General features: G+C 67.0%; 49 protein-coding genes (1 of these 49 cut by a window edge). 23 read left to right on the top strand and 26 right to left on the bottom strand.

Features of this window, described 5'->3' with window-relative positions; translation table 11 throughout:
• Positions 1-564 precede the first annotated feature (564 nt).
• The 3 genes from VGK32_16095 (at position 565) to VGK32_16085 (ending at position 1,629) form a co-directional block, all read left to right on the top strand.
• Positions 565-945 (top strand): type II toxin-antitoxin system VapC family toxin, encoded by a 381-nt coding sequence (locus VGK32_16095; protein HEY3383294.1) that lies wholly within the window; start codon positions 565-567, stop codon positions 943-945.
• A 181-nt stretch (positions 946-1,126) separates the two neighbouring features.
• On the top strand, positions 1,127-1,369 hold the full coding sequence (locus tag VGK32_16090; protein ID HEY3383293.1) for a type II toxin-antitoxin system Phd/YefM family antitoxin: 243 nt from the start codon (positions 1,127-1,129) through the stop codon (positions 1,367-1,369).
• Entirely contained in the window at positions 1,366-1,629 is a 264-nt protein-coding gene (locus VGK32_16085) for a Txe/YoeB family addiction module toxin (protein ID HEY3383292.1), read from the top strand. The genes VGK32_16090 and VGK32_16085 overlap by 4 nt, the downstream gene beginning before the upstream one ends.
• A 78-nt stretch (positions 1,630-1,707) precedes the next feature.
• On the opposite strand, the gene VGK32_16080 is transcribed toward VGK32_16085, so the two are convergent.
• The 4 genes from VGK32_16080 to VGK32_16065 all read right to left on the bottom strand — a co-directional run bounded on the left by VGK32_16080 (position 1,708) and on the right by VGK32_16065 (position 3,080).
• Positions 1,708-2,124 (bottom strand): putative toxin-antitoxin system toxin component, PIN family, encoded by a 417-nt coding sequence (locus VGK32_16080; GenBank protein HEY3383291.1) that lies wholly within the window; start codon positions 2,122-2,124, stop codon positions 1,708-1,710.
• On the bottom strand, positions 2,121-2,345 hold the full coding sequence (locus tag VGK32_16075) for a ribbon-helix-helix protein, CopG family (protein HEY3383290.1): 225 nt from the start codon (positions 2,343-2,345) through the stop codon (positions 2,121-2,123). The genes VGK32_16080 and VGK32_16075 overlap by 4 nt, the downstream gene beginning before the upstream one ends.
• Before the next feature lie 91 nt (positions 2,346-2,436).
• Positions 2,437-2,736, bottom strand: a complete 300-nt coding sequence (locus tag VGK32_16070; GenBank protein ID HEY3383289.1) for a helix-turn-helix transcriptional regulator — start codon at positions 2,734-2,736, stop codon at positions 2,437-2,439.
• Entirely contained in the window at positions 2,733-3,080 is a 348-nt protein-coding gene (locus VGK32_16065; protein HEY3383288.1) for a type II toxin-antitoxin system RelE/ParE family toxin, read from the bottom strand. The genes VGK32_16070 and VGK32_16065 overlap by 4 nt, the downstream gene beginning before the upstream one ends.
• A 159-nt stretch (positions 3,081-3,239) precedes the next feature.
• Between VGK32_16065 and VGK32_16060 the strand changes: the two genes are divergently transcribed.
• From VGK32_16060 to VGK32_16045, 4 genes are all read left to right on the top strand, one after another.
• A complete protein-coding gene (locus VGK32_16060; protein HEY3383287.1) occupies positions 3,240-3,782 on the top strand; it encodes a hypothetical protein in 543 nt (180 codons plus the stop codon).
• 415 nt (positions 3,783-4,197) lie between these two features.
• Positions 4,198-4,569, top strand: a complete 372-nt coding sequence (locus tag VGK32_16055) for a hypothetical protein (GenBank protein ID HEY3383286.1) — start codon at positions 4,198-4,200, stop codon at positions 4,567-4,569.
• Positions 4,570-4,612: 43 nt separating this feature from the next.
• Complete coding sequence (locus VGK32_16050; protein ID HEY3383285.1) at positions 4,613-4,999, top strand: DUF488 family protein; 387 nt, start codon at positions 4,613-4,615, stop codon at positions 4,997-4,999.
• A 123-nt stretch (positions 5,000-5,122) separates the two neighbouring features.
• The gene (locus tag VGK32_16045) at positions 5,123-6,508 is read left to right on the top strand and encodes a tetratricopeptide repeat protein (GenBank protein HEY3383284.1); all 1,386 of its coding nucleotides are present in this window, start codon (positions 5,123-5,125) and stop codon (positions 6,506-6,508) included.
• A 46-nt stretch (positions 6,509-6,554) separates the two neighbouring features.
• Here the strand turns inward: VGK32_16045 and VGK32_16040 are convergent, their stop codons facing one another.
• The 4 genes from VGK32_16040 to VGK32_16025 form a co-directional block, all read right to left on the bottom strand.
• Complete coding sequence (locus tag VGK32_16040; protein HEY3383283.1) at positions 6,555-9,374, bottom strand: vitamin B12-dependent ribonucleotide reductase; 2,820 nt, start codon at positions 9,372-9,374, stop codon at positions 6,555-6,557.
• A 386-nt stretch (positions 9,375-9,760) separates the two neighbouring features.
• Positions 9,761-10,330 carry a hypothetical protein gene (locus VGK32_16035; protein ID HEY3383282.1) on the bottom strand — a complete coding sequence of 190 codons (570 nt, stop codon included), beginning with the start codon at positions 10,328-10,330 and terminating at the stop codon, positions 9,761-9,763.
• 57 nt (positions 10,331-10,387) lie between these two features.
• A complete protein-coding gene (locus VGK32_16030; GenBank protein ID HEY3383281.1) occupies positions 10,388-12,304 on the bottom strand; it encodes an ATP-binding protein in 1,917 nt (638 codons plus the stop codon).
• Between the two features lies 1 nt (position 12,305).
• Positions 12,306-13,718 (bottom strand): sigma-54 dependent transcriptional regulator, encoded by a 1,413-nt coding sequence (locus tag VGK32_16025; GenBank protein ID HEY3383280.1) that lies wholly within the window; start codon positions 13,716-13,718, stop codon positions 12,306-12,308.
• A 274-nt stretch (positions 13,719-13,992) separates the two neighbouring features.
• Between VGK32_16025 and VGK32_16020 the strand changes: the two genes are divergently transcribed.
• Positions 13,993-14,772 (top strand): CPBP family intramembrane glutamic endopeptidase, encoded by a 780-nt coding sequence (locus VGK32_16020; protein HEY3383279.1) that lies wholly within the window; start codon positions 13,993-13,995, stop codon positions 14,770-14,772.
• A gap of 7 nt (positions 14,773-14,779) precedes the next feature.
• Here VGK32_16020 and VGK32_16015 read toward each other — a convergent pair whose 3' ends face one another.
• The 11 genes from VGK32_16015 to hslV form a co-directional block, all read right to left on the bottom strand.
• Positions 14,780-15,409: a hypothetical protein gene (locus VGK32_16015; protein ID HEY3383278.1), complete on the bottom strand. Its 630-nt coding sequence runs from the start codon at positions 15,407-15,409 to the stop codon at positions 14,780-14,782.
• Between the two features lie 78 nt (positions 15,410-15,487).
• A complete protein-coding gene (locus VGK32_16010; protein ID HEY3383277.1) occupies positions 15,488-18,475 on the bottom strand; it encodes a POTRA domain-containing protein in 2,988 nt (995 codons plus the stop codon).
• Positions 18,475-22,683, bottom strand: coding sequence for a translocation/assembly module TamB domain-containing protein (locus tag VGK32_16005; protein ID HEY3383276.1), 4,209 nt, complete (start codon positions 22,681-22,683; stop codon positions 18,475-18,477). The genes VGK32_16010 and VGK32_16005 overlap by 1 nt, the downstream gene beginning before the upstream one ends.
• Positions 22,680-23,204: an acetyl-CoA carboxylase biotin carboxyl carrier protein subunit gene (locus tag VGK32_16000; GenBank protein ID HEY3383275.1), complete on the bottom strand. Its 525-nt coding sequence runs from the start codon at positions 23,202-23,204 to the stop codon at positions 22,680-22,682. The genes VGK32_16005 and VGK32_16000 overlap by 4 nt, the downstream gene beginning before the upstream one ends.
• Complete coding sequence (locus VGK32_15995) at positions 23,201-24,745, bottom strand: biotin carboxylase N-terminal domain-containing protein (protein ID HEY3383274.1); 1,545 nt, start codon at positions 24,743-24,745, stop codon at positions 23,201-23,203. Before VGK32_15995 ends, VGK32_16000 begins: the two co-directional genes overlap by 4 nt.
• Before the next feature lie 138 nt (positions 24,746-24,883).
• On the bottom strand, positions 24,884-26,425 hold the full coding sequence (locus VGK32_15990) for a carboxyl transferase domain-containing protein (GenBank protein ID HEY3383273.1): 1,542 nt from the start codon (positions 26,423-26,425) through the stop codon (positions 24,884-24,886).
• 188 nt (positions 26,426-26,613) lie between these two features.
• A complete protein-coding gene (gene fsa / locus VGK32_15985; GenBank protein HEY3383272.1) occupies positions 26,614-27,264 on the bottom strand; it encodes a fructose-6-phosphate aldolase in 651 nt (216 codons plus the stop codon).
• Between the two features lie 2 nt (positions 27,265-27,266).
• The gene (locus VGK32_15980) at positions 27,267-28,049 is read right to left on the bottom strand and encodes a fumarylacetoacetate hydrolase family protein (protein HEY3383271.1); all 783 of its coding nucleotides are present in this window, start codon (positions 28,047-28,049) and stop codon (positions 27,267-27,269) included.
• Between the two features lie 19 nt (positions 28,050-28,068).
• Complete coding sequence (locus tag VGK32_15975) at positions 28,069-29,424, bottom strand: hypothetical protein (GenBank protein ID HEY3383270.1); 1,356 nt, start codon at positions 29,422-29,424, stop codon at positions 28,069-28,071.
• 20 nt (positions 29,425-29,444) lie between these two features.
• Positions 29,445-30,821, bottom strand: a complete 1,377-nt coding sequence (gene hslU, locus VGK32_15970; protein HEY3383269.1) for an ATP-dependent protease ATPase subunit HslU — start codon at positions 30,819-30,821, stop codon at positions 29,445-29,447.
• Between the two features lie 7 nt (positions 30,822-30,828).
• Entirely contained in the window at positions 30,829-31,365 is a 537-nt protein-coding gene (gene hslV / locus VGK32_15965; GenBank protein HEY3383268.1) for an ATP-dependent protease subunit HslV, read from the bottom strand.
• Positions 31,366-31,624: 259 nt separating this feature from the next.
• Between hslV and VGK32_15960 the strand changes: the two genes are divergently transcribed.
• The 3 genes from VGK32_15960 (at position 31,625) to VGK32_15950 (ending at position 33,111) form a co-directional block, all read left to right on the top strand.
• Positions 31,625-32,473, top strand: a complete 849-nt coding sequence (locus VGK32_15960; GenBank protein HEY3383267.1) for a PEGA domain-containing protein — start codon at positions 31,625-31,627, stop codon at positions 32,471-32,473.
• 94 nt (positions 32,474-32,567) lie between these two features.
• Entirely contained in the window at positions 32,568-32,726 is a 159-nt protein-coding gene (locus VGK32_15955; GenBank protein HEY3383266.1) for a hypothetical protein, read from the top strand.
• Complete coding sequence (locus tag VGK32_15950) at positions 32,704-33,111, top strand: hypothetical protein (protein HEY3383265.1); 408 nt, start codon at positions 32,704-32,706, stop codon at positions 33,109-33,111. The genes VGK32_15955 and VGK32_15950 overlap by 23 nt, the downstream gene beginning before the upstream one ends.
• 142 nt (positions 33,112-33,253) lie before the next feature.
• On the opposite strand, the gene VGK32_15945 is transcribed toward VGK32_15950, so the two are convergent.
• The gene (locus VGK32_15945; protein ID HEY3383264.1) at positions 33,254-33,448 is read right to left on the bottom strand and encodes a hypothetical protein; all 195 of its coding nucleotides are present in this window, start codon (positions 33,446-33,448) and stop codon (positions 33,254-33,256) included.
• A 299-nt stretch (positions 33,449-33,747) separates the two neighbouring features.
• Here VGK32_15945 and VGK32_15940 point away from each other — a divergent pair, with 299 nt between their 5' ends.
• From VGK32_15940 to VGK32_15900, 9 genes are all read left to right on the top strand, one after another.
• Entirely contained in the window at positions 33,748-34,071 is a 324-nt protein-coding gene (locus tag VGK32_15940; GenBank protein ID HEY3383263.1) for an STAS domain-containing protein, read from the top strand.
• Entirely contained in the window at positions 34,068-35,069 is a 1,002-nt protein-coding gene (locus tag VGK32_15935) for a methyl-accepting chemotaxis protein (protein ID HEY3383262.1), read from the top strand. The genes VGK32_15940 and VGK32_15935 overlap by 4 nt, the downstream gene beginning before the upstream one ends.
• 9 nt (positions 35,070-35,078) lie before the next feature.
• Positions 35,079-35,447 (top strand): response regulator, encoded by a 369-nt coding sequence (locus VGK32_15930; protein ID HEY3383261.1) that lies wholly within the window; start codon positions 35,079-35,081, stop codon positions 35,445-35,447.
• 29 nt (positions 35,448-35,476) lie between these two features.
• Positions 35,477-37,582, top strand: a complete 2,106-nt coding sequence (locus tag VGK32_15925) for a chemotaxis protein CheA (GenBank protein ID HEY3383260.1) — start codon at positions 35,477-35,479, stop codon at positions 37,580-37,582.
• A gap of 14 nt (positions 37,583-37,596) precedes the next feature.
• Positions 37,597-38,088, top strand: coding sequence for a chemotaxis protein CheW (locus VGK32_15920; GenBank protein ID HEY3383259.1), 492 nt, complete (start codon positions 37,597-37,599; stop codon positions 38,086-38,088).
• 40 nt (positions 38,089-38,128) lie between these two features.
• The gene (locus VGK32_15915) at positions 38,129-39,853 is read left to right on the top strand and encodes a methyl-accepting chemotaxis protein (protein ID HEY3383258.1); all 1,725 of its coding nucleotides are present in this window, start codon (positions 38,129-38,131) and stop codon (positions 39,851-39,853) included.
• Between the two features lie 59 nt (positions 39,854-39,912).
• Positions 39,913-41,415, top strand: coding sequence for a CheR family methyltransferase (locus tag VGK32_15910; protein ID HEY3383257.1), 1,503 nt, complete (start codon positions 39,913-39,915; stop codon positions 41,413-41,415).
• Positions 41,391-42,461 carry a chemotaxis response regulator protein-glutamate methylesterase gene (locus tag VGK32_15905; protein ID HEY3383256.1) on the top strand — a complete coding sequence of 357 codons (1,071 nt, stop codon included), beginning with the start codon at positions 41,391-41,393 and terminating at the stop codon, positions 42,459-42,461. The genes VGK32_15910 and VGK32_15905 overlap by 25 nt, the downstream gene beginning before the upstream one ends.
• A gap of 70 nt (positions 42,462-42,531) precedes the next feature.
• On the top strand, positions 42,532-43,434 hold the full coding sequence (locus VGK32_15900; protein ID HEY3383255.1) for a hypothetical protein: 903 nt from the start codon (positions 42,532-42,534) through the stop codon (positions 43,432-43,434).
• Positions 43,435-43,480: 46 nt separating this feature from the next.
• Here the strand turns inward: VGK32_15900 and VGK32_15895 are convergent, their stop codons facing one another.
• Positions 43,481-44,908 (bottom strand): M20/M25/M40 family metallo-hydrolase, encoded by a 1,428-nt coding sequence (locus tag VGK32_15895; GenBank protein ID HEY3383254.1) that lies wholly within the window; start codon positions 44,906-44,908, stop codon positions 43,481-43,483.
• Between the two features lie 75 nt (positions 44,909-44,983).
• Positions 44,984-46,366, bottom strand: a complete 1,383-nt coding sequence (locus VGK32_15890; GenBank protein ID HEY3383253.1) for an amino acid permease — start codon at positions 46,364-46,366, stop codon at positions 44,984-44,986.
• A 73-nt stretch (positions 46,367-46,439) separates the two neighbouring features.
• Here VGK32_15890 and VGK32_15885 point away from each other — a divergent pair, with 73 nt between their 5' ends.
• Positions 46,440-47,090, top strand: a complete 651-nt coding sequence (locus tag VGK32_15885) for a protein-L-isoaspartate(D-aspartate) O-methyltransferase (GenBank protein HEY3383252.1) — start codon at positions 46,440-46,442, stop codon at positions 47,088-47,090.
• Positions 47,091-47,150: 60 nt separating this feature from the next.
• On the opposite strand, the gene VGK32_15880 is transcribed toward VGK32_15885, so the two are convergent.
• The 4 genes from VGK32_15880 to VGK32_15865 form a co-directional block, all read right to left on the bottom strand.
• Positions 47,151-47,654: a hypothetical protein gene (locus VGK32_15880; GenBank protein HEY3383251.1), complete on the bottom strand. Its 504-nt coding sequence runs from the start codon at positions 47,652-47,654 to the stop codon at positions 47,151-47,153.
• 123 nt (positions 47,655-47,777) lie between these two features.
• Positions 47,778-48,605 (bottom strand): zf-HC2 domain-containing protein, encoded by an 828-nt coding sequence (locus VGK32_15875; GenBank protein HEY3383250.1) that lies wholly within the window; start codon positions 48,603-48,605, stop codon positions 47,778-47,780.
• Entirely contained in the window at positions 48,602-49,255 is a 654-nt protein-coding gene (locus VGK32_15870; GenBank protein HEY3383249.1) for an RNA polymerase sigma factor, read from the bottom strand. The genes VGK32_15875 and VGK32_15870 overlap by 4 nt, the downstream gene beginning before the upstream one ends.
• A gap of 404 nt (positions 49,256-49,659) precedes the next feature.
• A complete protein-coding gene (locus VGK32_15865) occupies positions 49,660-50,016 on the bottom strand; it encodes a hypothetical protein (GenBank protein HEY3383248.1) in 357 nt (118 codons plus the stop codon).
• Between the two features lie 383 nt (positions 50,017-50,399).
• Here VGK32_15865 and VGK32_15860 point away from each other — a divergent pair, with 383 nt between their 5' ends.
• Positions 50,400-52,442, top strand: coding sequence for an ABC-F family ATP-binding cassette domain-containing protein (locus VGK32_15860; GenBank protein ID HEY3383247.1), 2,043 nt, complete (start codon positions 50,400-50,402; stop codon positions 52,440-52,442).
• Between the two features lie 256 nt (positions 52,443-52,698).
• On the top strand, positions 52,699-52,977 hold the beginning of the coding sequence (locus VGK32_15855; GenBank protein ID HEY3383246.1) for an ATP-binding protein. The gene runs 927 nt beyond the window's last position; the window shows 279 of its 1,206 coding nt (coding positions 1-279); it begins with the start codon at positions 52,699-52,701; the stop codon falls past the right edge of the window.

Here is a 52,977-nt window from a genome sequence, read left to right as displayed (position 1 = left end):
CACGGCGCTCGCCGTAGTCCCGGCGGTCGTCCTCGCGTTCCAAGGTTGGGCTCTCGAAGATCAGCGTCGCGAACTCGAAGTCGAATCCGCGCTCACGCAGGTTGCGCGAACTCTTGCGCTGGTCCCAACTGAAACGCACGGGTCAAGTATACGTGTGTATATACGACCAGGCAAGTATCGACGCAGCCTGGCAAGGCCTTGCGCCCGGCGCCGGCCGGGGCCATCATGAGCCGGCGCGGGTGAAGGCCGACGTTGGGCCGACAATCAGATCGGCGCCTTGTCGATGAATTCATTACCGTGGTAATGTCGGGCATATGGTTATCGCACGATCACGGGTTACGGCTCAGGGCCAGGTGTCGGTACCGGCAGCGGTGCGTCGAAAGCTGGGAATCGGACCGGGCTCCCTGCTGGAATGGAACGAAGAGGGAAACGCGGTCGTAGTCCGTCGGTCCGGGCGGTATACGTCCCTGGAGATCCACCGGGCGGTATTCGGGCACGAAGACGTGCAGCCACGCTCGGTCGCCGAGTTGAAGGCAGGCATTCGGAAGCACGTCCGGGAACGCCATGCGCGCGGTTGATACGAATGTCCTCGTCCGGCTCCTCACGCGCGACGACGAGAAGCAGGCGGCCGTGGCCGATGCGTTCGTGCAATCTGGCGCCTGGGTGTCGACCCTGGCACTGGCCGAGGCCACCTGGGTGCTCGGGGCCGTCTACGACCGCGATGCGGCACAGGTCGCCCGGGCGGTCGAAATGCTCTTGCACCACCAGTGCCTGACGCTGCAGGAGCCAGAGGCGGTGGCGGCGGCCCTTGAGACGTTTCGGCGGCGACCCGCACTCGGGTTTTCCGACTGTCTGCTCGTGGAGCTTGCGCGCCGAGCCGGCCATCTGCCCCTCGGCACGTTCGATCGGGACCTGGGCAAGGTGGACGGGGCGGAGAAACTGTAGAACTGCGGCCCAACAACGGCCTGCACCCGACGGCGGCCTGCGCGATCGAGCGCCGCCGCGGGTGAACCGCCGACGTTCGCCGAGATCAGGTAGCCCCAAATCAAAGACAATCGCGTGAGAACCCGATTGACAGAACGACCCTGGTAGCGTACGTTATGACGTACCTTCAAGGGGAACCCCAATGACGACGATCACGGCGACCGAGGCGAGACGGCGATTGTACAACCTCCTGGAGGACGTCGCTGACTCGCACGAACCCATCCAGATCTCCGGAAAGCGGCACTCCGCGGTCTTGGTGTCGGAAGGCGACTGGCGAGCCATCCAGGAAACGCTCTACCTCGAGGCCATCCCCGGCATGAGAGCGTCGATCCGCAAGGGATTGAAGACGCCCGTGACGAAATGCGCCAAGGACCTCGACTGGTGACTTGGAAACTGGTGTACACCTCGCAGGCGAGGAAGGACGCCAGGAAGCTCGCGTCGGCCGGCCTCAAGTCGAAAGCCGAGCGGTTGCTGGCTGTGCTGGCGGAGAACCCGTACCAGACGCCGCCACGCTTCGAGAAGCTCGTGGGGGACCTCGCGGGCGCATGTTCCCGCAGAATCAACATCCAGCACCGACTGGTGTATCAGGTCCTGGACGCGATCAAGACCGTCAAGATCATTCGGATGTGGACACACTACGATTAGCGCGGCGAACAGCGGCTTCCAGGCGACTCGCCAGTGCTCGCGCCTGAAGCCGGGCGTTCGGCGGACACCCAGCGACGATTACTCGGCTGAAGCGCCGGACTTGCGAAGGAGGTTCCAGAAGCCGCGTGGGTCGACGACTGGGAGCGGCAGGGTGTCTGCCACGTCGAGCAAATCCCGGTCGCCGGTAACAAGGACATCGGCATGTCCGGCCAGAGCGGATGCAACGATCCATCGGTCATCGGGATCGCGGACGTTGATCGAACCGGCGCGGGTGGGCTTGGGCACAACTTCGTGGTCGCGCAGCAGTTCCTCGATGTCCCCGATGAGCGCGGCCGGGAGGCGGAACTTGTTCCTGAGGACGCGTCGCAGTTCGTCGAGAACCATCTCGCCGACGAGTAGCTCGTGTTCAACCATCACGTGCCGCAGGACGTCGGCGCACAGGCCACGCGTGGCAAAGGCGCTGGCCAGCACGTTCGTGCCGATGAAGACTCTCACGAAACGGCCTTCACCACGTCCTCATCGGTCAGGTAGCCGCGGGCTTCGGCGAACGGGAGCACGCGCCGGCGCAGTGTTTCGAACCGCAGGAGCTGCAGCTGTCGACGCAGGGCGTCCCGCACGAGGTCACTGCGAGTGCGGCCGGTCTCTCGGCACAAGCGGTCGAGCAGGCGCTCGAGGTCTGGCTCCAGGCGAATGGTCAAGGCATTCTTCATCGTCATACAATGTACTACAGACCGTGCCGCCTAACAGGCGCATGCACCCGACGGCCGCCGCCGCTACCGCACCGCGACCGCGGGTGATGCGCGCGCGTCAGGCGACTTTTGAAACCCGACCGACGACGATCTGGACCCTAACGCCGGCATGCCCCAGCATGGCCACCAACGTATCGATACTGAATCGGTCGATCTTACCCCGGACGAGATCGCTCACCCTCGGTTGGGTTACGCCGAACAGGGTCGCAGCCTGCGCTTGGGTCAGCTTCCGGGCCTCGATCAATTTGCTGAGGCGAATCATCAGGTCGCTACGGATCTTGAGGTTCTCGGATTCCTCGCGCGAAAAGCCAAGGTCACGAAAGACGTTACCGCTTGAACGTCGAATCTTGATCGTCATGGGGTCTCCCTATTGCGCATGCGACGCGCAAGAAGCTCAGCCAACCGCTTCCTCGCCAAGGCAATCTCCCCTTGCGGCGTCTGGCGCGTCCGCTTCTCGAAGGCGTGGAGCACGTAGATCGCCTCCTCGCATTTCGCGACGTAGAAGACGCGGTGCTCGAGTCTGGTGTGAACACGAATCTCGTACGTGCCGAGACCCACCGTGGCCATCGGCCTCCAATCGGTCGGCATCAGGTCCTGCTGGACACGGCCCAACTGGTAACCAACGTCGCGGCGAGCATCGTCCGGAAATGCGCGCACGTCGTCAAGCGAGGCTCCGAGCCAACACAGCGGCTTCTCGGCCATCGGTGGATTATATACCTATTTATATAACACAACAAGTTGCCTGACCACGCGGTTGCACCCGACGACGGCCTGCGCGATCGAGCGCCGCCGCGGGTGAACCGCCGACGTTAGGCGGACCGAGACCGGACGATTGCGACGTCAATCACGACCGAGACAAGGATGACGGTTCGGAATCTATCAGCCTCAGCGGCACTTGACGAACTGCAAAGGACTCGCATCCTGGGCAATGCGCTGGTCGAGGGTTCGTTGTCATTGCGGCCGCTGTGCGAGGCGGATGCCCTGCAGGGGCCGGTGCGCATTGTCGGCTGCGTTGTGGACCAGCTCGACGGAGCCTGTATCGAGTTTGCGGGTCCCGTGCTTCTTGAAGGCAATCACATCAGGCGGGTGGAGTTCTTCGCGACCTACTTCCTAGCCGGCCTGACGATGCGCGGTTGCGTATTCGAAGACACCGTGGACTTTCAGTGCGGAGGACACAACCGAAACGGATCAGCCATCATCCTTGAAGGCTGCACCTTTCGGGGATTCGTGAACTTCTACGACTGCTGGTTTGAAGGACCGTTCGCTGCCAGACGTTGCGACTTCCAGGCCGGCACGAACTTACGTGGCAACCGGGGCAAGCCCTTTCAAGTACAGTTCGACGTGACTCCCGAAGTCGCGGAGGTTACTGGGACGATCGACGCCAACGGAGAAGGAACCGCATAACATCGGCTTGCAGCCGACGGCGGCGTGGGCCAGCTTGGCCGCCGCGGCTGAAGCTGATCCAGGTGGGCTCGAGCGTAGACGGCTCCGAGCAGTGCTGCCGACGACGTTCGCTATTCGATCCTGCCGATCTTGATTGGTGATGGGATCCCATTCTTCGAGAAGCTCGACAGAGAGATCGCCCTCCATCTGGCGGAGGTCAACGCCTACAAGAGCGGCATGGTGGAGCTTCGTTACGAGGTGCGAGGACATCGCGGCGAGTCACGGAACGTTACCTGGCACGCGTAGCCGGATTCCTCTCGACGGTCGACTGAAGACGAGGTCGTCGAACGGCGAGATCGCGGGGCGGCTGGCCCCGGGGTTCGGCAGGCACCGTGGCGAGACCGCCGGAAGGAACAGTGAACCGAAGAGGAAGCGAGTGACGCAGAAACGACGCGACGACGAACTCCCGGCCGCGACAGAGAAGCTCGGGTGGCGCTACCACCATCTCGGGATACCCCACACCACGCCCCGTCCAGACGAGCGACACCTGGCCGGCCTGGGGCTGTACGTCTGCGGCTTCGACTCCAGCCCATACGGCGTCGAGTGGATGCGGTTCGAGCCACATTGCCAGGTGCCGGAGGTCGTCAGGATGGTGCCCCACATTGCCTTCGCCGTCGACGATCTCGACGAGGCGCTGAAGGGCAAGAACGTCCTGATCGCTCTCAACGCGCCATCCGGTGGCGTTCGCGTGGCCTTCATCCTCGACGATGGCGCGCCTGTCGAGCTCCTGGAGTTCGAGAAGAAGTGACTGGCTCGGGAAGAGAGGCGTAGCGCTGAGGGAGGCGAATCGAATGGCTGTTCGAGTCGTACGGCTGGGAGCTCCGAGAACGCCGGGCGAGGGACTGCGTGTGGGGACGGTGCGGCGGCCACCGCGCGGCGTGCCCAAGGCCGAGCACGCGTCCCGCGACTTCTACGATGTGTGGCTTCCGGATCTGGCGCCTTCGGAGAGCCTGGTCAAGCAAGCCCTCCATGCCGCCGACGACCGGGCGTGGCACCGCTTCGTGAAGCGATACCGGGCTGAAATGAAGCGCCCTGAAGCCACGCGGCTGCTCGTACTCCTGGCCGCGCTCTCCCACCAGACCGACCTCTCGGTCGGCTGCTACTGTGCCGACGAGGCGCGCTGCCACCGTTCTGTGCTGAGGGGGCTCCTGCTCGAACGCGGGGCGAACCTCGCCTGACGACGGGCAAGCCGGTCGGAACGACGTCACGCCGAACGAAGCGGTGAAGCCGCCGCGGGGCAGGTGGTTCCATCGTGGGCGTGCGCCGCCGCCCGTGCGACAATGGCGACTGGAGGCCGCTGCTTGCGACGCCTGGTTGCGCTCGCTGTCGTCTCGATCCTGGTTGGGGCGTGGAGCGCCCCACGTGCGCCTCAGTGGTTCCGCGTCCAGTCGCGGCACTTCATCGTGTCGGGCGACGCGAGACAGGACGAGGTCCGTGAGGTCGCCTTCCTCCTCGAGATGTTCCGCGACGTCTTCGCGCGCGTGCTCCCCGGCGCGCGTGACCGCTCCCTCCTGCCGCCGTTCGTCGTGGTCTTCGGCAGCGACCGATCGTTCGAACCCTACAAGCCGACCCTCAACGGCAAGCCCGCCCCGGTCGGCGGTTACGTCGTGCGCGAGCCCCAGATCCCGTGCATGGCGCTCCGGCTCGATCGCGGCGGCGAATCGTACCGCACCATCTTCCACGAGTACGCCCACGTGCTGTTCGACGGCCCTCGCATCCCGCTGTGGCTGAGGGAAGGCGTGGCCGAATACTACAGCACGACCTTGCTCAACCACGACCGCCGACGCGTGCTGCTCGGCGCACCCGTTGCGCCGCACGTCGCCCGCCTGTCCCGGGATTTCCTCCCGCTGCCCGAACTCCTGTCGATCACCCGGAACGCCAAGATCTGGAACGACGAGAAGGGCCGCACGTTCTACGCGGAGTCGTGGGCGATGGTGCACTACCTGATTCGCGGATCAGCCGCGCACGGTGCCCAGATACCCCTCTTCGTGCAGCGGCTCGCCGAGGGACGCGACGAGCGCGAAGCGTTCGAGGAGACGATTGGCGCTCCGCAGGCGGTCGAGCGCGACCTGCTGCGGTACATTCGCGGCGGGATGCGCAGTCCCGATGAAGTCCTGCTCCCGGACCAGGTCCTGGTGGACATTCCTCCGACGCGGAGGATGCTGCCGGCCGAAGTCGAAGCCACGTTCGGCCGCCTGCAGTTCCAGTTGCAGCGCGACGACGAGGCGCTCGCGCATCTCGAGGCGGCCCTGCGGCTCGAGCCAACGCTCGCGGAGGCCCAGACGATTCTGGGCCTGCTCCGGATGAGGCAAGGCCGGCCGGGCGACGCAATCGGACCGTTCAAGGCAGTCCTGGCCGGCAGCCCTCCGAACCTGCTCGTGGCGCACAACTACGCGGTGGTGATCCTGGACACGTACGATCCGGGACGGCCGGCACAGGTGGAAGCGGCGTACGCGGCGCTGGCGCCGCTGATTGGGCCCGACGCTGCGGCGGAGCCGATGGCCGTGCTGGGCGCCCTGGCTTCCCGCCTGGGGCGCCTCGACGAAGCCGAGCGGTTGCTCCGACGGGCGCTCGAACGCTCTCCGGCCAGGCGCCCGACGTTGCTGGAACTGGCGGACGTCTACATGAAGCTCGGCAGGCTCGATGAGGCCCGCAGGCTTCGGGAGGAGGCGGGCCCCGATCGCTGAGACGAGACCGTCTCGGTGTCGAAACTCCCGTCTCCATCCCTGTGTCTCACGCGCACCCGCTCGTGCTGCCGCAGTTGGCGCACTTGTAGCAGCTGCCGCTGCGCACCATGATCGCCCCGCACGTCGAGCACGGAGGCGCATCTTCCTGGTTCTGAATCGTGCCGAACAGCGACGCCCTGCGGTCGGCCTCGATACCGAGCGGCGGCAGCGTCAACTGCTCCGCGGTGTCGGCCGGGTGGTCGGCCATCGACGTGCTGTCACGGCCATTGACGCCCGCCCAGTACTGCGCCTCGGCCGACAGGAACTTGGTCGCCAGCCATCGGAACACGTAGTCCACGATCGACTTGGCGATCCGCACCTGCGGGTTCTTCGTCATCCCGGCCGGCTCGAACCGCACGTGGCTGAACTTGTCCACCAGCACCTGCAGCGGCACGCCGTACTGCAGGGCGTAAGAGACGGCCTGCGCGAAGGCGTCGGCGAAGCCCGAAATCGTCGACCCTTCCTTGGCCATGACGAGGAAGATCTCGCCCGGCATCCCGTCGTCGTAGAGACCGACGGTGATGTAGCCCTCGTGACCGGCAATCTCGAACTTGTGAGTGATCGCGTGGCGCTCGTCCGACAGCTTCCGCCGAATCGGCTGGGCCACGGCCTGGGCCGCCACCTTCGCCTCGGTGACCTTGTCCCGCGAGGTGTTGAGCGGCTGCGTCCGCTTGCTGCCGTCGCGGTAGATCGCGATGGCCTTCACGCCCAGGCGCCACGATTCGATATAGGCCTGCGTGATTTCGTCGACCGTCGCGTCCTTCGGTACGTTGACGGTCTTGGAGATCGCGCCCGAGATGAACGGCTGGGCGGCCCCCATCATCCGGATGTGGCCCATGTAGTGGATCGACCGCGAACCGCTCGCCGGCTTGAACGCGCAGTCGAACACCGCCAGGTCCTTCTCCTTCAGGTGCGGCGCGCCCTCGATCGTCTCCATCTCGTTCACGTAGTCGACGATCGCCTTGATCTGGGCTTCGGTGTACCCCAGGCGCGCAAGGCCGGCCGGGATCGTCTGGTTGACGATCTTCATCAGGCCGCCGTCCACCAACTTCTTGTACTTCACCAGCGCGATGTCCGGCTCGATCCCGGTGGTATCGCAGTCCATCATGAAACCGATGGTGCCGGTCGGCGCGAGCACCGTCGTCTGTGCGTTGCGGTAACCCGCTTCCTCGCCAAGTTCCACCGCATCGTCCCAGGCCTGGGTGGCCGCCGCGAACAGGTCCTCGGGCACCAGGCCGGCGTTCACGTCCTTGAGCGCGTCGCGATGCTTCCGCATGACGCGGAGGAACGGCTCGCGGTTCGCCGCGTAGCCGCGGAAGGGTCCGCCGTGGTCGCGAGCGATGCGCGCCGACTGTGCGTAGGCCTCGCCGGTCATCAGCGCGGTAATCGCGGCCGCGCAGTGCCGGCCGGCCTCGCTGTCGTACGGCAGTCCGCGCGACATCAGGAGCGCGCCGAGGTTGGCGTAGCCGAGCCCCAGCGGGCGGTACTCGTGGCTGTTCTTCTCGATGGCCTTGGTGGGGTAGCTCGCGTTGTCGACCAGGATCTCCTGCGCGATGATGAGCGTGTCCACCGCCGCCCGGAAGGCCTCCACCTCGAACTCGCCGTGCCCGTCCACGAACTTCATCAGGTTGATCGACGCGAGGTTGCACGCCGAGTCGTCCAGGAACATGTACTCGGAGCACGGGTTCGACGCGTTGATCCGGGCCGTCCCGGGGCACGTGTGCCACTCGTTGATCGTCGTGTCGAACTGCATCCCCGGGTCGCCGCACACGTACGTGGCCTCGGCAATCTTCTGCATGAGGTTGCGCGCCTTGTACGTGTCCATCGGGCGGCCGTCGGTGACGGCCTTGGTCTGCCACGTTCCGTCGTCGAGCACCGCGCGCATGAAGTCGTCGGGCACGCGGACGCTGTTGTTCGAGTTCTGGAAGTACACCGACGCGTAGGCCGGTCCGTTGAACGACCCGTCGTACCCCGCGTCGATCAGCGCCCACGCCTTCTTCTCTTCATCGACCTTGCACGTGATGAAGTCGACGACGTCCGGGTGCTCGGCGTTGAGGATGACCATCTTCGCCGCGCGGCGCGTCTTGCCGCCCGACTTGATGACCCCCGCGAACGCGTCGTAGCCTTTCATGAACGACACCGGGCCCGACGCCGTGCCGCCGCCGGCGAGCGATTCGCGCGACGAGCGGAGCGACGACAGGTTGGTGCCCGTCCCCGAGCCGAACTTGAACAGCATCCCCTCGGTCTTGGCGAGCGTCAGGATCGAGTCCAGGGTGTCCTGGACCGAGTTGATGAAGCACGCGGAACACTGCGGCTGCTTCTCAATGCCGCAGTTGAACCAGACGGGGCTGTTGAAGGCGGCCTTCTGGTAGACGAGCAGGTGCTTGAGATCATCGCGGAACCCCACCAGACTCGCCTCGTCTGCGAAGTAGCCGTCCGCGCGGGCCCAGTCGACGATCGTCTCGACGACGCGGCCGATCAGTTGCCGCACGCTCGATTCCCGGAACTCATCCGCCTTCGGCTTGAGCGGTCCGCGGAAGTACTTCGAGACGACGATGTTGGTGGCCTGCTGCGACCAGAACGATGGCACCTCGACATCGCACTGCTCGAAGACCACATCGCCTTTGTCGTTGGCGATGAGAGCCGTACGCCGATCCCAGCTGATTTCGTCGAAGGGATCCCGTCCCGAGAGCGCGAAGAACCGGGAGAACGGCAGCCCGGAGGCTCGAGCGTCACCCGACCGCGCCGGGTGTGCGGCATCCTGCGTCCGTTTCTCGATGACCTGCTGCGAGGCTGGGGCCACGTCGTGGGTCACGCCTCTCTGCATACCGTCCCTCCGCAATCACGGCCGTGTCCGCGCCCCTCAGACACCCGCCGTCAACGTCTTTCAATCGACACCGCTGGCCTCTGGGGGACCAGCCGACGCGTCGAACACCTGTGAATCGACCCCTGCGTGCCTGCCGTCCTGGGCCACCCTGCGCCGAGAGCGGCCGCGGGGTCCAGACCGACCGACGTGAGCACCGCGGGTAGCTGGGAACTGCCCGATTGACCGGCCACGTCAGACGGTCAATATGAGCGACACGTTGTCGTTTGTCAAGCCACGATCTACAAGATATTGTGCCCCTCTTTTAGGGCAGTCGCAAGACCTTGCGTAAACCCGAGGAATTCGGCAGGTTCGGCTTCTCGCCCAAATTCTCTCGATTTTGGGCCGGGCTAGCGCCCGAGGAGGACGCCGGCCAGCCCGGCAGCTTTCTCCGCCAGATTCTTGGCGAATACCAGATTCTTGTCCTTCAACGCCTGGTCGGCCTGTTCGATGAAGCGCTTGGCGGTGTCGTACTGCGACTTGCCGTCGGCGTTGAGTCCGCCGTAGTTCACGCGACCGAGGTCCTTGGCGGCCTGCGAGAGTTGCTCACGAATCTGTCGCTCGATCTCGCTCGGCGCGGCGGGCAACGCCGGCTGCAGCGTGGCGGTCGGAACCGGCGGCACGGGTGCTGGCTTCGCGGCATCCGCGGGTGGAGCGGGTGGCGGCTCGATTCTTCGCTCCTGGCGTTGCGACTCGACGCGCGCGGGCGTCTGGCGCCCTCGGATCGGCTTGGCGGGGCGGGGTTCGGGCTCAGCCGGCGGCGACTGCGGTGGTGGTTCAGGCTCAACTGGGATGATCACGCGCGGCGGAGGGGCCGGCACGTCGAGCCCAGGCGCCACGGGCTCGGTCTTCGCCTTGGCCCTTGCGCAGGCACCGGACGCCAGCGCCACGACGGTGAGTGTCACCAGAAGTCGTCGCACAATCCCATTATCCTACCGAAACGCCGTGGCCGAAAGGCACAACGCGGCCGAACCACGTTATGCCGTTGGGAAGACGAGGCTGAACGTCGTGCCGTGCCCTTCGGTCGACCGCACTTCGACCTCGCCGTCGTGCAACTGCACGGTCCGATAGACCATCGACAAACCGATCCCGCTCCCCTTCTCGCGCGTCGTGAAGTAGAGATCGAAAATCCGGCTGAGGTGCTCGGGCTTGATGCCGATGCCCGTGTCCTCGAAGTCGATCTGCAGCCGGCCCGGTCCGGCCGTTACAGCGGCGATTCGAAGGGTTCCGCCGTGGGGCATGGCCTGGCACGCGTTGAGCGCCAGATTGAGGAATGCCTGCCGCAGCATCGTCGGGTCGCCGCTGATGTCCGGCGCGTGATCGAACCCGTCCGTCGTGACCGTCACCCCCGCGCTGGCGCACTGCGGCCCCACGACCCGCACGACGTCGTCGACGAGTGTGCTGAGCTGGATCGTCTGCAGCTTCAGATCCTCGGACCGCGTGAACTTCAGGAAACCCTGCATCACCTGGTCGAGACGCTGGATCTCACCGCCGATGATCTTCACGTGATCGAGCGCGCGGCCCAGCTCGCCCGGTGTGTCGTCCACGGCGACCATCGAGGCGCTGGCGGGTGCGTCCTCGCTGTCAAACCCTGCGGTTGCGGCGACCGGCACGCGCCGTGCCCGGCCGATCGCCGTCACCAGCTTCTGCTTCAGCAGCTCGAGGTGGATGGTCATCGCGTTCAGCGGGTTCTTCACTTCGTGCGCCACGCCCGCAGACAGGCGGCCGAGCGCGACCAGCTTGCGGGAGTAGTTGAGCATCGACTGCACGCGTCCGAGTGCCAGCACGTCGCGGACGACGAGCATCACGCCGACGAGGTGCTGGTCGCGATCCTTGATGGCGTGCGCGGTCACCAGCCGCTCGTTCGGGCTGGTCGCCGCGCCCGGCTGGTCACCCGTGCCGGGAATCGCCGCGGAGAGCGGCCCGCGCGACTGCCCTTCGTCGATCGTCGCCCGAACGAGTTCCCGGTAGGGATGGCCGGCCGGGAGCAGGTCGTCGATCGGCTGGCCGAACGGATCGCTCGGCAACGCCACCCGTATCGCAGGGTTCGCGAAGAGCAGTTCCCCAGCCGGGTTGAAGATCGCGACCTCGTCCTCCATGTGCTCGACGGCCGACTGGAGGCTTGCCTTCTGGTCCGCGAGCTGGGACCGATCCACGGACAGCTGCTGGCTGACGGTATTGAAGAAGCTGCCGAGTTCGCCGAACTCGTCCTGCTGCGGCAGGTCGAGACGCACGCCGAACTCGCCGCGCCCGAGGCGGGTCAGACCGCTGCGGATGACGTGAATCGGCCGCAGCATGAGCTGCGCGAGCGACGCCGACACGCCGACGGCGATCAGCAGCGCCACGAGCGCCGTGGCGACCATCGGCTTGAGTGCTTCGGTCAATTCCCTGCGCACGAGAAGCGTGGAGACACCAATCCGGATCGATCCGAACTTCGCGCCGCCGAGCAGAAGCGGCTGCCGGACTTCGAGCGTCTGTCCTTCAGAGGAGTAGATCGTGAGCAACTGGGGCAGGCCGCGCCTGTCGATCAACGCGCCGAGTTCGCCGGCCGGCTGGAGCCTCTTGCCCTCGCGGCTCGGATCCCACGCCGCGACGGCTACGCCATCGACGTTGCAGATGGCGGCGTAGGTCACGTTCTTGGAGTAGGCGCTCGACTCGAGGATGGCGCGCAGACCGGCGTCGGTTCTGAGCGCGGTGTAGGGGTCTGCCTGGCCGGGGACGATCTCGCGTGCGCGTTGGAAGATCGCGTTGGCCAGCAGATCCCCGCGTGCGCTGCTCTCGCGCAGCAGTACGCGCGCCAGCAGCGTGACGTGGACGAGGCTCAGCGTGACGACCGCGAGGCCGACAATCAGGGAAACCCCGGCGATCTGCTTCGCCTTGATGCCTAGGTGCACCCTATTTCCTGAGCTTCAGCCGATTCAGCTTGTTGTGCAGCGTCTTCAGACTGATCCCGAGGATCTCCGCGGCGCGGGTCTTGTTGTCGCGCGTGTGCTCGAGCGTCATCTGGATCAAGCGCCGCTCGGCCTCTTCGACGGTCGTCCCCGGGGAGAGCGACAGCGCGGGCTTCACCGTCTCCCCAACCTGCACCAGCGCGTTCGGCAGGTGACGCGCCTCGATGAACTGGCCGTCGGCGAGGATCGTCGCCCGTTCGATCACGTTCCGCAACTCGCGGACGTTGCCGGGCCAGTGGTACCCCTCGAGGATCCGCATCGCCTCGTGGTTCAGCGCCGCAATCGACTTGCCGTTGCGCGCGTTGAACTCCGCGAGAAACGACTGGGTCAGCAGCGCCAGGTCCTCCTTGCGATCGCGGAGCGTCGGCAGCGTGATCGCGAAGACGTTCAGCCGGTAGAACAGGTCCTCGCGCAGCTTGCCGTTGCGCACCGCCTCGACCGGATCCTGGTTGGTCGCCGCGATGACCCGCACGTCCACCTTCTGCTCCTGGCGGCCGCCCAGCCGCCGGAACGTCCGCTCCTGCAGGACGCGCAGCAGCTTGACCTGCGTCGCGGGCGTCATCTCGGCAATCTCGTCGAGGAACAGCGTGCCGTGATCGGCCAGCTCGAAGCAGCCCTGGCGCCGCTCGGAGGCCCCCGTGAACGCACCCTTCTCGTGACCGAAGATCTCGCTCTCGAGCAGCGTCTCCGGAATGGCCGCGCAGTTCAGCGCGATGAACGGCCCGCCCGCCCGGGCACTCAGCAGGTGGACCGTCTGCGCGACCAGTTCCTTGCCGGTTCCCGATTCACCATTGATCAACACCGACGCCGACGTGGGCGCCGCCTGCTCGACGACCCGGTAGACCTTCCGCATGCCCGGACTGCTGCCGATCATCCGCCCGAACGATCCCTGCTCGCGCAGTTGACGCCGCAGCGCTTTCACCTCGCGCATGGTCTCCTGGCGCTCGACCACCTTCTGCAGGAGGATCTGGAGCCGCTGCGGATCGACGGGCTTGGTCAGGTAGTCGTAGGCCCCGTCCTTGATCGCCTCGACGGCCGATTCGACCGAACCCTGCGCGGTCAGGATCACCACGCTGATGTCCACGTCGTGCTCGCGCAGCGACTTCAGCAGGGCGTGCCCGTCCATTCGCGGCATCACCAGATCCGTGACGACGATGCCGGGACGGAAGCTCGTGATCTTCTGCAGGGCCTCTGCACCGTCCTCGGCGCTGTCGGCCAGGAACCCCCACGTCCGAACCAGCTCGGTCAGGCCGAGACGCGTCGCCGGGTCGTCCTCCACGATCAGCACGCGTTCGACAACGGGCGGCTGGTCGTCGAGGTCAACAGGCTCGTTCGAGACGGAATCCAGCAAGGACATGAATCTCCCGCATCTACTCGTCGGCTTGTGTTCAAGTCTACTAGGTAATTCTTACACGGTCCAACTCAGCCGAAGGCCGCCGTGGCGACAACCCTGCTACCACTCGAGCTGGCGCGACGGAGAAGATCGTCAGTTCTGCTCAGGACACGGGGCGTACGGCCGCCACGCTGCCGGCTCTTCGATTCCAGCCTGTCGGATCGAACACCTGGGCGTATGCGAGAACTGAGCCGGTCGCCGCGGGTGCCCGCTGAGGCGAGCGTGGTAGAGTCAGGGAATGGACCCCGACACGCCGGTGCCGGAATCTGCGTCGTTCGACCCGGGTGGGGGCGAGCCAACCACCTTGCCGGATCTCCCATGCTGGCGGCTTCGGATCGCGGCGCTCATCGAGGTCCTGGCCTGCTCCGGATTCCCCACCCAGGTGGCGATCGGCGGCCTGCTGGCCCTGTTCGGCGTGATGCCGTTCGATGCGCGCGGTCATCTCTCGCCGGGCTATGTCTTCACGCTGTCACTGCTCGATGCGGCCGCGCTCGTCGCGCTGTGCGGGTGGTTCCTGCACCTCCACGGCGAGCGCCTCTCGGAGGTCGCGCTCGGCCGCCGTCCGCTCGCGCTCGAAGCGCTGATCGGCGTCCTCCACGTCCCGCTGGTCTTCTTCATCGTGATTGTCGTGTTCCTCGGCGTGCAGCGCTTCGTGCCGACGCTTCACGACGTGACGAAGAACCCGTTTCAGGGGCTGATCGGGAATGCTGCCCAGGCGGCGTTGTTCGCGGTCGTGGCCGTGGTGGGTGGAGGCGTTCGCGAGGAGGTGCAGCGGGCGTTCATCCTGCACCGGTTCCGCCAGTATCTCGGGGGCGGAGCGCTCGGACTGATCGTGTCGAGCGTGGCGTTCGGCCTGGGGCATCTCATCCAGGGCAGCGACGCGGCGCTGGCCACGGCCGTCCTCGGAGCGTTCTGGGGCTACGTGTACTTGCGGCGGGGCAGCATCGGATCGACCGTCGTGAGCCATTCGGGCTTCAACGCGGCAGAGATCCTCCGCTACACGCTCTACGGAGCGTAGCGCGCCGTCACCTCCCCAAACCAGGCATCGTCGTCACGTCCGCGCGGCGCCGCAGTTGATCGAGCCAGTCGGCGACCAGCGTCGTGCGCCGTGCCATCGCCACCTGCTCCTGGACCAACTGCTGCACGTCATCGAACGTGAGGAGGCGCCCCCCTTTGGTGAACTCCGCCCGGTGGACCTGATAATACCGCTGCATCTCGTCGGGAGTCGGCTGGGCGGCCGCGCTGAATCGCTGATCGAGGTACAGCTCGATCCGCAGGTTGTCGGCCACTGTCGCGCGCAGCCGGCCGTCGGTCATGGCCGTGCGATTGAGCGCCTGCTGGTACTCGGCATCCGTGGAGAATCTCGCGCGAATGCTCGCGACGACCCGATCCACTTGCGCGGGTTCGGGATCGGGCGCCGAATAGCGATCGACCTCCATCAGCATCAGCTGGCGATTGACGAGGTACACGAGGAGGTCGGGCGGCCCCTGCTGTGCTGCCACTGGCCGCAGCAGGCCAAACGTCTGCACGGCTCTCGTGTCGGAGAGCGTGATGACCTGGCCGGCCACCACGGCCAGCACGCGGTCCACGATCTGGGCCCGCATGGTGGCACCGGACAGCAGCGCGAGCACGAAGATCGCAGCGACCCTCTTCATCCGTGAGACCGCCTTCCCGCCTCTGCGCCTTGCCCTTCGAGTCGCTCCGCTCGCTCAGGGCACGCCGCCTTCATCCTTCTAGAACGCCTGGCCGATCGTGACGTACCACGCGAACCGGTCCTCGCGGATCCCGTTCGCAAACGTCATCGGGTTGAGCTTCCACGCGAGGTCCACGCGCAGCGGACCGATGGGCGAGTTGAGCCGCAACCCGACGCCGGCGCCGCTGCGCAACGAGTTCAGGCCGATGTCTCCCACCTTCGCGAACACGTTCCCTGTGTCGATGAAGGTGACCGCACCCACCGGGTAGCCGGCAACCTTGAACAAGGGAATCCGCAGCTCGCCATTGAAGATCAGGAGGCCGTTGCCGCCGTTCGAGACGCCGTTCTGGTCGAGAGTTTTCGCCGCTCCGAGCTTGTCGAGAGCGAAGCCGCGCACGCTGGTGTCGCCGCCGGCGAAGAAACGCTCGCTCGCCGGAATCTCCTGCTCCAGGGACAGGGTCTTGCCGGAGCCGTTCGCGTCGGCGACGAGCTGCGGGAAGCCGAACGCGAGACCGAGGCGCGCACCCACCGCCACCACCGAGCCACGGAGGATGGGAACCTGCCGGTACGAAAACGCCTGGAGCAGCCCCTTGGCAAAGCCCACCTGGGACCCGATCGCCCGCGCGGCCAGCGTGCCGTCCATGGTCACGAGATTGCCGCCCGTCGGTTCGAACGCATCGTCGCGCGTGTTGCGGACGACGGACGCGGAGAACGAGGAGAGGCGGACGCGCGAGTAGATCTTGTCGATGTCCAGCTCGCTCTCGGGCGCGATCCGCTCGTTGAAGAGCCTCGTGCGACCCAGCGAGTATCGGCCCGCCACGCTGAGCGTGCGGCTGAAGCGATGGCTCCCTTCCGCGAAGAGCTGGCGCCGGTTGAAGTCGAACGTGGACCGGATGGCCTGGTCCACGCCGGCCGTGACCACGACGTCCACCGAGGAATTGAGGAAGCGCGGCTCACGATAGGTGGCGAGCAGCCGGAACTCACGGAACCCGGCGCTCGTGTCCTCCAGGTTGTTCGACGCGGGCACCGTCGTTCCGGACGGTGCACTGTTGAACTGATCGCTCGTGCGGATGGCACCGCGGGCGAACAGGTTGATCGCCCGGTTCTTGCCCCAGAGATTCCGCCGGCCCACCTCGAAGAAGCCTCTCGGCGCGACGTCGATCTTCTCGACGGGCAGGCCCGTCGAGGCGTCCGTCCGCACTCGAAGCCCGCCCTCGAATCCCGCGCCGTACCCAATGGTGTTCACCGGCGCCTCTTCCACGACCACGAGCACGTCCCGGCGCGTGTCGGTCCCCTGCTGCAGCTCGCTCACCTGGACGCGGCGGAACAGGCCCAGCTCGATGAGTCGACGCTGCGCGTCGGCCAGCGCCTGGGCTGACAGCGGCGTGCCCGTCCGGATGCCGAGCTCGCGCTCGATGGTGGCAACCTTCGTGTGCACGTTCCCGACCACGAGGATGTGGTCGGCCAGGAGTTGCGGCCCCTCGCGGACGAGGAAGCGAAGGTCGGCGCGCGTGCCGTCGCCCGTCAGGCGCGCGGACACGTCAACGGCGGCCAGTTGGTATCCTCGGCCGAGATACAACACCAGGACCGCCTCGCGGTCGGCATCCACCTGCGGCTGGTAGTAGGGCGCGCCCGACTGCGATCGCAGGGCGACCCGCAGCTCGCTCTCAGCGATCGCGGTTCCTCCCTGGAACTGGAAGGCCACCTCACCGATGGTCGTGCGCGGCCCCTCCTGCACGGCGATCTCGACGGCGAGCTGCGTCGGTCGCCCGGGCTCCGGAACACTCGTCGCCTTCACCACGGCCTTGCCGTAGCCGGCGCGCCGGTAGCGTTCGGTGAGCGCGGTGACATCGGCGTCCACGCGCGCCTGGACGAACCACTGCCCGGCGACCGCGCGAAGGGCCGCGGACAGCTCATCGCGGGAGAGGTGATCGTTGCCCGTCACCCTGACGCTCTCCACTTTGTACTGTGGCCCGCGACGGATGGAGAACACGATCAGGAGCTGGTCGTCCCCGCGGCGTTCGCGCGTGTAGGCCGCCGAGGCGTCGCGATATCCGTTCGCCCTGAAGTCGTTCTCGATCGCCACCTGGGCGTTCTCGAGCGCGTCTTCGTCGAGCGTCCCTTCCCTGGTCAGCGAGGCGATCTCGTTCTTCCGGTTCTCTGGCAGCGGATCGCCGCGGAACTCGATCCGCACGAGCGGCCCGCGCGCCATCCGCACCGTCACGTCGACGCGCTCACGGTTCGTCGAGAACACGAAGTCGGTCTGGACGGCTGCCTCGAGATAGCCGCGAGCGCGCAGGGTAATCACGTACCGCGCCACCGCCTCCTCGAGCGACACGCGGTCGAAGGTGCCGCTCGCCCTCAGCCCCAGTCGCTCGAGCGCGGAGCGCTTCTCGCTGTCCGGCGCACCGACGACGTCGAGGGCGCCGACGCGGGCCTGGGGACCAGCCACCATGTTGAAGACGAGGATTGTGCGGTCGGGGCTCGCCCCAGGCTCCGGCGTGGGATGCACGACTGCGCGAAGGAATCCGTGGTCATGGCACAACGCCTCGAGCATGCGGGCGATCTCCTCGGCCCGCGACACCGGGGGCGATGACGTGTAGCGTGGCACCACCGCGGCACGGAGTTGACGGGCAGACAGTCCGAGGTCGCCCCTGAACTCGATCGACCGCACGGATCGCACCGGCACGAGCTCGTAGAGCAGGGCGACGCCGTGCGGGTTCTCCTGCACCCGAACCTGCACCTCCTGGAAGCGCCGCAGCGCCATCAGGTGGATGATGCTCTCGCGAACGCCGGTCGCGGCCAGCGCCGACCCGACCTGGGTCTCGAGCACGCGCTTGAGTTCGATGTCGGCGGTTTCCTGCCCCTGGACTTGCAGACGGATGTCGACGATGGGACGGCCGAGGAACGCGTCGATCGCGACGATCGCCTGGTCGTTACCGGTCTGCCCGCCCGCCTCCCGTGCGGCCGCAGTACATGGTGTTGCCAGCGAGGCGAGGGCGACGATGACGGTCAGCAGCGTGCGCATCAGAACACGTGCCTCACGCGGACATCGAGGGCGTAGGTACCGTCCTCGTTCCGTGAGAACACCCAGGACATGCGGGCATTCTGGTCGTACTCGAGCAGAATCACCTGGTCGCCGCCGCCCGGCGTGTTCAGGCTCCGCGAGTAGGTGAAGTACACCTTGCTCGAGACGCGCTTGCCGACCGTGAGCCGTGCGGTCGGCGTCACGCGCTGGTAGGGGTCGTACACATTCGGCGTGATTTGGAACGTGTCGAGGCCGAATGCCTGCTCCACGGCCTTCGTCACTGGAGCCGACACGACGCCAACCGCAGCCTGCTGCACGCGCGAGGTGGCCAGACGGCCCTGGATCTCCTCGCGCTGCAGCGTCCGAAGCTCGGCGTCCTTTGCCTCCGCGCGGCCCGTATCACCGCCGAACAGCAGCGAGAGGATCTGCACGGTCGGCAGCGGCGGGTCGGAGGTGAGCACCGGCTCGCTCATCCGGTTCACCGTGCCCACGACTTGAGCGTTGACGACGTAGGTCTGTCCGGGGACGCGGACGAGCGTCTCCGCCTCGAAGTCGAAGAACGGTTCGATCTTCGCGGGGTTCGTGAAGTCGATGGTACCGCGCCGAACGACGTACCGCTTGCCCTCGAACAGGACCTCGCCGCGCTCGACCTCGGCCCGTCCGAACAGGAGCGGGCGGTCGTAGGACCCGCGCAGCACGAGGTCCGCGCTCGATACGACGTGCGCGAGGTTGCTCTCGATCCTCAGCGAGGACGGCGCCTGGATTCGGAGGTCGAAGCGCACCGGCAGGATGGCCACCCCGCCGGCCGCCGCCGGCGAGCCCGTCGGCGTCCGCCCACCGGCGAGTTCGAGGATTCCGGGCCCGATGTCGATCCGCTTGCTGTACACGGCGCTCTTCACCATCACCGTGCCGCGAAGCGTCGGTGCGGCCATGGTCCCCACCAGATCGAGCTGGGCGTCGAGCGTGGACCGGAACCCCTCCGGGTAGCGGAGCTCCATGTTCTCGCCGGTCGCGGTGAGCGCGAGCTGACCCGGCGTATAGCCGTTCATCTCGATCCGTCCGCCGAAGCGGACGCGCCCGCCCGCGAGCTGCGCCGTGATGTCCTCCAGCCGGATGCCGTCGCCGGCGAAGGCCACGCGGCCGTTGATGGCCTGGAGCGAATTGGGCAGCGAGAGCAGGCGGAGACGGCCGTCGGTGATCTGCGCGGTGCCCGAGAACTGCGGCTTGGTCATCGGCCCGTCGATCGATCCGCTGAGCTCCGCCCGGCCGGAACTGCGCATGTCCTTGAAGAACAGCTGCAGGATGCCGAGGTTCGCGTCGCCCGCGACCTTCACGCCAATCCGGCGCTCTTTCAGGTTCACGCTGCCGGATACGTCGAGCCGCGTGTCCTCGCCCGCCAGGCGCAGGCGCGCCGACTCGATCGTGTTGTTCTCGAGCGTGAGGCGGATCGGGCCGTCGTTGTGCAGCGCGTAGTCGAACAGGCTTGCGTCCAGCGTTTCCACCGTCGCAGTGACGGACAGGCGGTCCCAGTCGGCGAGTTGGCCGACGGCGCGCACGGTGCCGCTCGCGATGGCGCGCGTGTAGGGCGAGAGCCTCGGTTCGAACAGGCGCAGGTAGGGATCGAGCGACGTGTCGGTGAAGCGGAGCGACAATTCGGCGTCCACGGTCGGCGTCATCTCGATCTGCCCCGACCCCGACACGGCCAGGCGCGGGGAGGCGGCCTCGAATTGCTCGATCGTGAGCAGCCGCTCGCGGACGTTCAGCCGTCCCATCACCTGGCCGATGCCCTCGTCACCGAGGAACACATCGTCGATGCGGACGCGCCCCTCGTACCGCGGACTCTTGAAGGTGGATGTGCCGGCCATCGAGAACTGCATGAGGCCGGAGAGCGGTGTGTTGCCGTATTTCACCGCCGCCACGCTCTCCATCGGGATCCGCTGGCCGTTGGCGTTGAAGGAGTACCGCCCGTCCCAGCCCACGTACGCCGCGCCGGTCACCGTACCGCCGCTCTTCTTCATGTCGACGGCGTCGAGCCTGACGCCCGTCCCCTCGAACCGGAGCGACGCGGAGGCCTGCTCGAACGGCTCACCCCACGCCGTCGTGCCGGTGATCGTCATGCGGCCATAGCCGAACGGGCGGGTGTACTTGCTGGACAGGCGGAAGTCGCCCGAGAGCTTCCCCTCGAGCGGCCAGTCGTCCAGCTCGAACGCGTGGCGCAGGTCGCGCAGGTCGCGGTCCTTGGCCACGATGCGCGCGTTGATTTCCTCGCCCTGATCCCTCCTCGGGTACCCGAGCGAGAAACGTCCATCCGCGTCGATCCTCGACGCGCCCTTCGTCACCACGCCGCGCGTGATGTCCACGTAGCCGTTCTCGATGACCAGGCCGCCGGTGGCGCGCCCCCACACCACGTCCCACGCACGCATCTGGTCGCTGTCGAACTGTCCCTCGATTCGCGGCTCGGTGAACGCCTTGGTCATCGTCCCGTGGAACTCGCCATGGCCTCCGACCTTGATCACGCCCGTCGGCGAACCGAACGCACTGATGATGCCCGCGAGGAGCCGGTCGCTCTCCTGCCAGTCGGCGCTCCGCGCATAGAACGGGAACTGCGACTTGACGCCGTAGGCCGTGCGTCCCTGGAACTCGACGTACGTCCGCTCGGTCGCCAGATGGCTGGGCGCCACGTCCACCCAGTCTGGATCGAACCGGTACAGGAACTCGCCGCCGATGGCCTTGGGCCGGGGCCACAAGGTCGGGTTGGGTTCCGGACCCGTGAGCGGCGGCTCGTCGTGGATGGCGGACTCCGAGGGAAGCGCGGCCCGTGTGAGCACCGTACGGCCGGCGGGCGGCGTGACGTCGATCTGCCCGTCGCCCCGGTGCTGCTTGAAGTCGCCGAGCGGCCACTCGAGCAGGTTCCGGCCGCTGGCCGTCCCCGCCAGGCGCAAGCCACGCATCTCGAGCGCGTCCGACAACTGGGTCAGGTCCACGTCCCGGTACTTGACGTCCCACCGCGCCACCGCCGGCACCGGGTCGGAGAGCGGCGCCATCGAGTACTTGAAGTCCGCGTATCCGCCGTAGAAGCGGCCCGTCGCGCGCGTGACCTCGAACCGGTGCGGTTCCCAGATCAGCGAGCCCTTGAGATCCGGAACCGCGAAGACGTTGATGTGCACGAGCGGGCTGGTGAAATCCCCCTTCAGCTCGTGCCCCCCCTTGAAGAGCCGGAACGTCCCCTTGAAGCGGCCCTCGCCACGGCTGCGCCACGATTCGCTCGCGAAGAAGATCTCCCGCATCCGCCAGAAGTTCACCTTCGAATCGACGTTGTAGATCATGTTCGGCCAGTGGCCGAAATCCACCTGGCCGGTCACGAGCGAATGGGCGCCGTCGGTGTCGAGCACGATCTCGGGAAGCCGGATGATCGGCCCGTCGACCTTGAACTTCACGCGCATGTCGGACCGCATGGGCAGGTAGTCCTTGATCTGCACCACGCCGTTGGTGATGGTCGCCGTCCCGAGATACTCCCCGGTGTCGTGCCTGACGTAGATATCGAGGTTGCGGGCGATCGTCCTCCACGTGCCGTGGTCGATGTACGTGAACTGTCCGCGATACGCGTGCACGTACTGCAGGGTCGTCGTGAAGCGCTTCGGCCCCTTGGGCTCCTTCGATTCGTGCACGAACCTGGGGATGTTGTCGCCGTCGGAGAACTTCTCGATCTGCATCGCCCAGTCGTTCAGCTCGAGAGAGGCGATCAGGAACTCGCGCGTGCGGAACACCCGCCACCAGGGCAGGCCGACCAGGACCCGCCGGGCGGTGAAGAACGGCGCGTCCCCACGCTTCACCCCGTCGATCCGGATGTCCTCCACGACGAACCGGCCGCTCGCGAGGTGGATGCCGATCCGCCCGATGTGCAGCGGCCGCTCGATGTACCTTCCGCCCTGGTTCTCGGCCACGGTCTTGAGCGCCCCGCCGAACACGCTGCCGATGTCGATCGTCAGCGTGGCGACCGCCACCACGACGATCGCCACGACGGCGGCGCCGAGCGCGACGGCGACGTCACGGACCCGCCGCCGGATGGCGAACGCCACGACACCGCCGACCAGCGCGAGGGCGGCCGCGCGCAGGGCCACGCCGCCGACCGCCGCCACCACGAGCAGCGACGCGACGAGAGCGGCCTCTGGCCAACGCCGGCGGAGAGAGGTGAGAAACGCCATCATTCGATCACGAGGAGGAGTCGGCCGGCTTCGACGAGCGCGCCTTCCGTGGCGTGCACTTCCTTCACGCGGCCGTCGCGAGCCGCCTTCAGCTCGTTCTCCATCTTCATCGCTTCGATCACGACGAGCCCCTGGCGCGCGGTGACCGCATCACCAGGCTTGACCAGGACGCGGACGATCTTTCCCGGCATCGGGGCCGTAACGGGCTGCGGGCCGCCGCCGACACCCGCGCCCACGCCACCCGTCGCGCCCCAGCGACGCTGCCCGGGTGCGCCCGATACGCGCGTCTGCACGACGCCCGCACGGAGGTAGACCTCGACTTCTCCCCGTTCCCGCCCTTCGAGCAGTGCGGCTTCGTGGCTCGCTTCGCGGTCGCCGACGAGGATCATGGACATCGTGGTCGCGTCCACCCGAGCCACGTCCACCACGTCCACCCGGCCGTCGGCTTCGATCCGGTACCGCGATCCGGTGCGCTCGATCTTCACCGCGTGGGGCCGGCCGTTGACGTCGATTTCGAACTTCATCGCAGCGCGTCCATGCGCCCCTGGAGCTTCCACCCGCGGGCCGCTCCCTGGGCGATCCGCGACGACTCACCGTCGGGCGTCGCCTTCTCGAAGGCGTGGATCGCCGCCGCGAGGAGCGCGATGCGCTCGGCCTCGTCGGGCACGGTGACGAACGGATCACCGTTCCGCCGCGCCAACTCACGGTCGAGAAAGGTGGTGTCGAAGCGGCCGGCGCGGAAGTCCGACGAGTGCAGCAGCCAGCGGAAGAACGGGATGCTGGTCTTGATCCCGCGCACCTCGTACTCACCGAGGGCCCGAGACATCCGGAGGATCGCCTGCGCACGGTCGCCACCCCATGCACTCAGCTTCGCAATCAGCGGATCGTAGTGGATCGGCACGTCCAATCCCGGCGTCGCCCCTCCGTCGTCGCGACGGATGCCGGGACCACCCGGCACGCGGCGGCCGAGCATCCTGCCGGGCGACGGCATGAAGCCGTTGTCGGGGTCCTCGGCGTAGATGCGGCACTCGATCGCGTGGCCGCGCGGGACCAACGTGCCGGGCGACGTTCCTCCGGGGCCGCCCGAGGCGCTGAGCGTCAGCCGCTCTCCGCGCGCAATCCGAATCTGCCAGTGAACGAGGTCGACCCCCGACACGAGTTCGGTGATCGGGTGCTCGACCTGGAGCCTGGTGTTCATCTCGAGGAAGTAGAACCGGCCGTCGCGATCGAGCAGGAACTCAATCGTTCCGGCATTCGTGTAGCCGACCGACGCCGCCACCGCGCACGCGGCCGCGGCCAGTTCGGCCCGAAGCGTGTCGGACACCGCAACCGACGGTGACTCCTCGAGCACTTTCTGATGCCGGCGCTGGATCGAACACTCACGCTCGACGAACGGCACGATCGTGCCGTGGTGATCCGCGAGGAGCTGGATCTCGATGTGACGCGGAAACTCGAGCTGGCGCTCGATGTAGATGTGCGGGTCGCCGAAGGAGGATCCGGCCTCCGAGCGTGCCGCGCGGATGGCGGACCCGAGATCCGCAGGGTCGGCGACCAGGCGCATGCCCTTCCCGCCGCCTCCGGCGACCGCCTTGATGAACAGCGGATAGCCGATGCCGGCCGCGATGCGCGCAATCTCATCGTCCGGCGTGGCCGGGCCGAGAGGCTCAACCGTTCCCGGCACGACCGGTACTCCGGCGTCGATGGCCACCGTCCGGGCACCGGTCTTGCTGCCCATCCGTTCGATGACGCCAGCCGACGGACCGATGAACGTCAGGCCGGCGTCGGCACACACCCGCGCGAACTCGGCGTTCTCAGCGAGGAAACCGTAGCCGGGATGAACGGCGTCGGCACCCGCTCGACGGGCGGCGTCGATGATCCGGTCGGCGCGCAGATAGCTTTCCGACGGGGGGTTGGGACCAATCGCGTACGCCTCGTCCGCAAACCGCACGTGCAGGCTCGCGCGGTCACACTCCGAGTACACGGCGACGGTTGGGAGCCCGAGCTCGCGGCAGGCGCGGATGACGCGCACCGCGATTTCCCCGCGATTGGCGATGAGAACCTTCATGCAGCAGCCGGCCCGTCGTGACAGAAGTCCCTACGCATTCTAGCATTTAACGGCCTCGGAGGCCGGTCCGGGCCCCTGGCCGCCCCGCGGCTCGGCCCATCCAGCCTTGAAGGGCTGGCGGCTGAACGTTACGGCGCCTCAGAGCGGAATATTGCCGTGTTTCTTGGGCGGATTCTTGTCGCGCTTCGAATCGAGCGACGCCAGCGCGGCGATGAGCCGACGGCGCGTCGTCCGGGGCTGGATCACCTCGTCGAGGAAGCCGCGGCTGGCCGCCACGAAGGGGTTGGCGAGCTTTTCGCGGAAGTCGGCGACCTTCGAGGCGCGGAGGGCTGCGGGGTCGGCTGCCGCGTCGAGCTCGCGCTTGTAGAGGATGTTGACTGCGCCTTCGGGCCCCATGACGGCGATTTCCGCCGTGGGCCAGGCGAAGTTGATGTCGGTGCGGATGTGCTTGCTCGCCATCACGCAGTACGCGCCGCCGTACGCCTTCCGCGCGATGACGGTCACCTTCGGCACCGTCGCCTCCGCGAAGGCAAACAGCAGCTTCGCCCCGTGGCGGATGATCCCGCCGAACTCCTGCGTCGTGCCGGGCAGGAAGCCCGGGACATCTTCGAACGTCACCAGCGGAATATTGAACGCATCACAGAACCGGACGAAGCGCGCACCCTTCACCGACGCATCGATGTCGAGCGTACCCGCGAGGTGTGCCGGCTGGTTCGCGACGATGCCGACCGATCGTCCGCCCAGCCTGGCGAAGCCGACCACGATGTTGCGCGCGTAGTGGCGGTGGACCTCGAGGAAGTTGCGGTCGTCGGCGACCGAGTGAATCAGGTCGAGGATGTCGTACGGCTGGTTGGGCGAATCCGGAACCAGCGTGTCGAGTGCCCCGTCTTCGCGGTCGACGGGATCGGTCGTCGCGCCGCGCGGCGCCTCGTCCACGTTGTTGCCGGGCAGGAAGCCGAGCAGGTCACGGATGAGCAGCAGGCACTCGCGGTCGTCGGTCACGGCGAAGTGCGCGACACCGCTCTTGGCGTTGTGGGTCATCGCACCGCCGAGATCCTCTTTGGTCACTTCTTCGTGCGTGACCGTCTTGATCACGTCGGGCCCGGTCACGAACATGTAGCTCGTACCTTCGACCATCACCGTGAAGTCGGTGATGGCCGGCGAGTACACGGCGCCCCCGGCGCAGGGTCCCATGATGGCGGAGATCTGCGGGACGACGCCCGACGCGAGCGTATTGCGGAGGAAGATGTCGGCATACCCCGCCAGCGACATCACACCTTCCTGGATGCGCGCGCCGCCCGAGTCGTTGAGGCCGACGACCGGTGCGCCCTGGCGTACCGCCAGATCCATGATCTTCACGATCTTCGCCGCGTTGGTCTCGGAGAGCGACCCGCCGAACACCGTGAAGTCCTGCGCGAACGCGTACACGGGACGGCCATCGACGCGTCCGAAGCCCGAGACCACGCCGTCGCCGGGGATCACCTGCTCTTCCATGCCGAAGTCGCGGCAGCGGTGGGTGACGAGCTTGTCGAATTCCTCGAAGGTTCCCGCGTCGAAGAGCAACTCCATCCGCTCGCGCGCCGTCAGCTTGCCGGCTTGGTGCTGCCGTTTCAGCCGCGCGGCCCCTCCGCCGAGTTCCGCCAGTGCCTCGAGCTCCGCCAGGCGTTCGCGTTTGTCCATGCGACCTCACGTCGTATCCGGTTCGAGAAGAGGTGGGCCCAGTGCAGGATGCCAAATGGCGCGGTGGAGTGCAACTGCCACCTGGCGCAGGCGCACGGGGGCCGCAAGGCGGATAGGCGGGAAGACGGTGGGTCGATTCGGCTGACAGGGTCGGGACAACCCGGCTCGGGAGTCCCGACCCGTCATGCTCAGCGGGCGGCTTGTGCCTTCTGCCAGTCCTTCAGGAATCGCTCGATCCCGATGTCGGTGAGCGGGTGCTTGAACATCGCCTCGACGACGGCGGGCGGGCAGGTGCAGATGTGGGCGCCGAGACGCGCGGCCTGGACGACGTGAATCGGATGCCGCACGCTCGCGACGATGATCTCGGTCGTGTAGCCGTAGTTCTGGAAGATGTCCACGATCTCTTCGATCAGGTTCATCCCGTCGGTCGCGATGTCGTCGAGCCGCCCGACGAACGGGCTGACGTAGGCCGCGCCGACCTTCGCCGCGAGCAGCGCCTGGGTGGCGGAGAAGATCAGCGTCATGTTCACGCGGATCTTCTCCTTGGCGAGCACCGAGCAGGCTCCGACGCCCGCCTTGCCGAACGGCAGCTTCACCACCACGTGCTCGTCGATCGCCGCCAGTTCCCGCCCTTCGCGGATCATGCCGTCGAAGTCGGTCGCCAGCACCTCGGCGCTCACCGGGCCCTTCACGAGGTCGCAGATCCGTTTCGTGATCTCGCGGGGGTTGCCCGACTCCTTGGCCATGAGCGACGGGTTGGTCGTGACGCCGTCCACGATCCCGAGCGCGTGGAACGATTCGATGTCCTTGAAGTTGCCGGTATCGAGGAAGATTTTCATGGTTACAGACTCTCAACAGGGTTCGTGAGTTCGCCGACGCCGTCCACCTTCACCGTGAAGGTGTCGCCGGCGGTCAGGGGGCCGATTCCCGACGGTGTGCCGGTGGAGATGACGTCACCGGGCAAGAGCGTCATGATGGCCGAGATGAACGCGATGAGCGCGTCCACGCCGAAGATCAGCTGCGTGGTGGACGAGGACTGGCGGACCTGGCCGTTCTGGAACCCCTGCACACCCAGGCTCGCGGGATCGAGGCCGATTGCGATGCACGGGCCCAGCGGCGCGAAGGTGTCGAAGCCCTTCACGTGCGAGTACTGGTAGCCCCGGTTCTGCATGTCGCGCGCGGTCACGTCGTTCGCGCAGGTGTAGCCGAGGACGTGCTCGAGCGCCCTCTCTCGCGGCACCCGGCTCGCCCGCTTGCCGATGACGACGGCCACTTCGCTCTCGTAGTCGATCCGCCCGACGCCCGCGGGCAACCGGATCGGCTCGCCCGCCGCGATGACCGCGGTCGACGGCTTGATGAAGATCATCGGCTCGGCCGGCAGCGGCTTCTTCTGCTCCGCGGCGTGGTCCTTGTAGTTCAACCCGATCGCAACGATCTTGGACGGGAGGACCGGCGCCAGCAGCCGGGCTCCCTTCGGCAGGTCGCGCGGAAATTCGCCGCGCGCGATCTCGCCGCCGCAGCGGAACTCGCCGAACAGATCCCCTTCGAGCAGGCACAACCGCCCGTCACGGTCGATGACATGGCTGGCCGAGCCGCGATAGTCGATACGGTATATACGGTCCACGTTCCACCTCGCTGTGATGTCAGCGCGCCAACTCCTCGACCCGGTTCGACGGCGCGCTCTGGTTCTTCGACGTGTCCACGGCGACGACGACGTAGACGTAGCGCACGCCGGTCTTCACGGTCGCGTCGCGGTAGGTCGACTCCTTGATGGGCGCCTGGATGATCGGCGTCGGATCGCCGCGGCCGGCCTCGGCTCGCAGGACCAGGTAGCCGTCCAGGTCGCGCTCGGTGTTGGCCTCCCAGATCAGGCTGATGGCCCCACCGCTCGCGACAGCCGCCAGCGCCCTCGGCGCAGCCGGCGGAAAGGTATCGACCAGCGTCACGCAGGTCACGGGCGACGCCTCGCTCTCGACGGAGAGCAGGCCGACCCGGCTGACCGTGCGCACGACGTAGCACCGCGGCTTCCCGAACTCCACCCGTGGATCCACGAACGGCGACACGGTCACCGGCGCGTCGTTGAGCGGTCGCGGCATCGCACCACCGGCGGGCGGCGGAGATGGCAGCTTCACGGCTGTGGGCGACGAGGCGGGCGGCGGCACGTCGTACACGTTGAACGCGCCGGGCGTGGATCCCATCCCGATGGTCGTGGAGTCCAGCACATTGTCGGCGGTCAGTTGCTGGATCGGCAGCCGGAGGTCCGGCGGCGGCGCCCAGGCGACCTTCACGTCGCTCTCCGAGTACGTGATGGTCGGCGCCGACGGCGCCGACGAAGGCGCGAACAACGGGATCGAGACGCGCTCGGACGGCTGTCCCTTCCGTCCCCTGTGATTGATGCCGATGGCGACATAGACGCGGCTCAGCAGCGCGCCCGGAGGCGGCGGCCCGAGAGGTGGCGCCACGTCGGGCACGGCGGCGACCACCACGGGCTTCTTCTTCAGCACGACAGGGGTCAACTGCGCGGCGCCGATCGGCTCGGTCACGACAATCGTGTCGCCCTGGTCGAACCCGTTCTCCAGCGAGGCGGGCGGGCGCGGCGGGGCTGCCGGGGTCGCGGGCTTGGCGTCGCGTGGCGCCTTCCCCGTGTCGTCCTTGCGCTTCGGCCGGTCCTCGTCCGGGTCGGGCGGTTTCCTCACCGGCACCGACGCCACGAGCGTGCCCTCCTTGTAGATGTCCGCGTCGGTCGTCGGCGTGCCGGTGAATCCGTAGACGTCCACCCGTTCGATGTCGGCGGGCGCGGAGTTGTCGCCGTTGGCGCGCGGGACGCGGAACTGCAGGTAGACCGTGGCGCCGAACCGCCGGCCGAGAACCTCTTCCGGCGCCTTCGGCAGCGTGATGAGCGGTGCGAGTGGCGGCCCCTTCTTTCCGCAGGCGGGCAGGGTGATGACCGCGGCCACGACGCCAAGTGCCAGGCCACAGGCCACACAGACGGAACGCACGCCGCGAGGAGTCGGAGGAATCACAGGATGTAGCGTGTCAGATCCTCGTTCTTCACGATGTCGGCCAGCATGCGGTCGACGTAGGCGGCATCAATAGTAATCGATTTCTCGACGAGGTCTGGCGCCTCGAACGAGATCTCGTCGAGCAGTTTCTCCATCACCGTGTGGAGCCGCCGCGCGCCGATGTTCTCGGCGCGCTCGTTCACCAGCGTCGCATAGTCCGCGATCCGCTCGACGGCGTCGGCCAGGAACCCCAGCGTGATGCCCTCGGTCTCGAGCAGCGCGGTGTACTGCTTGACCAGCGCGTTCTGCGGTTCGGTGAGGATGCGGATGAATTCGTCCTTGCCGAGGGGCTCGAGCTCGACGCGGATCGGGAACCGGCCCTGCAGTTCCGGGATGAGATCCGACGGCTTCGAGACGTGGAACGCGCCGGCCGCGATGAACAGGATGTGATCGGTCTGCACCATCCCGTACTTCGTGTTGACCGTCGTCCCCTCGATGATCGGGAGGATGTCGCGCTGCACGCCCTCGCGGCTGACGTCCGGGCCATGCCCGCCCTCGCGCCCGGCGATCTTGTCGATCTCGTCCACGAAGATGATCCCGGCATCCTCGACGCGCTCGACCGCCGTGCGCGCCACGCTCTCCATGTCCACGAGCTTCTGCTGCTCTTCCTGCAGCAGGTGCTCCATCGCCTCCCCCACCTTCACGCGCCGCTTCTTCGTGCGCCCCTGAAAGAGACCCGGCAGCATGTCCTTGATGTTGATGTCCACCTCCTCGACCGAGGACCCGGCGATGATCTCGAACGAGGGGAACGACCGCTCGCGCACGTCGATCTCGACAACCCGCTCGTCGAGCCGGCCGTCGCGCAACTGCTCGCGGATCTTCTCGCGCGTAGCCTTCGCCTGCTCGCGCGCCGCAACCGGGTCATCGTCGGCCGTCGGCGGCGGGGGCGGCAGCAGCAGGTCGAGGAGCCGCTCCTCGGCGTTGTGCTCGGCCTTGTGCTGCACCTCGTCCATCTTCTCCTCGCGGACCATGTCCACGGCGATCTCGGCGAGGTCGCGCACCATCGACTCGACGTCGCGTCCGACGTAGCCCACTTCGGTGAACTTCGACGCCTCGACCTTGAGGAACGGCGATTGCGCGAGGCGCGCGAGGCGCCGCGCGATCTCCGTCTTGCCCACGCCGGTCGGGCCGATCATCAGGATGTTCTTCGGTGCCACCTCCTCGGCCATGTCCGGCGCCAGCTTCTGGCGCCGCATCCGGTTGCGCAGGGCGATCGCGACGGCGCGCTTCGCCTTGTGCTGGCCGACGACATACTTGTCGAGTTCGGCGACGATCTGGCGCGGCGTCATCGACTCGGTCGAGGCGGACAACAATTCGGGCAGATAAATTGGCATTGAAACGCTACAGCTCTTCGATCGTGATGTTGCCATTCGTGTAGATGCAGATGCCGGCGGCAATCGCCATCGCGCTCTCGGCGATCGTGCGCGCATCGAGCGTCGTATGCTTCGCGAGGGCGCGTGCGGCAGCCAGCGCGTACCCGCCTCCCGAACCGATCCCCACGATCCCGTCGTCGGGCTCGATGAGGTCGCCGTTGCCGGACAGCAGGAACGTGGACCGCGCGTCCATGACGATCAGCATCGCTTCGAGGCGGCGCAGGATACGGTCGGTTCGCCAATCCTTCGCCAGTTCGACGGCCGACCGTTCGATGTTGCCGCGGTACTGTTCGAGCTTCGCTTCGAACCGCGAGAACAGGGCGAACGAGTCGGCCGCGGATCCCGCGAAACCCGCCAGGATCTTGTCGTTGTACAGCCGCCGGATCTTGCGCGCGCTCTGTTTGACGACGGTATCCCCGAGCGTGACCTGGCCATCGCCGGCAAGCACCGCGTGGTCCTGGTGGCGAACGGCGAGAATCGTGGTGCTGTGCATCATGGCAGGCAGACGTCGGGACGGGGTGAACAGGGTTGGTCCGAACCAGATTGGCCGGTGCTTCGCAGTCTATCGGATGGCCGAAAAAGGTGTCAAGGAAACGGCCAGCTGTGCTGTGGCGGGGACAGCCCGGCAGGAAGAGGGCTGGCGGCCGGTGGAAAATCGGAGTAATTTGGTGCTGACACGGCCCCGGCGCGCTGGCAGGTGTCTTGCGATGTACGGGTCAGGCGTGGCGTCTGCGGCGAGCAGGTCGCGTGCCGAAGGAGCATTTATGAAACCGCTGGTGTTCGGAGTCACTGGTGCGGTCCTGGCGCTGATGCTGGCAGCGGGTCCGGCGGCGGCGCAGGGCCGGCCGACGCAGGGTGGCGGGTCGAGCGGCAGTTCGGGCGGCGGCGGGACGGCCGTGCCGCGGGGGTCGTCCGGCGGCGACTCCGGCAGCTACTCCGCACCCAGTAGTGGCGGGTCGTCCTCGGCGTCAGGTGGTGCATGGTCCTCGGCGCCCCGCACCGGTGCGCCCCGCTCGTCGAGCGGCGGCAACAGCGATTCCGGCCGCGCACTTCCTCGAGGCGGCCGACCGAGCGACGGTCACCCCATCACGGGCCGCGCGGTCGTGCGTGAAGGAGAAGCGCCGCGCCCGGGCCAGGGCGGCTACTGGGGAAACGGCTACTACGGGTATCAGGGCAGCTACTACGGCCCGTACGGCTACTACGGGAGCTACGGGGCCATCGGCCTCGCGTCTCTCTACTGCCCGCCGACGTGGTGGGGAGGCTGGGGATGCTGGGGTGGCGACCCGTACGGCCCCTACGGATACGGCGGGGCTCCGTACGCCGGCTGGTACGGCGGCGGTGGCGGTGGCGGGTACTATCAGGACACCGGCCGGCAGGGACCCGAAGGCGGCCTGAAGCTGAAGGTGGAACCGTCTGACGCCGAGGTGTTCGTCGACGGGTACTACATGGGAATCGTCGACGATTTCAACGGGGTCTTCCAGCACCTCGATCTCGAGGCAGGCCCGCATCGCATCGAGATTCGCGCGAAGGGCTTCCAGACGCTCAGCTTCGAGGTGAAGATCGACGCGCGTGACGTCATCACCTATCGCGGCGAGTTGCAGCCGATACGCTAGAACAAAGGATGACGCAGGAAGGAGGGAGGCTGAACAGGTGCCTTCCTCCTTTCATCCTTCATCCTTCATCCTTCATCCTTCCGGGGAGCGCCTCTTGTCGTTCCTGAGCCTGGCGTGGCTGTCGGCGGTGCGCGAGGACGTCGGCTTGCTGGCGAACGCGTTTCTGCCCGAGTTCCTCCTCGTGACGGTGCTGTTGCTGGTGCTCTTGGTCATCAAGAGGTTCTTCAGCCGTGGCATCCATCACAGCTCGTAGCGCCCGCCTCCTCTCCTCAATCGCAGCAGTCTCCGGCATCTACGACGTCGCGCTCGGCCTGACCCTGATCGTCGGTCGTCCGCTGCTGGTCGTGCTCTTCAACGTGCCGGCGCCGGCACCACCCATCCACGCGGACTTGAACGGCCTCTTCCTGATTGCGATCGGAATCGGCTACGTCCTCCCGTGGCGGCAGCCTGAGACCTATCGCGGGTACTTGTGGGTGATGGGGCCGTGGCTGAAGGGCGTCGGCGCGCTGGCGTTTGTCGTGGACCACTTCCTCCGACACTCGCCCGATGCGTTCCTGCTGTTCGCCCTGACCGACGGCAGCCTGGCGCTGGCCACGCTGTGGGCGCTGATGCGGACTGAAGACGCGGCTTCCTCTTGACACTACCCTCCCTGGCGACCGTCATCGGCGGGACTTGGCCCCAGGGTTCACTGTGCGTCCTCCAGACCTCCCCCCGGCAACGGGCGAGATCGTTCGTGTGCGCTCGCGGCGAGTTCGATCCTCCGAAGTGGTTCGCCGCCTACTACCGCACGCTGCGCTGGAATTCGGTCACCTCCATGGACCCGACACTGTTCCAGGCGCCCTCCCGCGTGTCAACCTCTTCATCGCAGATGACGTCGGCCTCGGCAAGACGACCGAAGCCGGCCTCATCGTCCGCGAACTGCTGATGCGCCAGCGCGTGCGCCGGATTGTCGCCGCCGCGCCGACGTCGATCCACCGAGCGTCCAGTCGCCGGAACATGCTGGATCCGTTGAACTTGTCGTCTCTGGCCTGGTCGCTCATCGACGTCCGCATGGCACGGTTCTTCGTGTCCCGGTCAAGCCTGGAATCGGACTCGCGTGGTTCTCCAGCGGTGGACCGCGCCTGCTGATGCTCCGAAGTCGCCCATTTCGCACCACATTCAAGCGCCGCCCTCAACCGCCGATTGACTACACATGCGGACTTGCCGAGTCCACAAAGCTGAGCCGGCTCCGTGCCGCGGCGCAGCGCCAGTGCCTATCGCACGACGAGAAGACGATGAACACCGCCGAGAGCCATTCTATCGAGATCGATCGTTCCGCCACCTCGCCGAGGCTGATGCTCCGAGGCCGGCTGACGGTCGGTGCTGCTCGCCAACTGCACGTGACCGCGCTCGATCTGGCCCGCAGCGGCACTGACGTGACGGTGTGCTGCGAAGCGGTCGAGCACGCCGACGCCGCGATCCTGCAGATCCTCATCGCTCTGGGCGCCGCCCTGAACCGCGACCACCACCGCCTGGCCCTCGTGAACGCGAGCGACGGGTTCAACGAATGCCTGCGTCTGGCCGGCCTGTACGACCGCCTGGTTCCCGAACGGTCATGAACGACGCGGCCCGACACCTCGTCCGGAGACTCACCGACCGGCTCTCGATCCTGCCAATCCTCGGCGCGCAGCTCAGGGACACCGCGCAGCAAGTGGAACACTCGGTGGTCTCGGTGTGCGCGAGCTTCCAGCAGATTGCCACGCGCGCGCGGGAGGCGGTCACGCTGGCGCGAGAGGGGCTCGCCGGGCAGCACTCCGGCGGACGCGCCCGCGCCGGCATGGACGACGCCGTGCACGCGGCCCGGCAGACGCTCGATCGGCTGCTCACGCGCGTTGTCAAGCACAGCGAACTCTCCCAGGAGTCGGCGGCGAGGATGGCGCAGCTCGAAGGCAGCCTGAACCAGATCGGCTCGATCCTCAACGACATCGACAAGATGGCCCGCGCGACCCGCATCCTGGCGTTGAACGCGGCCATCGAGGCGGCACGGTTTGGCGCCGAGGGACGTTCGTTCGGCGTCGTGGCGAAGGAGATCCAGCAGGTGGCTGGCGATTCGAACCGCACGAGCGTCGCGATTCGTCAGATCCTCACGCAGGTCGTTCGTGACGCGGCCGACACGTCGACCGATCTCCAGCACGCGGCGTCACTGGGACTCGAGGAAGCGAAGACGAGCCGCGGGGAGGTCGAATCGGCGCTCGAGGCGCTTGCGGTCGCCGGTCACGGCCTGCAACAGACCATCGTGGAGGCGTCGGCCAACTCCGAGCGTCTGGCCAGCGACATCAACGCTGCCGTGATGGCGCTTCAGTTCCAGGACGCGGTCGGCCAGCGCATCGGGCACGTGATCGAATCGTTGGACCAGATGGCTCAGGCGTGCGCGGCCGATCTGTCGGGCGCGTCGGCACTGGAGATCGATTCGCCGGAAGCCGAGGCGTCCGACGCTGCGCCGCTCGCGGCGCTCGAGGCCAGCTACACCATGTGGGCCGAACGCGACGCTCAGGCGAGGGAAGCCGGCGGCGCGATCGCGAACGAGCAGCAGCCGGGAACCATCGAGCTGTTCTGAGGAAGCGTTATGACGGAACGGACAATCTTGATCGTGGACGACTCCGTCTCGATTCGCCAGATGGTCTCCTACACGCTGTCGCAGGCGGGATTCACAGCCGTCGAAGCCGGACACGGTGTCGAGGCGCTGCAGCAACTCGACACCCACCGGGTCGACCTCGTGATCACGGACTTGAACATGCCGACCATGGACGGCATCACGTTCATCCGCGAGTTGCGGCGACGGCCCGAGTGCCGGTTCACGCCCGTGTTGATGCTGACCACCGAATCGCAGGCCGCCAAGAAGCAGGAGGGCAAGGCGGCTGGAGCCACGGGATGGATCGTCAAGCCGTTCAACCCCGATCAACTCCTCCAGGTGATCGCCAAGGTCGTTCGATAGGGTGGCTGTTCCAGGATCGGGGACCACGTATGCAGATCGACATGAATCGCTTCCGCGCGACGTTCTTCGACGAGGCCGCGGAGCACGTGGACAACCTGGAATCCGGCCTCCTGCGACTCGAGTCGGAGCCCGGCGACCCCGCGCTGCTCGACGACATCTTCCGCTCCGCGCACTCGATCAAGGGTGGTAGCGCCACGTTCGGACTCGAGGCCGTCGCCCGATTCACCCACTCGCTCGAGACCGTGCTGGACCGGATGCGGGGCGGGCAGTTGGGCGCGACGCCGGACCTCACCGCGTTGCTGCTCCAGGCGGTCGATGCCTTGAAAGGGCTGCTGGCAACGGCCAAGGCCGGTGGGCAACCGCAGGGAGCCGAGGACGAGGTGTCCGCCCGCCTGACGGCGTTCCTCGCGAGCGCCGACGCGGAAAGCGTTCCTCGGCCGGGCAGCGCCCGGCCGACACCGGCCCGCGAGGACGAACGCCCGCGCACGTCCGGTCCGGCCGACGCTCCGGCAGAGGCTCTGGCTGCGGCGGGCGCGGCAACAGCTGACGCGTCGATGACCGAATTCGACGTGTCGTTCGTTCCGAGCCGCGATCTGTTTCGTCAGGGGATGGATCCGCTGCTGCTCCTGCGCGACCTCGCAGGTCTCGGCACGGTCGTCGACACCGAGGCCGACCTGTCGGCGTTGCCGCCACTCCACGAGCTCGATCCGGAGAGCTGCCATCTGGCGTGGCGCGTCCGGGTGCGGACTGGCAAGGGCGCCGAGGCGCTGCGGGACGTCTTCCTGTTCGTCGAGGACGACTGCCGGATCACGATTGCGCCGGTGCCGGCTCTGAATCCGGCAATCCATGAAGGGCCGGCCGCCTCGGCCGGCGATCGGCGGGCCGGCGGCGATCGCCGCGCAACCGCGGCGCCGCTCGAGTCGTCATCGATGCGCGTCGACACCCACAAGGTCGACAAGCTCGTCGACCTGGTCGGCGAACTGGTGATCTCGCAGTCGATGCTGGGGCAGGCGCTGTCGAGCTTCACGATCGAGACGCTGCCGGTGGTGCTGGCGGCCGCCGGCGATCTCGAGCGTCACATGCGCGAACTGCAGGAACGCGTCATGGCGATCAGGATGGTGCCGATCGGCGCCATCTTCAGCCGGTTCCCGCGCCTCGTGCACGACCTCTCGACGGCGTGCGGCAAGAAGGTTCAGCTCGAGGTCTCCGGCGCTGACACCGAACTCGACAAGGCCGTGGTTGAACGTCTGAGCGACCCGCTCACGCACCTGATCCGAAACGCGATCGACCACGGCATCGAGTCGACCGAAGGTCGACGACGCGCGGGAAAGCCGGAGGACGGCTGCGTCCGACTCCACGCCCGCTACGAGAGCGGCGGCGTCGTGGTGGAGGTATCCGACGATGGTCGCGGGCTGGACGACGCGCGGATTCGTGAGAAGGCAGTCGCGCTCGGGTGGCTGGGCGCGGACGAACAGGTGTCGCCCGAGCAGCTGCACGCCTTCGTGTTCCAGCCCGGATTCTCGACCGCCGCGACGGTCAGCGACGTCTCGGGGCGCGGTGTCGGCATGGACGTCGTTCGACGGAACGTCGAAGCGCTCAATGGCAACGTGGGCATCGCGACCCAAACCGGGCGCGGCACGACCTTCAAGATCAGGCTGCCGCTGACGCTGGCCATCCTCGATGGCCTGCAGCTCGGGGTCGGCGATCAGGTCTACGTTCTGCCGCTGACGGCCATCATCGAATCGCTCCGCCCCCGGCCCGACCAGGTGCGCCCCGTCCTGGGGCACGGCGAGGTCGTGGACATGCGCGGCGAGTTGGTTCCCTTGGTTCGCCTGCACCGTGTGTTCGACGTGAGTCCGCGCGAAACCGACCCGTCACGCGGCCTGGTCGTGCTCGTCGAGGTCGATGGCCGCCGGTTCGGGCTGCTGGTGGACGAACTGCTCGGCCAGTCGCAGGTGGTCATCAAGAGCCTGGAGACGCACTACCGGAAGGTCGAGGGCGTGACGGCGGCCACGATCCTGGGAAACGGAAAGGTGGCGCTGATTCTCGACGCGCAGGGACTGCTTCGCATGGCGTTGCGGCAGCCCGACGCGAGCAGGGGTATGGATCGAACCGCGCACGCCGCGGTGGCATGAAGAAGGAGCAGGGTATGGCACAGGAAGGCACCGTTCAAACGGCCGGGTTCACGGCCGACGGCAATCAGTATCTGACGTTCGCGCTCGGGCAGGAGGAGTACGGCGTCGAGATCCTGAGGGTCCAGGAAATCAAAGGCTACTCGGCGATCACGCCGATTCCGAACGCGCCCGTGTACCTCAAGGGCGTGATGAACCTCCGCGGCACGGTCGTGCCCGTCGTCGATCTGCGCGCGAAGTTCTCGATGGCCGCCGCCGAGTACGACAAGTTCACCGTGGTCATCGTCGTGACGGTCGGCGCCCGGGTGTTCGGCCTCGTCGTGGACGCGGTGTCGGACGTGGTGAACCTGCCCGAGGACAAGATCGAGCCGGCGCCCGAACTCGGGGACGGCATCGACACGTCCTTCCTGCGGGGGATGGCCCGCGCCGGCGAGAAGTTCGTGCTGCTGCTGGACATCGAGCGTGTGCTCGGAAACAGAGAACTGGTGGAGGCCTCGGCCGCCGCTTGAAGTGTTGGGTACTGATCGGGAAGTTCGAAGGAGAGATGTTATGAAGCGGTTCGCCAATCTGAAGACGATGACGAAGTTGATGAGCGCCTTTGCGGTGCTGATTGCTGTCATGGTGGGCATTGGGTACCTTGGCCTCCACGACGTGAATGTCACCAATGAAATGCTCGACACGCTCTACCAGCGAGACATGATGGGCTCGATGGAGACCAAGAACGCCGACGCGCTGCTGCTCGACATCGGCCGGGTCGTGGCCACCGCGATGGTCGCCAGGGATGCTGCGGATGCGCGGCAACTGACGCAACAGGCCGACGCCGACTTCGCGACGTTCCCTGGTCATTTCGAGAAGGCCGAGAAGAGCGCCACGTCGGCCGAGGAGAAGGCGAAGTTCGCCGAGATCAAGCAGATGTTCGCCAGTTACGAGAGCGACGTCCGCCTGGTGCTGAACCTCGATCAGTCGAGCCGCAAGGACGAGGCTGCGACGGTCCTCCAGCGGTCGAGGGACACCGCCAGGGGAATCAGAGCGCGCTTCGACGAGGTGACCAAGTGGAAGGATCAACTCGGCCGGCGAGCGTTCGACGAGGCCGACGTTGTCTACCAGAGCTCGGTTCGGACGATGGTGGTCCTTATCGTTCTGGCGGCCCTCTTCGCCATCGGCGTCGGCTACGGCATCGGGCGAATGATCGCGAAGCCCCTTGGGGCGGCTGTCACGGTGCTCCAGGCCGTCGCGAACGGCGACTACACGCAGCGGCTCGAGGTTACCAGCACGGACGAGACCGGTCAGCTCGGCACGGCGCTGAACCAGGCCGTCGGCGGCATCCGCAAGGCGCTCGAAGAGGTGCGGACGGTGGCGGACAACGTGGCTGCGGCATCGCAGCAGCTCAGTTCTGCGTCTCAGGAGATCGCCAGCGGCGCCCAGGAACAGGCGTCCAGCATCGAGGAGACCGCCGCGAGTCTCGAGGAGATCACGTCGACGGTCAAGCAGAACGCCGACAACGCCCAGCAGGCCAACCAGTTGGCCAGCGGATCCCGCGACGTGGCGCAGAAGGGCGGCCAGGTGGTGAGTGAGGCCGTCGGCGCGATGGCCGAGATCAACCAGGCGTCCAAGCGAATCGCCGACATCATCACCGCCATCGACGAGATCGCGTTCCAGACCAACCTGCTCGCGCTCAACGCGGCGGTCGAAGCGGCCCGCGCCGGCGAACAGGGACGCGGCTTCGCGGTGGTCGCCGCTGAAGTCCGCAACCTGGCGCAGAGGAGCGCGACGGCGGCGAAGGAGATCAAGGGGCTCATCCAGGACTCGGTCCGCAAGGTCGAGGCCGGGTCGGAGCTGGTGAACAAGTCGGGCTCCACGCTCCAGGAGATCATGACGTCGGTCAAGCACGTCACCGACATCGTCTCGGAGATCGCCGCCGCGTCGCGCGAGCAGACGTCGGGCATCGACCAGGTCAACAAGGCGGTCAGTCAGATGGACCAGGTCACGCAGGCCAACGCGTCTCAGACCGAAGAGATGTCCGGGACCGCGGAATCGCTGGCGGCGCAGGCCGAGCAGCTCCAGGACCTCGTCGCCCGGTTCAAGCTCGAAGCCGAGGGTGAGGACCACCGGGCGGTGCGCGCCCGCGCGCGGCGGACCGAGGTTGCGCCGACGGTCAAGAAGAAGACGGTCGCGCGCATGACGGCTTCCCGTCCGGCGCCCCCGTCGATGACGGTCAGGCCGACTGACGCGTCGAACCTCAACGCGCAGGACAGCGGGTTCGTCGAATTCTGAGATTGAGCGGGGCGCGACGACCAATGGGACATACACCTTCCCTCTCCGCACGGCGCGGTATGGCCGGCACGACGCGAACCCGTGCCGGCCACCCGTGGACTTCGACCGAGTCCAGCATCACGGATGAGGAGTTCCAGGCCTTCCAGGAACTCATCTATCGCGTGGTCGGCATCTCACTCGGTCCAAGCAAGGTGCAGCTCGTGGCGTCGCGCCTGGCGAAACGGCTGCGGCACCTCGGGATGGAGACATACGCGGACTACTATCACTATCTGACGACGGAGGACCCAGGCGGAGACGAGCTGACCGAGATGGTGAACTGCATCACCACGAACAAGACATCGTTCTTTCGGGAGGGCCATCACTTCGAGTTCCTCGGCGGGCCATTCCTGACCGACCTCGTGAAGGCCTCAACGCTGGGCCGGCCACGCCGACTGGATGTCTGGAGCGCCGGGTGTTCAACCGGCGAGGAGCCGTTCTCGATCGCCATGACGCTGCGCGACGCGCTGCACGGCCGCCTGGGCTGGGACGCGAAGGTCCTGGCGACGGACGTCGACACCGATGTGCTGCAACGGGCCGACGAGGCGCGGTACTCGGCCGACGCCATGGCCGACCTACCAGAGGATATGCGGCGCCGGTACTTCCTCCGCGGCGTGGGGTCGTGCGCCGGCAGCGTCCAGCTGCGGCCCGAGGTGCGCGAGATGGTCGTGGTCCGGCAGGTGAACCTCGCCGACCGGGCCTGGCAGGTCCGCGGCCCGTTCGACGCCATCTTCTGTCGCAACGTCCTCATCTACTTCGATCGGCCGACGCAGCAGCGAGTGGTGTCGCGGTTTGCCGAATTGCTTCGGCCAGGGGGTTACCTCTTCCTTGGCCATTCCGAGAACCTGTTCGGCATCTGCCCTGCGTTCGAGACGGTCGGGCAGACCACCTACCGGCTCGCAGGCAGCCGGTCATCCACACCGCTTCATCGGGCGGCGCACGGCCCGTCGGTCACGGTGCCGCTCGGCGGTGTGTCCGCCAGCCGCGAGCCGGTCGTCCTGCGCACGGTTCTGGGGTCCTGCGTGGCCGCGTGCCTGTTCGACCCGGTCGCAGGAGTCGGCGGCATGAACCATTTCCTGCTCCCGGGTGGCGAAGACGCGGAGCCCGGGTCCGGAGCCTCGGCCACGACTCCACCCACCGGGCACGGCGTCGGGCGCTACGGCGTCGATGCGATGCGGCTCTTGATCGCCGAGATCGTCCGACTCGGCGGCGACCGCAGACGTTTGCAGGCCAAGGCCTTCGGTGGAACGGAGGCACCCTGGCTCGGTCACTCCCGCACCAGCGTGCCGCGCCAGAACGTCGAGTTCGTCACGAGTTACCTGCGGCGTGAGGACATACCGCTCGTGGCCCATCAGTTCGGCAGCGACAGGCCGATCGAGGTCCGGTTCTCCACCGCCGGCGGCCGCGCGATGGTGCGGCCGCTCGGTGCCCGCGAGATGTCGCAGGTCGTGTCGGACGAAGCGGGGCACTGTAATCCGAATTCGGGAGGGGGAACCGAGCCGTGCTCCTACGACATCGCGTCCTGATCGTGGACGACTCGGCGCTGATGCGCCAGTTGCTGTCCGACCTCCTTTCGCGAGACCCGGCGCTCGAGGTGGTCGGCGTCGCTCACGATCCATACGGCGCCATCGAGAAGATCAAGGCGCTGCGCCCGGATGTGCTCACGCTCGACGTGGAGATGCCGCGCATGGACGGGCTGACGTTCCTCGAGAAACTGATGCGCGCGCACCCGATGCCGGTGGTCATGGTGTCCTCGCTCACCGAACGGGGTTGCGCGACCACATTGCGCGCCCTCGAGCTGGGAGCGGTCGATTTCGTCACCAAGCCCAGGATCGACGTCGCCCGCGGCACGGTCGACCTCGCGGACGAGATCGTGGACAAGGTGAAGGCAGCCGCATCCGCGCACCGCTTTGTGGCCGGGCGGACGCGCCCGCGTCCAGCGCAGGCGCGCCCGGCCGAGACCGTGGCTCACTTCGACGGGACGCACAAGGTGCTGGCCATTGGCGCGTCGACGGGCGGCACCGAGGCCCTGAGAGAACTCCTCGGCGCCCTGCCGCCCACCTCACCAGGCGTCGTCGTCGTGCAGCACATGCCGGAGAAGTTCACGAAGAGCTTCGCGGAGCGTCTCGACAGCCTGTGCCAGATCCGCGTGCGCGAGGCGTCCGATGGCGACCGTGTGCTGCCCGGGCACGCCTTGATTGCACCCGGCAATTTCCATTTGACCATCGTGCGCAGCGGCGCCGAATACCGGGCTCGTGTGTCCGTCTCCGAGCCGGTCAACCGTCATCGCCCGTCGGTGGACGTCCTGTTCCGGTCGTGCGCCCGGGCCCTGGGCGCGAACGGCGTCGGCGTCATCCTCACGGGCATGGGGAACGATGGGGCGCACGGATTGCTCGAGATGCGGCAGGCGGGTGCCCGGACGCTGGCGCAGGACGAGGCGAGTTGTGTCGTCTTCGGGATGCCGCGCGAGGCCATCCTGCTTGGTGCCGCCGAAGAGGTGCTGCCGCTGGAGCGGCTGGCCGACGCGGCACTCCGCATGGCGAGCGGCAGGAGACCCGCGGCCACTCCGTAGAAGTGCCTCGACCTGCGGTGCGGTGCAGTGCCGGCCGGGAGGGATTTCGTAGTCAGGAAGGATAGTCGTGATGTCAGGAATGCTTGGGTGGCTCGTGCTCGTGTCGTGTCTCGAAACCGCGTCCGGCGCCTGGCCGGCCTCCCCGCCCACCGCGCGGCTGGCGCCTCAGGACCCGAAGGCGGCGACGGCGGCCACGCCGTCTCCCTCGACGGAGGCCGAGCGGCCGATCCAGGACAACTCGTTCCTGATCGAAGAGGCCTACAACCAGGAACCAGGCGTGGTGCAGCACATCAGCACGCTGCAGCGCGATCTGCGCGGGAACAACTGGGGATACTCGTTCACCCAGGAGTGGCCGGTCCCCGGCGTGCGCCATCAACTGAGCGTCACGCTCCCGGTTCAGAACGTCGAGGCGTCCGCTGACGGCGGGGTCGGCGTCGGAGACATCGCGTTGAACTATCGCTACCAACTGGTGGGGAGTGGCGACTCGAAAGTCGCCGTCGCTCCCAGGTTCTCGCTCATCGCGGGAACCGGGGACGAGCGTCAGTACCGAGGCTCTGGTGCGTTGGGCTACCAGGTGAATCTGCCGATCAGCATCGTCTTGAACCAGGCGTTCGTCACGCACATCAACGCAGGCGCGACGGTCGTTCCGAAGGCGCGGAACGCCAGCGGCGATTCCGCGACGGCGGCCAGCTTCAGCGTCGGTCAGAGCCTCGTGTGGCTCGCGCGTCCGACCTTCAACGGCCTGGTCGAAGTCATCTACTCGCGGGGGCAGGTGGTGAGCGGGCCGAGCGCGACCGAGACCGTCGATTCGCTGTTGGTCAGCCCGGGTGTCCGCTGGGCCATCAACTGCAGGAGCGGCCTGCAAATCGTTCCGGGGTTTGCCGTGCCGATTGGCGTCGGGCCGAGCGCAGGGCAGCGGGCGGTCTTCTTCTACCTCAGCTTCGAGCACCCGATGTTCTCCCCGCGCCAGTAGTCGGGGTGCCCCCTCCATCCCGCAAAGCGGGCGGCGTGCACGTTTGTCAGCGCCGTTCGCCGGCTGCCAGGGGTTCTCCGGCGAGTTCCTTCTCCAGGCGGTACATGAACTCCAGGCCGTCGAAGAAGGCCCAGACCGCCATTCGCTCGTCCCTTCCGTGTGCACGGACATCGTCGATGTCGTCGAAGAGCCCGGAGACGCCGTAGACCGGGATGCCGGCGCGCCTCAGGAGCAGACCATCGCTGGCGCCGGTGGACATGATCGGAACGACCGGCACGCCCGGCCACATGGCGGTGGTGACGCGCTCGACGCCGCGCACGACGTCGGGGCGAAGGGGTGACGCGGGCGAGGGACGCGGCGCTCCGTTCGGCCTGACCGTGATTGCCGGATCGGCCAGTACCCGCACCAGCGCCGCCTGCACGTCGCCCGGTGAATCCTCCGGGAGCATCCGGCAGTTGACCGTGGCGCGGGCCATCTGGGGCAGCGCGTTGTCCGCATGCCCGCCTTCGAGGCGAGTGGCGACGCAGGTGGTCCGCATGAGCGCGTTGTAGTAGGCGGAGGCCGCCGCGAGCCGCGCTGCCGCGACGGCGTCCAGGGGGTTGGCTGCAACCGCCTTCATGTCCGCGCCGACCGCGCCCTTCACGACGCCAGCCATGCGTTCGAAGAACGCGCGGGTCGTCTCGTTCAGGCGCGCCGGGAACTCGAACCGGGCGAGCCGCGAGAGCCCCTCTGCCAGGTGGTAGATTGCGTTGTCCTTCACGGGCAGCGCGCTGTGTCCGCCGCTGTTCCTCGTCTCGAGCGTGAAACTGAGGTAGACCTTCTCCGACGTCTGGAGCTCGTTGGCGGTCTTGACGCCCTGTCGCAGTGAGCCGCCACCGGAATCCGTGTTGAGGCAGTACTCGGCGTCAATCAGGTCCTTTCGGTGCTGCAGGAGCCACTCGACCCCATTCGCGGTGCCACCCTCTTCGTCCGCCGTGAGGGCCACGATCAGGTCGCGGGCCGGCCTGTAGCCCTCCTGTTTCAACCGAATCAAGTTGGCGGCGAGCACGGCCGCGCCAGACTTGATGTCGCTGGTGCCGCGCCCGTAGTAGTACCCGTCGCGCTCGAGGAACACGAACGGATCGAACGACCAGTCGTCGCGCCGCGCCTCGACCACGTCGAGGTGCGCGATGAGGAGGATCGGCCTGCCTGCGCCGGTGCCTCGCAGGCGCGCGACGACGTTCTGCTTCTTCGGGGAGGGCCCGAGCACCTGGACGTCGCCGGGTCCAAACCCCGCCGTCCTGAACCTCGAGGCCATCGCCTCGGCGGCCTTCGTGCAATCACCCGTCGAATCGGTGGTGTCGATTTCGATCAGTTCCTTGAAGATGTCCCGGGCCAGCCGCTCGTCAGTGTTCAGCGTCCGGACCGGCACCTGGCCGGCGATCAGATTCGCGGTGGCTAGCAGGACGAGGACCGGACCACAGATGTATCGCATGGACCCCCCGAGCGTGCTGATCCTGACATCGAGTGAGCGGCCCGACAAGGGCCCGTCGTTCATCCAGGAGAACGCCTACAGCCCGGCGTCCTTGTTCCGCGCCTTGAAGATCCAGTAGATGGGAATCCCGGCCGCGATGATCCCGGCGCCGAGCAGCGACGGCCCCGGTCGGCCGGCGATGGCCGCGACGGTGATGGCGAGTGAGACGACGACGAAGATGGCAGGCGCCACCGGATAACCCCACGCCTTGAACGGCCGCGGCTCGTCCGGATGACGGCGGCGCATGACGAAGACCGTGCTGACGGCGATCGCCGAGAAGAGCAGCACCGCGAAGCCGGTGTACTCGGCGAGTTGGTCCTTGGTGTTCGTCAACACCAGCACCGAAGCCCAGACGGCCTGCGCGAGGATCGACACCCACGGCGTGTGGAACCGGGGATGGATGCGGGCGGCGAACCGAAAGAACGCCCCATCGCGGGCCATCGCGAAGTAGACGCGCGGCCCCGCCACGGTCATCGCGCTCAAGCTCCCCGAGAGCACGACAACCGCCAGCGCGCCGAGCAGCGTCGCGGCCACCGGTCCGAGCAGTCGCTCCGCGGCCACCATGGCGATTTCCGACTGGCCACCGTTGGCGATCTCGCCGATCGGCACGGCGTACAGGTAGAGGACGTTCAACCCGACGTACAGCAGGACCACCGTGCCCGTGCCGAGCGCCAGTGCGCGGGGCACGTTCCGTCCGGGATCGCGGATCTCCTCGGCCACGTACGATGCCGCGTTCCAGCCGCTATACGAGAACATCACCAGGATGAACGCGAGCGGCAGGTTGAGTGGTGTCGACACGGACACGTCTGCGAGATGCGTCAGGCTGCCGTGGCCGAAGCTCAGGCCGATGGCGACAAACAGCGCGAGCGCGCCGACCTTCACGCCGGCCAGCGCGTTCTGCACGAGACGACCGGGACCGAGACCGCGGATGTGAATGAGAGCCAGGGCGATGATCACCGACAGCGCGACGAGGCTGCGCCGCGAGAACACCAGCGGCAGCCACGGCACGGGAATCGTGAGCAACGGGGTGGCATCGCCCGCGGCCGGGATGAACCGGCCCAGATACTCGGACACACCGAGCGCGCCGGCCGCCATCGCGCCGGCAAAGCCGGCGACAAACGACGTCCAGCCGGTCAGGAACGCGGCCAGCGGGCCGAACCCCTCGCGCAGATAGACGTACTCACCGCCCGACCTCGGCCGCAACGTGCCGAGTTCGGCGTAGGCCATGGCGCCGACGAAAGCCAGCAGGCCTCCGGCCACCCACACCCCGATGAAGACGAACGGGTGCGGAGTCGCCGTCGCAATGATCCGCGGCGTGATGAAGATCCCGACGCCGATGACATTGGAAATGACGATCGCGGCAGCGTCCAGCGGGCCGAGACGACGTTCGAGAAGACGAGAAGACGTATCGACGGGCACTGGCACGATTATAGATGGGAAGCAGACAGCCGGTCATCAAGGAATCGCACGCCGGTCGGTGCGATAATCACGCATGGTCGAAGATGCCTTCGCAGAAGCGCGCGAGCGCATGCTCACCGAGCAGATTGTCGTCCGTGGCATTCGAGACGAACGGATCCTCGGGGCCATGCGCGCCGTGCCACGCCACGCGTTCGTCCCGCCCGACCAGCAATCCCGGGCCTACCAGGATTCGCCCCTGCCGATCGGACACCAGCAGACGATCTCTCAACCCTTCATCGTGGCCCTGATGACCGTACTGGTCCGGCCCTCGTCGACCGACCGCGCGCTCGAGATCGGCACGGGTTGCGGTTATCAGTCGGCGGTGCTCGCGCAGGTTGTCGCCGAGGTCTTCTCGATCGAGACGATCGACGCCCTGGCGCGCGACGCGCAGGAGCGACTCGTCCGACTGGGGTACGCGACGGTGCACGTCCGCCTGGGCGATGGCTACGACGGCTGGCCCGATCGCGCGCCGTTCGATATCGTCATTGTGACGGCCGCCCCCCCGCAGGTGCCGCAGACGCTCATCGCGCAGCTGGCACCGGGCGGCCGCATGGCCATCCCCGTCGGCCCATCCGACGCTCAGGTCCTGCAGCTCATCGAGAAGGGTCGCGATGGCCAGGTGACCACGCGCGACGTGGCACCGGTTCGATTCGTGCCGATGGTGGAAACATCCTCCAGAGCATGAAGGATGAGGGCACGCTCGCCCCGCCGACGCGGCGTGGAACGAGTGGGCCGCGAAAGCGGCCTACCGCGTGAGCAACTGCCGGGTGATGCGATAGTCGCCCATCTTCACCCAGCTGTTCGCCATGTACTTCGCGAACAACTCCACGCGGACGTCGACGAACTGGCGGTTCTGCAGCATCTGCGCCCGCGGCTGCTCACCCGTATAGCCCCGGTCGCAGCGGACGACGATGGGACTGGTGGACTGGCCCGCGGGAAGACCCTCAGGCCCGATCGCCCGCACGTACGGCGCCGAACCCCACTCTTCCGGTTCACCCACTCGACTGAACTTGGCGATGGCCTGGACGCTGACGATCGTCCCGTTGTCCCGGTTCTTCAGTCGGAAGGAGATGCTGGGCACGAGCTTGTTCTTGGTGCCTTCGACAATCCCGGCATCGAAGAAGCCGGTGGTGACATCGGTCACCTCGAGCGCTTTGGCCAGATCCACGGCGCGCGAACGGCAGCCGGTGCCGAGGAACGCAACCACGACGAGCAGGCAGGGCAGCAAGAAAGAGGTGCGGCGCAGCATAGGGTCAATTCTATGTGAAAGTGAGCCGTCCGGCACGATCCCTTGTCTGCTTCGACACCGACCACGCTCGGTAGGTTCCCCGTCGGCTCGCCCCAATCGACGTCGAGGGGCTCGCCGCCTCTTCTACTCCGGCTGCTTCTTCAGCGAGACGTCGAACAGGGTGGTCTTCGGGCGGACGCGCGACGAATCGAGCCCGATGCCCTGCTGGACGCGCATCATCATCTCGTTGCGGCGCTGCATCTGGTCACCGGCGACCAGACTCAGGCGGTACGCCATCTCGTTCTGCTGCCGCCGCTCGCTCTCGTCGAGCAGGGCACGAACTCTCGTCATGAACTGCTTCTCGTCGAATCCGGCGTTCGCCGCCCGCACCATCGACGGCGACGATGCCGGGCGCGTAGATGCGATCTGCACGCGCATCTCATTCCGCAGCCGCTGCTCGAGTGCGGTCAACTCCGTCTGCCACCCGGCCGATGTGGCTTCACCGGGTAGGCGCGCGGCCTGTTCCACTCCGCCGGACGCAGCCACCGGCGACACGCCAGCCACCGGGCCGCCTGGGTGCTGCCAGCCGGTCCTCACCACCAAGCCGTCCTTGTCGTAGCGCACTTCCACGTTCGCGAGCGCCGCACCGCCGGCGACGAGCAGCACCGCGGCTGCCGCCCGCGCAAACAGGGGCATGGACGTCTGCCACCATCGAGGCGGGCGCAGAACGTGTGCCGAAGCCGGCGCGGCTTCGATGGCCTCGTCGCGCACCAGGCGGAAGCCGACCGCGCGCGCCGGTGGCGTCCACTCCGCCAGCGTGGTCCGCACCAGGCCGAAGCCACGAATCTCGTCCGTGCACTCCGGACACACGGCCAGGTGCGCATCGACCTGATCCCGGGTCGCCGCGTCGCACTCGCCGTAGACGTACGAGACCAATGTCTCCTTGTCCGCGCAGCTGAAACCGTCAGTCATACCACCCTCTTCGTCGCCTGTCGCAGTCCGGACGTCCTCGATCCGACCGTCCCGGCCCCACCCAGGACGGCCGACCCTATACCCTTGCTCTCGAGTTCCCGCCGCAGGACCGTGAGCCCCTGGTAGAGTCGGGTCTTCACGGTGCTCAGCGGGCATCCGAGCATGTCCGCGATCTCCTGAAAGGTCAGTCCGTGGTACTCCTTCAGGAGGACGGCCGTTCGCTGATCCTCTGGCAACTGCCGCATCGCCCTGGCAACCGCTCGGCTGAGGTCCAGCCGCACGACCTTGTCGTCCAGGCGTTCGACCCCCTCACCCTCGCCGGCCAGTTCGACCAGGTCCACCCCGTCCGGAGTGGCCACCACCGGCGCCCTGCGCTCGCGACGCATCCAGTCACGACACAGGTTGAGGGCTATCCGATACAGCCAGGACGAGAACTTCGCCTGCCCCTTGAAGCCGCCCAGTCCACGAAAGGCGCGGAGAAATGTCTCCTGGCACACATCCCGCGCATCGTCTTCACGGCCTATCGTGCGGTACGCAAGGGCAAAAATCGGCCTCTCCCACCTCTTGATGAGCTGGTTGAAGCTGTCGGTGTCGCCACCGACTGATCGCTCGACAAGTTCTTCGTCGGTCAATTCGACGAGAACAGCCACGTCCTGCAGGAGGTCCTCCCCCGACGCCTCGCATCCGAACGTCCGTCCCCAGAATCACTCGCGGAGTGATTCCGCTGTCTGGCCATCCGGCACCAGCCGGGGACACCGCCCTGCCGCGGAACAGGTCACCTGGCTACTTCAGTTCTGTCCTTAAGACGATGGCCGGCAACAAAAAGACGGACGACCGATGAATCGATCTGGCGAGTGAGCGTCGCTCTCCATTATAAGCGCCCGAAAAGCCCCAAGGACTGGCGCAGAATTCGCGACCGTCTGTGGCCGCGCGCAGCTCTTCCGGCCCAGCCGCGGCGCCAGGGTCGTCCCGGCGACTGCTGCTCTGGGACGGCGTCGTGCCCCAATGACTCCCGGAGGAGAAGAGGAAGGATGCGTCGCTTCTCGAGGCAGGATCAGAACTGAATGCTGGCGCCACGACCGTCGGCGCTCGTGGCAACGGTGGTCCTTGTGCTCGCAGGATTCACCGTGAGGCCTGGCTGAACCGGATAGGTGACCGCGCCGTTCCCGCACCTGATGGTCACCTGCTGGTTCTGGTTCGCGGCGACCGGCACGTATGGCGACTTCGGGACCGTCGGCGCGCCGGAATTGTCCACCGAACATGATCGGACCGCGCGGACGGGCACGGCCAATGGAGCGCTCGCGGACTGCGCGGCGGCCGGCGCGGGAAGGGCCAGGACGGCCGCGGTCAGGACGAGCAGCGCCAGGACTTCGACGGGGCGCGTTCGAGTTGTCCGCTGGGCGCTGTTCATGGTTGTCCTCCCGCCGACGGGTCCCCACACCACGCGGGGCACGAGCGGGCGCCAGTACACGCAAGAACGCGTGGGCGCCCATCTACCGTCATGCGAGGGCCGCGCCAACTCGGCTGCGCGTCCGACTCCGGAGAGGCCTCGGAGCTTACCTGTGTCCCTGCAGTATCTTACGGACAACGCTTCCCCCGAGCCGCGCCCGTCCACGTCCGGGAACCGAGTGGCCGTGTGCTATCATGTTCTCCCTTGTGAGCGATCTCGCACACTTTCCTCGCACACACGACTTCGCGCACAATTGACACGGGGGGCACGTGTCCCTCCGACGAGCCCTTCGAATGGACCGATCGCGATAACCAAGCCCGACCCCTGCGTGCGCAGCCTGCCGGATGATCCAGATTTCCTCCCTCACAAAGTCCTTCGGTGACCGTGTCCTGTTCGACCATGTCACCTGGCAAATCTCCGACGGCGAACGTGTCGGTCTCTGCGGACCGAACGGCTCGGGCAAGACCACGCTCCTCAAGATCTTCGCGGATCTCGAAGAGGCCGACGAAGGATCGGTCGTCAAACCGTCGGATCTGACGGTCGGATACCTCCCGCAGGACGGTCTGACGCATTCCGGCCGCACGGTTTACGAGGAGGCAATACTCGCGTTCCAGCCGCTGCTCGCGATCAAGGCCGAGATGCACGAACTCGAGGATCGCCTCGGTCATCCCGACATCCCGGATGCGGAGCACGAGCAGATGCTCGCGCGGTACAGCGATCTGCAGGACCGCTTCCGTCTGAGCGACGGCTACAGCATGGACCTGAAGATTGCGACGGTCCTGCAGGGCCTCGGCTTCAGCCAGCGCGACCTGGAGCGCCCGGCGGAGACGTTCTCGGGCGGCTGGCAGATGCGCATCGCCCTCGCGAAACTCCTGCTCGCGCGTCCCAACCTGCTGCTGCTCGACGAACCGACGAACCATCTCGATCTCGAGGCCCGGAACTGGCTCGAGGGCTACCTGCACGAGTACCCACACGCCGTCATCCTCGTCTCGCACGATCGCTACTTCCTCGACACGGTCGTCACCCGCATCGCCGAGGTCTATCTCCGGACGCTGAACGACTATCCGGGCAACTACAGCCACTACCTGGCGGAGAGTCAGGCGAAGCTCGAGCGGGCGCGCGACGCGAAGCGCCAGCAGGACGAGGAACTCGCGCGGATGAAGATGTTCATCGACCGGTTCCGCTACCAGGCGACGAAGGCCGCCCAGGTGCAGAGCCGGATCAAGATGATGGAGAAGGTCGTCCTCATCGAGGTGCCGCCCGAGCGGAAACGCGTCCACTTCTCGTTCCCGACATCGGTGAAGAGCGGCCGGACGGTGTTCGAGCTGAAACACATCCGCAAGGCATACGGCGACAACGTCGTCTTCGCCAGCGCGAGCCTGCACATCGAGCGGGGCGACCGCATCGCGCTCGTCGGACCGAACGGGACGGGCAAGTCGACGCTGATGCGGATGATCGCCGGCGCGGAGGCCCCCGACTCGGGCCATCGTCAGGAAGGCCACCAGGTGGTGGCGCAGTACTTCGCGCAGGACGAAGCCACGCGGCTCAACCCGGATCTGACGGTCTATGAGACGCTCGCCAGCGGTTCGCCGAACCAGATGGTGCCGGCGATCCGGAACATCCTCGGGGGCTTCCTCTTCTCGGGCGACGATGTCTACAAGCGCGTCGGCGTGTTGTCGGGCGGGGAACGCACGCGGCTCGCGGTCGCACGCATGCTGCTGCGGCCGTCGAACACGCTGCTGCTCGACGAACCAACCAACCACCTCGATCTGGATTCGAAGGACGTGTTGCTGGAGGCGCTCGCGGACTACGGCGGCACGCTGATCTTCGTGTCGCACGACCGGTATTTCGTCGAGAAGCTCGCCAACCGGATCGTCGAGGTTGGCAGCGGCGAGGCCCACAGCTATCCGGGGCGGTACGAGGAATTCCTCTGGTCGAAGGCGCACGCGGCTTCCGACGCGCGCCCCGTTCAGCCGAAGGTCCGATCGAACCGGGCCCCGGACACGCCCCAGGCGGCCCACTCGCAGAAGGCGCATCCGCGCCAGCACCATGAGGCGCCCACCAAGGCCGCCGGACAGGCAGGCCGGTCGCCCGGCACGGACGACCGCGAGGTGCGACGCCAGACGCAGATCGAGGCACGCCGGCGCGACCGCACGGCCAAAGCGGCCAAGGCTCGCGTGGCGGACCTCGAAGAGCGGATCGCCGGCTGCGAAACCGCGATCAAGGCACTCGAAGTCCAGATGGCGAGCCCCGGGTTCTACGACGATCGCATCGCCGCCCAGCCCATCGTCGACCGCCACCAGGCCCTGATGTGGGAGGTGGGTGACCTCATGCACCAGTGGGAAGAGTTGCAGGGAACGATCGACGGGCCAACCGCTCGGAGTTGAGCAGTTGATTACGCATCCGTAACCAGGTCAGCTCCATTCCTTCGTCAAGTCCTGCTTTTTCAGCTATTTCACACCCGTACTGAACTTCAAGGTCCGGGCATGGGCTTTGCCCGTCCATTCGCCCTGAATCGCGAATCACCTCGCGACACGTCACCAGGATCACATGGACCAAAGCAGCTTGGCAGCAAGTCGGGCGACGGTTACACTATTGAAATCACTCGCGCCTCTGTTTACTGAGAAGGACCACCCACACGCCATGAGCGACCCTCCCGAACGGCGTTCGCGCGCGGCGGCGGCCCAGCCCGTCCGAACGCGGAAGCTGGTCGCCCCGGCCGTCGCGGATGCCACCGAACCCGGCACGCCGGTGACCGACCGGTTCTTCCGCCTGATGGTTCAGAGCATGCGGAACGGCGTCCTGGCCATCACGCGCGACGGCACGGTCAGGATGATGAACCAGGTCGCGTATCGCATCTTCGACATCCAGCCGCACGACAACGATGTGGGCCGGCCGTACACCGAGGTGCTCAGCGAACAG

This window comes from Vicinamibacterales bacterium (assembly GCA_036504215.1).
GTDB lineage: Bacteria > Acidobacteriota > Vicinamibacteria > Vicinamibacterales > Fen-181 > FEN-299.
This window is presented reverse-complemented; position numbering and strand designations above follow the sequence as displayed.

What these genes read in the sequence shown, in the direction of transcription:
- fsa (HEY3383272.1), bottom strand. Translation starts at nt 27,264, where the DNA reads ATGAAAATCTTCCTCGATACCGGCAACTTCAAGGACATCGAATCGTTC.
- VGK32_15990 (HEY3383273.1), bottom strand. Translation starts at nt 26,425, where the DNA reads ATGGACAAACGCGAACGCCTGGCGGAGCTCGAGGCACTGGCGGAACTC.
- VGK32_16050 (HEY3383285.1), top strand. Translation starts at nt 4,613, where the DNA reads ATGGCTGTTCGAGTCGTACGGCTGGGAGCTCCGAGAACGCCGGGCGAG.
- VGK32_16005 (HEY3383276.1), bottom strand. Translation starts at nt 22,683, where the DNA reads ATGATGGCGTTTCTCACCTCTCTCCGCCGGCGTTGGCCAGAGGCCGCT.
- VGK32_16025 (HEY3383280.1), bottom strand. Translation starts at nt 13,718, where the DNA reads ATGTCCTTGCTGGATTCCGTCTCGAACGAGCCTGTTGACCTCGACGAC.
- VGK32_16075 (HEY3383290.1), bottom strand. Translation starts at nt 2,345, where the DNA reads ATGACGATGAAGAATGCCTTGACCATTCGCCTGGAGCCAGACCTCGAG.
- VGK32_15920 (HEY3383259.1), top strand. Translation starts at nt 37,597, where the DNA reads ATGGCACAGGAAGGCACCGTTCAAACGGCCGGGTTCACGGCCGACGGC.
- VGK32_15930 (HEY3383261.1), top strand. Translation starts at nt 35,079, where the DNA reads ATGACGGAACGGACAATCTTGATCGTGGACGACTCCGTCTCGATTCGC.
- VGK32_16070 (HEY3383289.1), bottom strand. Translation starts at nt 2,736, where the DNA reads ATGACGATCAAGATTCGACGTTCAAGCGGTAACGTCTTTCGTGACCTT.
- VGK32_16040 (HEY3383283.1), bottom strand. Translation starts at nt 9,374, where the DNA reads ATGCAGAGAGGCGTGACCCACGACGTGGCCCCAGCCTCGCAGCAGGTC.
- VGK32_15860 (HEY3383247.1), top strand. Translation starts at nt 50,400, where the DNA reads ATGATCCAGATTTCCTCCCTCACAAAGTCCTTCGGTGACCGTGTCCTG.
- VGK32_16065 (HEY3383288.1), bottom strand. Translation starts at nt 3,080, where the DNA reads ATGGCCGAGAAGCCGCTGTGTTGGCTCGGAGCCTCGCTTGACGACGTG.
- VGK32_15885 (HEY3383252.1), top strand. Translation starts at nt 46,440, where the DNA reads ATGGTCGAAGATGCCTTCGCAGAAGCGCGCGAGCGCATGCTCACCGAG.
- VGK32_15910 (HEY3383257.1), top strand. Translation starts at nt 39,913, where the DNA reads ATGGCCGGCACGACGCGAACCCGTGCCGGCCACCCGTGGACTTCGACC.
- VGK32_16090 (HEY3383293.1), top strand. Translation starts at nt 1,127, where the DNA reads ATGACGACGATCACGGCGACCGAGGCGAGACGGCGATTGTACAACCTC.
- VGK32_16060 (HEY3383287.1), top strand. Translation starts at nt 3,240, where the DNA reads ATGACGGTTCGGAATCTATCAGCCTCAGCGGCACTTGACGAACTGCAA.
- VGK32_15900 (HEY3383255.1), top strand. Translation starts at nt 42,532, where the DNA reads ATGTCAGGAATGCTTGGGTGGCTCGTGCTCGTGTCGTGTCTCGAAACC.
- VGK32_16095 (HEY3383294.1), top strand. Translation starts at nt 565, where the DNA reads ATGCGCGCGGTTGATACGAATGTCCTCGTCCGGCTCCTCACGCGCGAC.
- VGK32_15995 (HEY3383274.1), bottom strand. Translation starts at nt 24,745, where the DNA reads ATGAAGGTTCTCATCGCCAATCGCGGGGAAATCGCGGTGCGCGTCATC.
- VGK32_15940 (HEY3383263.1), top strand. Translation starts at nt 33,748, where the DNA reads ATGAACACCGCCGAGAGCCATTCTATCGAGATCGATCGTTCCGCCACC.
- VGK32_16020 (HEY3383279.1), top strand. Translation starts at nt 13,993, where the DNA reads ATGGACCCCGACACGCCGGTGCCGGAATCTGCGTCGTTCGACCCGGGT.
- VGK32_15960 (HEY3383267.1), top strand. Translation starts at nt 31,625, where the DNA reads ATGAAACCGCTGGTGTTCGGAGTCACTGGTGCGGTCCTGGCGCTGATG.
- VGK32_15895 (HEY3383254.1), bottom strand. Translation starts at nt 44,908, where the DNA reads ATGCGATACATCTGTGGTCCGGTCCTCGTCCTGCTAGCCACCGCGAAT.
- VGK32_16000 (HEY3383275.1), bottom strand. Translation starts at nt 23,204, where the DNA reads ATGAAGTTCGAAATCGACGTCAACGGCCGGCCCCACGCGGTGAAGATC.
- VGK32_15935 (HEY3383262.1), top strand. Translation starts at nt 34,068, where the DNA reads ATGAACGACGCGGCCCGACACCTCGTCCGGAGACTCACCGACCGGCTC.
- VGK32_15880 (HEY3383251.1), bottom strand. Translation starts at nt 47,654, where the DNA reads ATGCTGCGCCGCACCTCTTTCTTGCTGCCCTGCCTGCTCGTCGTGGTT.
- VGK32_16010 (HEY3383277.1), bottom strand. Translation starts at nt 18,475, where the DNA reads ATGCGCACGCTGCTGACCGTCATCGTCGCCCTCGCCTCGCTGGCAACA.
- VGK32_15925 (HEY3383260.1), top strand. Translation starts at nt 35,477, where the DNA reads ATGCAGATCGACATGAATCGCTTCCGCGCGACGTTCTTCGACGAGGCC.
- VGK32_15875 (HEY3383250.1), bottom strand. Translation starts at nt 48,605, where the DNA reads ATGACTGACGGTTTCAGCTGCGCGGACAAGGAGACATTGGTCTCGTAC.
- VGK32_15865 (HEY3383248.1), bottom strand. Translation starts at nt 50,016, where the DNA reads ATGAACAGCGCCCAGCGGACAACTCGAACGCGCCCCGTCGAAGTCCTG.
- VGK32_15915 (HEY3383258.1), top strand. Translation starts at nt 38,129, where the DNA reads ATGAAGCGGTTCGCCAATCTGAAGACGATGACGAAGTTGATGAGCGCC.
- VGK32_16015 (HEY3383278.1), bottom strand. Translation starts at nt 15,409, where the DNA reads ATGAAGAGGGTCGCTGCGATCTTCGTGCTCGCGCTGCTGTCCGGTGCC.
- hslU (HEY3383269.1), bottom strand. Translation starts at nt 30,821, where the DNA reads ATGCCAATTTATCTGCCCGAATTGTTGTCCGCCTCGACCGAGTCGATG.